The following is a 57,272-nucleotide window of genomic DNA, read 5'->3' on the forward strand; positions in this document are numbered from 1 at the left end:
AACAGAAGACCCTGCAGACTCTCGACAACCCGTTCGGCCCGAGGTTGTCACCCATGTCTTAGGTACAATCCGTTACCCATCTCTCCGGGCCGGACATTTGGCGGGATGGTGCCGATGGAGGGACTCGAACCCCCGACCCACGCATTACGAATGCGTTGCTCTACCGGCTGAGCTACATCGGCGCTCGCGGCGCGCACCGGTGGGAACCGGGCGCCGGACGCGGGCTGCTATAGCCTATTTGCCGGGGGAATGACAGGGGTTTCGGCGCCGCCGACCGCGGACCGACGTCGCCCGGCGGTCGCTCCCTGGCCCGCACTACTTGGCCGGCGCCACGACCTCAGCCGGCTTCGCACTCGCCGCCGACACCGCGGGCGGCTCGGCCGCAACCGCCTCGTCCACCTGCTGTGTCGGCACCGCGGGCGGGTCCGCCGGCGGCAGCGGCGGCAGGTCGGGCGGCAGCAGCAGCTGTTCCGGCCCGAACTGGTGCCAGCGGATCGTGCCGAAGGCGCCGCAGCTGGGGCAGTGGCTGTGCCAATCCTGGGTGACGTGGCCGCAGTCGGCACAGGTCCAGCCCTGCTGCTGGCCGAAGGCGGCGGCCTTGTCGAGCCAGCGCCGGGCGGCGGCGCTGTCGCCGGTCTGCCGCTCCTCGATCTCGGCCAGCAGCCGGTAGCGCCTGGCGCCGCCGACCGCGTCGTCGACGCCGTCCAACTGGCCGCGCGCCTCGTCATAGTGGCCGGCCTCGGCGGCGGCCCGGGCCAGCACCAGCCGGCTCTCGCTCGAGTCCGGCGCACCCTTGGTCAGGGCGGTCAGCCGCTTGTATAGCCCGATCGGCGTTTCGCCGGGATAGAGCCGGCGGCACGCGGTCGCCAGTTCCGGGTGCGGGGTCAGCGTCCAGGTGCGCGCCAGCACCTCGGCCGCGCGCTTGACGTCGCCGCGCGCCGCATGCAGGTGGGCCAGCTGGATCGCCGCCGGCACGAAGCCGGGCGCGATCTTGTGGGCATGGCGAGCGAAGGCCAGCGCGCGTTCCTGGTCGTTGCCCTGCTCCAGTGCGCGGCTGGCCTGCGACTGGATGATCGCCATCCGCCGGTTGGCCTCGTCGTCGTCATAAGCGCCCAGCCGGCGTGCGGTGCCGGTGGTCTCGAGCGCGTCCTGCCAGTCGCCGTTGCGGGTCTGCAGCTCGGCCAGGGTCTGCAGCAGCCAGGGCGAGCGCGGCCTGAGCGCGCGGGCGCGTTCCGCCAGCTTCAGCGCGCGAGCGTCGTCGCGGGCGCGCAGCGCCTGCATCAGCAGCCCGCGCAGGCCGAGGAACTCCGTCTCCGGGTCGTCGAGCATCGCCTCGAAATAGCGCCGCGCGGCGTCCTCGTCGCCCTTCAGCTGGGCGGCCTGGGCGGACAGCAGGTTCGAAAGCGGCACGCCGGTCAGCATGTGCGAGGCGCGGCGCGACTGCCGCCCGGCCTCTTCCGGATCGCCGGCGGCGACCGCGACCATGCCCATCGACAGGGCGTGCAGGCCCTTGCGCTCGCGCCGGCGGCCGAACCACCGCGCCAGCCGGTGGGGCGAGAACACGACCAGACGGAACAGCTGGAACAACAGGATGACCGCCACCACAACCAGCAGCATGGCGACGATGGCGACGCCGATGCCGGCCTCGATGCGGGTGCCCAGCCATTCGACCATCACCGTGCCGGGGTGCTCGCGGACGAACAGCCAAGCGGCGATGGCCAGGATCACCAGGACGAAGAAGGAGACGATCCAGCGCATGGGGGTTCGCTCTTCAGCCGGGCGGCAGCGCGGGCGCGGCCGTCATTCGGCCGGCGCCGGGGCCGGCGCGGATTCGCCGCCGCCATCAGGCGCCGGGGCGGGAGCCGCCGCGCCGTCGCCCTGGAAGCTGGCCATGGCGGCCCGGTTGACGGCGTCGAGCGCGCGATCGGCGGCGAGGCGCTGCTCGGCCTGGGCCAGCCAGCCGGCCGCCGCATCGGCATAGCCGGAACCCAGCGCCTCGAGGCCGCGCATGGACGCGACCGCGCCGGCGAGATCGCCCGCGGTCAGGTGCCGCTCCGCCGCCGCGAGCAGCCCGTCGACGCTGTCGGCGCCGGTCTCGTCGACCCGGCTGACCACGACCAGCCCACCCAGCTCGTCGACGATCTCGTCGAGGGTATCGTCGGGGGCGTCGCCCGGCGCGGTCAGCACGGCACGGCGCGTCTCGTCGAACGCCACCTGCAGGCCGGCCAGCGTCGGCACGCCCTGTGCGGCATGAGCCTCAAGCGGCGCCAGCTGGTCGCGAACGGCGGCGGCAAGGTCGGGCGAGATCGCGTCGGAGTCGCCCGCCAGCTGCTGAAGCGCGGCCAGTTCGTCGGCATAGGGTGCGGCGGTGCGCAGGCGCGCACCGAACTGACCCAGCGCGATCAGGAAGGCCTGCCGGCCGGCGGCAAGCTCGTCGCGTCCGGCCAGCGCGGCGATGCGCGTGTCCAGCGCCGCCGTGCGCTGGTCGATCAGCGCCGTCGCCTGGGCCAGCACGTCGGCACCGGCGGCGCGCGCGCCGTCCGCGACCCCCTGCAGGTCGCCGCGGATCTGAGCCAGCGCCGATTCCAGGTCGGCCACCGACGCCTTCAGCGCGTCGACGTCGGCCCCGCCCGCGCCCTGCTCCAGCGTCGACACCTTGGTCTCGATGGCGGCGAGGCGGTCGGCGAGGCCGCTGGTCGCCCGGTCGAGCCCGTCGATGGCCTGCTGCAGGCTGTCGAGCGCCTGGGTCACCGCCGCGGGCACTGTCGATCCGTCGCCCGCCGGGGCCGTCGCGGCCGCCCCTTCCAGCGCGTCGACACGCGCGCCGAGCGCATGCACCGCCTCAACCACATCGCTCACGCCGGAGGCACGCAGCGCATCCAGGTCGGCACGCAGGCCCGCCACGGCACCCGCATCGGCGCCGCCATTGGCCTGTTCCAGCGCCTCGATCCGCTGCGCCAGCGCATCGAGGCCGCCGTCCTGCGCGCCGGCACCCTGCCATTCCGCGAACAGGACCGGCCAGGCCAGCGCCACCAGCAGGGCGAGCACCGCGACGACCAGCGCGGCGCGGCTTCGGCCGGCAGCGGGCGCGGCCGGCTCCGGCGGCGGCTCGCTGCGCGGTGCCGCGGCCCGGCGCTGCTCGGACCGGGGCTGCTCGGACCGGGGCTGCTCGGACCGGGGTTGTTCGGACTGGGGCTGCGCGGGCTGGGATTGCGTAGGCCTGGGCTGGTCGGGCCGGGCCGGCTCCGCCGCACTCGCCCCCGGCTCCGGCGCCGGGGCGGCCGCCGGCTGCGCCATCTCCTCCGGCGGCGAAAAGCGCATCGGCGGACGTGGCCCGGCCGGACGATGGCTCCGCAACGTGCCCTGCGCCGCCGAATCCGCCACAGACGGACCGATCGCAGCCGGCACGTGCTGCGGCTGCAGCGGCGGAAGCTGGATGCCGTGCCGTGCCGCCGCGGCTGTCACCGCCGGCACCCGCGCCGCGGGGATCGTGTCGCGCTGCTTCCAGCCCTGGACGGTGCTGACCGGCACGCCGAGCTTGGCCGCCATCGGCCGGATCCCGCCGAAAACGTCGATCAGCGCCTGCGCGGCGACGTCCCGGTCGCCGGCACTCGCACCGGTGCCGGGCCCGGCGCTTTCCCTCTCGGCCATGACAGCTCCCTTGCAGCCGATCCCTCGGGCCTGCGCCCCGCGTACGGGATCGATGGCATATCGTCCACGGTCGGCTCAACCCGAATCATAATCCGGGGTTGTGACAAAAGTTCCATCTTCCGCACGCGCAGGCCGCCAGCCTGCATACATACGCCGGTGTCTTCGTTGGTCGAAACCGCCGTCAGTCCGCCCGGTCGCGATGCGGCGCCTGCAGCACCAGCTCGCGTACGAGGGCCAGCATCGACCGGCCGTCCGGATGCGACGCCACCTCCACCGCACCCCAGCGCAGCGCCTGGGCGCGGCCTGCGACGCCCTGGCTGAGACACAGCGCCGCCGCGTCGGCGAGATGCGCCTCCAGGCCGTACGCCTCGACCAGGTCGGCGAAGATTCCGGCGGTACGCGCACTGTAGAACAGGACCAGGTCGAAATGGCGCCGGCGCAGGCCGTGCTCGATCTCGCGCGGCAGCGCCTCGACGGCGCGCGCTTCGTAGACCGGAACGGGCACGCAGTCGCGATCGACCGCCGCCAGCGCCGCCCGCAGGTCGCGCGCCGTATGTACGCCGCAGGGATACAGGATGGCACCGCGGCGCGGGTCGGTGCGTTCGGCGACCAGGGCGACCAGGTCGTCGCCGTCGCCGTCGGCACTGACCACGTGGCCGAAGCCGACGGCTCGCGCCGCCGCCGCGGTGGATTCGCCGACCGCGAACACCGGAAGGTCGCGCTCCATCAGCCGCGCGCCGAGCGGCCGGTGGATCAGCGCCCGTGCGGCGCTGGCGCTGGTCAGCACGACCGCCTGCACGTCGTCCAGCCGCTGCATGGTCTCCGGCGCAGGCAGCGCCACGATCTCCAACATCGGTGCGACCGTCACGGCGAGATCGAGCGCGCGCAACGCCAGCGCGGTCTCGTCCGCCTCGGGCTGCGGCCGGGTGATCAGCGCATGCCGCGGCCGCGCCGCCGTCACGGCATCGCCCCTGCCAGGTCGCGGCCGCAGCGGTGGCCGAAGGCGGCCAGGTCAGCCGGGTTGTCGGCGGCCCGTTCCGTCCAGAGCCGCCGCACTACGCCGCGTCCGTCCGGCGCGGCGACCAAGCCTTCGAGCACGATCGCGCCGGCGCGCAGCGTCGCCAGTCCCGCGATCGGCGTGCGGCAGGAGCCGTCCAGCGCCGTCAGGAAGCCACGCTCCGCGCTGACGCAGGCCAGGGTCGGCGCATGGTTCAGCCGCGCCGCCAGCGCCAGGGCGCGCGCATCGCCGCGGCGCGCGGTGATGCCGATGGCGGCCTGCGCCACCGCCGGCAGCATCGCCTCGACCGCCAGCACATGCATCCCCGCCGGCGACAGCCCGAGCCGGCGCAGACCCGCCAGCGCCAGCAGGGTGGCGTCGGCCTCGCCGCTGGCGAGCTTGTCCAGCCGGGTGCCGACGTTGCCGCGCATCGGTGCCACCTGCAGGTCCGGCCGCGCGGCAAGCAGCTGGGCCTGCCGACGCAGCGAGGCCGTGCCGATCCGGGCGCCGTGCGGCAACATGGCAAATGCGGCACCGTCCGCGCCGTCGCCGAGCCCGGGCCGCACGATCAGCACGTCGCGCGGGTCCTCGCGCGGCAGGGCCGCGGCCAGGACCAGGCCTTCCGGCAGCGCGGTCGGCAGGTCCTTCATCGAATGGACCGCCAGGTCGACCCGGCCGTCGAGCTGGGCCTCGTCGATCTCCTTGGTGAACAGCCCCTTGCCGCCGATCTCGGCCAGGGTGCGGTCCTGCACCGCATCGCCGGTGGTGCGGATCACCACGGTCTCGACGCCGCCCTCCACCGCCAGCGCCGGGTCGGCGGCAGCCAGGCCGGCGGCGACGATGCGGGCCTGGGCAAGCGCCAGCGGGCTGCCGCGGGTGCCGATGCGGACGGGACCGCCGTCGCCGGTCACGCCCGGTCCCGCCGCCGGAACGGATGGGCGGCATAGGCGCCGAGCACCCGCACCTCCTCGGTGAAGAAATCGAGCTCCTCGAACGCCAGCCGCATCGCCGGGTCGTCGGGATGGCCTTCGGCGTCGGCGAAGAACTGCGCCGCCACGAAATGGCCGCCGATCATGTAGCTTTCCAGCCGTGTCAGGTTGACGCCATTGGTGGCGAAGCCGCCGAGCGCCTTGTACAGCGCGGCCGGCACCGAGCGGACCTGGAATACGAAGGTGGTGATGGCCGGCCCGTTGCCGGCCGCCACGTCGGAACGGTTGCGCGACAGCACCAGGAAGCGGGTGGTGTTGTGCTCCGCGTCCTCGATGTCGCTCTCGAGAACGGCCAGGCCGTAGAGTTCGGCGGCGAGCGTGGAGGCGATCACCGCGCGGCTCGTGTCCGGCTTCTCGGCCAGCTCGGCGGCGGCGCCGGCGGTATCGGCCGCCACCACCGGCCGCAGGTTCAGCTCCGCGATCCGCCGGCGGCACTGGCCGAGGGCGTGGACGTGGGTGTGCACGCTGCGGACCGTCTCCAGCGTGGCGCCGCGGTTGGCCAGCAGCTGGTGGCGGACCGGCTGGAAGTGCTCGCCGATGATGTAGAGGCCGCTGTCGGGCAGCAGGTGGTGCACGTCGGCGACCCGCCCGGCCAGCGAGTTCTCCACCGGGATCATCGCCAGATCCGCCGAACCGGTGCGCACCGCCGCGAACGCGTCCTCGAAGGCACGGCACGGCACGGTCTCCAGCTCCGGAAACACCGTGCGGCAGGCCAGGTCGGAATAGGCACCGTGCGCGCCCTGGAAGGCGATGGTGCGGGGCTGCGGCCGGGTGCTCACGCGGGCATTCCTCCTGCGACGGTGCCGCCGAGCTGGCGGCGAGCCTCTTCCAGGTCCTCCGGCGTGTCTACGCCAAGCGGCACGGTCTCGACGATGCGACAGGTGATGCGCATGCCGTTTTCCAGCAGCCGCAGCTGCTCCAGCCGCTCGCGCTGCTCCAGCGGCGCCGGCGGCAGGGCGACGAAGCGCTGCAGCGCCTGCCGGCGATAGGCGTAGATGCCGATGTGATGATAGTGCGGCCCGTCGCCGGACGGCGCGGTGGTGCGGGTGAAGTACAGCGCCGGACCCTGGATCGCGCCGGGCGCCAGCGACACGATCGCCTTGACCACGCTGGGCGCGGCGCGGTCGCGCGCATTGCTGATCTCCGCGGCGATGGTGGCCACGTCGGCGTCGCTGGTCCGCAGCGCGTCCAGGGTGGCCGCGACGTCGGACGGCGGGATGGTGGGCAGGTCGCCCTGCAGGTTCAGCACCGTGTCGTAAGCGCCCTCCGGGTCGACCTTGCCGAGCGCTTCCCAGATCCGGTCCGAGCCGGACGGGTGGTCGGGGTCGGTCATCACCGCGCGGCCTCCGGCGGCGGTCACGACCTCGGCGACCGGCGCGTCGCAGCAGGCGACCACCACCGGCCCGACGCCGGCCTCGACCGCACGGCGCAGCACCTGCACGATCAGCGGCGCCCCGGCCACGTCGGCCAGCGGCTTGTCGGGCAGCCGGCGTGCCGCCAGCCGCGCCGGAATCAACACGATCGCCGCCAACTTTCGCGCTCCTTCGCGGTCAGTGGATTGCACCTTGCGCAGCGCTGCGTCATAAGGGCGCAAATGGGATGACGCAATGCGGGCTTGGCCGTAGTTTCCCGGCGGTCTAGCCGATCTGCGCCGATGTCGTAAAGGCCATGGCGCGGGTCTCCGCATGCTGGTGCTTCCCGTCAGGGCCCGGCCGGGACCGAGGGGTCCGGGGCGGGCGGCTGCATGTTGATTCTGCCGGACGGTGTGGCGCCGTTCGTGGTTATGGAGACGATATGTCGAGCGGCATTGAAACGAACAAGATCGTCGGCGCGATCCTGACCGCGTTGCTCGTGACCGTCGCCATCGGCCATTTCGGCTCGGCGCTGTTCGGCTCGGGCGGCCATGGCGAGGCGGTGCTCGCTTACCCGGTCTCCAGCGAGGGCGCGGTCGAGGTGGCGCCGGAGCCGGTGGTGATCCCGACCGTGCTGCCGCTGCTGGCCGACGCCTCCGTCGCCGACGGCGAGGCGCTGTTCGCCGCCTGCAAGGCCTGCCACACCAACACCGACGGCGGCGCCAACGGCGTCGGACCGGCGCTGTGGGGCGTGGTCGGCCGCGACGTGGCCAGCCACGAGGGCTACAGCTATTCCGACGCGCTGAGCGGCATCGAGGGCAACTGGACCTACGAGCAGCTGAACCACTTCCTGCTCAAGCCCAGCGCCTTCGCGCCGGGCACCAAGATGGGCTTCGCCGGCCTGCCCAACGTCAACGACCGCGCCGACGTGATCGCATACCTTCGTACTCTGGACGCCAGTCCGGTCGCGCTGCCGACCCAGGACGAGATCGACGCCGCGCTGGCGGAAGAGTCGGGCGGCGGCGAGGAAGGCACCGCGGAAGAAGGCGCCGGCGCTGAGGGGGCGACCGACGACGGCACGACCGGCGAAGGCACGACCGGCGAAGGCGCCACCGACGAAGGCGCCACCGACGGCGGCGCGGCCCCGGACGCGGGCGGCGACGGCGAGGCCGCGCCGGACGAGGGCGCCGGCGAGGGCGGCGAGCAGCCCGCCCCCGAAGGCGACAACCAGGCGGGGTGAACCGGTCGCGCCTGCCAGCGATGGCGGCGTGCGACCGGACGATGACGATGGATCGCGTTCCTGACGAACTGGTGGCCTTTGCCGGCACGCTGGCCGATGCCAGCGGCCCGGTGATCCGGGCCTATTACGACAGCGGCGTGACGGTCGAGGACAAGGCCGATTCGAGCCCGGTCACCCAGGCCGACAAGGAAGCCGAAGCCGCGATCCGCGCCGTCATCGAGCGCGCATATCCCGCGCACGGCATCGTCGGCGAGGAATACGGCGCGACGCGTGCCGACGCCGACCTGGTCTGGGTGCTGGACCCGGTCGACGGCACCAAGGCGTTCATCGTCCACAAGCTGACCTTCGGCACGCTGATCGCGCTCAGCCATCGCGGCAAGCCGGTGCTGGGCGTGATCGACCAGCCGGTGCTGGGCCATCGCTGGGTCGGCGCCATCGGCCACCCGACCACGTTCAACGGGGCGCCGGTGCGCGTGCGGGCCTGCCCGCAACTGGCCGAGGCCCGGCTCAACACCACGGCGGCCGACCTGTTCGACGCGGCGCAGTTCGCCCGCTTCCTGAACATCGCGCGCGCCGCCAAGTTCTGCCACTGGGGGGGCGACTGCTACGGCTTCGGCCTGGTCGCCAGCGGCTATATCGATCTCAGCGTCGAGGCCGGCCTGAAGACCCACGACTTCATGGCGCTGGTGCCGATCATCGAGGGCGCCGGCGGCAAGGTCACCGACTGGGCCGGGCGCCCGCTGGACATGGGGTCCGACGGTACCATCATCGCTGCAGGCGATCCCGCCCTCGTGCAGCAGGCCGTGACCGCGCTCGCCTGACGGCGACGCGCGCACAAAAGCAGGAGGGGCGGCCGCAGCGCGACCGCCCCTCGCGGGTCACCGAAATCGGGAATACGCGTCAGCAGCCGGCTTCGGCCTGGTTCAGGGCGTCGCCGAGGCGGTCCTCGATGTCCAGCATGCGGTCGGACAGCCGGTTGAACGCGACCAGCAGCGCCGGCGGCGGATTGCCGAGATTGTCGCGATAGGTCGAGATGACCTGCTTCAGGTCGTCCATCGCCGCGACGATGTCGTCCCGGCTGCACACGCCGCTGGTGTCGACCGGGGTGTTGTAGAACGCGTCATAGACGACATGGGCGTCCACGCCCAGGTGGGCGATGATGTCCGTCACCTGCGACAGGTCCGATGCCGGTACCAGGGCCATCCGGTTGTTGGCCGTGACCAGGTCGATCAGCATCTCGTGCAGCATGTCGCGGCCGGCTGCTGTGGCGGTGATCGCCGCACCGGCGGGAACGGCGGCGGCCGACGCGCCGAGCAGCGCGGCGCCGAGAACGAGGTTGCGGAACTTCAACATGGGGGTTCTCCAAGAGCTGGGGTGCTAGTCTTTCGATGCGCCGTCCCGGCAGTGCGGTGACGACGCAGCTTGCACGCCCGTGCGCCTGCAACCCTGCGCACTGCCCCGAAATGACCCCGAACCGGCCGGATTCGGCGCGATCCGCCCCGAATGTCGCCGCAATCAACGGCGCGCGATCGCCGCGACGGCAGCGACGGCCGCGTCGATCTCGTCCTCGCTGTTGTAGTAGTGCGGCGAGGCGCGGACGATCGCATCGAGCCCGCGCTCGCCCATATCGAGCCGGGTCGATTCGACGGTGCTGACCGACGTGTTGACGCGCCGCGCGGCCAGCTGGCGCTGCACCGCGGCCGCCGGCATCCCTTCGACGGAAAAGGTCGCGATCGCACAGCGCACGGCGCCCTTGTCATGCACCGTGACGCCGTCGATCGCCTGCAGCCCGTCGCGCAGGCGACAGGCCAGCGCGCCCGCACGGGCCGCAATCGGCTCGAGCCCGAAGCCGAGCGCATAGTCGGCCGCGGCGGCCAGCCCGACCTTGCCGGCGACGAAGCTTTCCCAGTTCTCGAAGCGGCGTGCATCGTCCCGCAGGCGGTATCGGTCCGGCGCGGTCCACTCGGCGGCGTGCAGGTCGACGAACGGCGGCTCCAGCCGGTCGATCCAGTCGCGCCGCACCCACAGAAAGCCGGTACCGCGCGGACCGCGCAGGAACTTGCGCCCGGTGGCCGACAGCATGGTGCAGCCGATCGCCGCCACGTCGATCGGCAGCTGGCCGACCGACTGGCAGGCGTCGAGCAGGAACGGCACGCCGTGGCGCGCCGCGACCGCGCCGATCGCCGCCGCCGGATTGACCAGCCCGCCGTTGGTCGGCACGTGGGTGATCGCGACAAGGCGGGTGCGCCCGTCGATCAGCGCCGCCACGGCGTCGGGGTCGGTGGCGCCCTGGCCGTCGTCGGGCGCGACCCGGATCTCGATGCCGTCGCGCCGCGCCCGTTGCAGGAAGGCGAGGTAGTTCGAGGCATACTCGGCCTTGCCGGTGATCACCGTGTCGCCTGCCTTCAGGTCGAGCCCGTAAAAGGCCATGTCCCAGGCCCGGGTCGCATTCTCGATCAGCGCGATCTCGTCGGGCGCGCCGCCGACCAGCCGCGCCAGCGCCGCATAGGCATGATCGATGGGGTCGCGGGCGGCGGCCGCCGCCTCATAGCCGCCGATGGTCGCCTCGAGCCGCAGGTGGTCCTCGACCGCCTGCAGCACCGGCCGCGGCATCAGCCCGGCACCGGCGTTGTTCAGGTGGACCACCTCGCGGCAACCGGGCGTGTCGGCCCGGGCGCGCGCCAGGGCCGCGGGATCGATCCCGACAGGCGTCGCCGACGCCACCGTCTATTCGGCCGCGTCGGCGATCCGGTCGGCCAGCCCGCTCGGCGCGCTGCCGCGGCCGAGGCCGACATAGGCGAAGCCCAGCTCCGCCATCTGGGCTGGGTCGAAGATGTTGCGCAGGTCGACCACGACGTCGCCGCGCATGCGCTGGCGCATCATCTCCGGGCTGAAGGCGCGGAACTCGTTCCACTCGGTCAGCACCACCACCGCGTCGGCGCCGTCGACCGTCGCGGCCGCGTCGTCGCAATAGGTCACGTCCGGCAACAGCGGCCGCGCCTCGTCCATCGCCGCCGGGTCATAAGCCTTCACCTGCGCCCCCATGGCGATCAGCCGCGGCAGGATGGTCAGCGACGGCGCCTCGCGCATGTCGTCCGTATTCGGCTTGAACGCCAGCCCGAGCACGGCGACGGTGCGGCCGGCGACCGACCCGCCCATCGCCTCGGCGACCCGGTCGGCCATGGCCAGCTTGCGGGCGTCGTTGGCGGCGACCACGGCGCCGACGATGCGGCTGGGCACGCCCAGCTCCTCGCTCATCCGCACCAGCGCCAACGTGTCCTTGGGGAAGCACGAACCGCCATAGCCGGGCCCGGCGTGCAGGAACTTGGGCCCGATGCGCTTGTCGAGCCCCATCACCTTGGCGATGGTCTGCACGTCGCCGCCGATGCGGTCGCAGATGTCGGCCATCTCGTTGATGAAGGTGACCTTGGTGGCGAGGAACGCGTTGGTGGCGTACTTGGCCAACTCGGCCGATTCCAGCGTGGTCTCCACCATCGGCGTCTCGCTGAGATAGAGCACGCGGTAGAGCTGGCGCATCACCTTGCGGGCACGCACGCTGTCGGTGCCGATCACCACGCGGTCGGGCCGCATGAAATCGTTGACCGCCGAGCCCTCGCGCAGGAATTCGGGGTTGGAGACGACGTCGAACTGCGCATCCGGCCGGGTCTCGCGGATGATGCGCTCCACCCGGCGCCCGGTGCCGATCGGCACCGTCGACTTGTTGACCACCACCGTATAGCCGTCGATCGCGGCGGCGATCTGGCGGGCGGCGCCGTCGACATAGCTGAGATCGGCATGGCCGTCGCCGCGGCGGGTCGGCGTGCCGACGGCGATGAACACGACCTTCGCGCCGGCGACCACGGTCGCCAGGTCGGTGGAGAAGTGCAGCCGGCCGCTTTCGCAATTGGCCGCCACCATCTGGTCGAGGCCCGGCTCGTAGATCGGGATCTCGCCCTTCTGCAGACGCGCGATCTTGCCCGCGTCCAGGTCGACGCAGGTGACGTCGAACCCGAACTCGGCGAAACAGGCGCCCGAAACCAGGCCGACATAGCCGGCCCCGATCATCGCGATGCGCATCGCGCTCTCCCCAGCCTGGCGCCCGCAGGGGCGCGCATGGTCCGGCAAAGGCTCTAGCCGATTTGGCTGTGCGCGTCGATAGCGGCAGACCCGAGCCGGCGCCTTGCCCTGGCCACGTTCGTGCGTCCTAATGCCACGACGGCGACAGCGGCAGGGAGACGCGGCAGCAATGGCACTTCGATTCAGATTCGGCCGCATGGCGGCCGCCGGCATCCTGCTCGCCGCCGGCCTCGGCGCCACCACGCCGGCCAGCGCCGACTTGTTCGGGCGGCAAGGCACCGGCGAGACGGCCGACGGCACGCAGCAATCCAGCGCAGCGCCGGCGTTCACCGCGGAGGATCTGGTCGCCGCGCTGCCGGCGCGCTGGCACGGCACGTTCGCCTGGGACGACGGCGCGGCGTTCTTCATCGAGCTGGAGATCGTCAAGCTGACGCCGCGCCCCGACGGCGAGATCGCGTTCAACGCCGAGAGCCACTGGCTGCCCGACGGACTGCAGGCCCGCATGTCGGGCCGGATCGATCCGGCCACCCTGGCCGTGCGGATCTGGGAGATCGCCGACGACGCCAGCGCGGCGGACTTCGAGAGCGACGGCGAATATGACGGCGCCTTCACCGTCGACCTCTGGGAGCTGCGGGCGCGCTGGCAGACGACCGGCACGGACGAGAGCGGCACGCTGGTGCTGATCGCCGACGCCGAGCCGGTGCAGCCGACCGGGGACGCCGCCGAGGCGCCGGCCGAATAGCGCACATCGCCTGCCTACCTCTCCCATTGAGCCGCACAGCGCGGCCCGATAGCATGGCCGCCAACCAGAAGGGCGCGGCCTGCGCCCGAGTTGGGGGAACAGGAGAGGGCACATGACTGGAACCAAGACCGTCCGCCGCGCCGGCCTGGTGGCTGCGACCAGCCTGCTGGCGCTGGCCGCCGCGGCCGGTACCGCCTCGGCAGAGGTGAAGATGGGCGCGCTGATGGGCATCACCGGCGATCTGGCGAGCTTCATCCCGCCGATCCTCGACGCCGCCAACCTGGCGGTGACCGAGGTCAACGCCCAGGGCGGCATCCTCGGCGGGCAGGAGCTGGTGCTGGCGGTCGGCGACACCCAAGCGACCGCGCAGGGCGCGGTCGACGCCGCGACCAAGCTGGTCAACGTCGACAACGTGGCGGCGGTCATGGGTGCGCTCGCCAGCGGCGCCACCATCGCGGCGGCCAATGCGGTGTGCATCCCGAACGGCGTGCTGCAGGTCTCGCCGACCTCGACCTCTCCGGAAATGACCACGCTGGAGGACAACGACTTCCTGTTCCGCGTGATCCCCAGCGACGACTTCCAGGGCATCGCGCTGGCCAAGATGCTGCTGGACGAAGGCATCACCTCGGTCGCGCTGACCTATGTCAACAACGACTACGGCGTCGGCATCGCCGGCACCTTCCGCGAGGCCTATACGGCGGCCGGCGGCACAATCACCGGCGACCAGGTCCATGAGCCGGAGAAGAGCTCCTACCGGTCCGAGCTGGCCACGCTGGCCTCCGCCGGCGACGCCCAGGCGCTGGTGCTGATCGCCTATGCCGCCGGCAGCGGCATCACCATCGTCCGCCAGGCGCTGGAAAACGGCTTCTTCGACCGGTTTGTCGGCACCGACGGCCTGCGCGACAACCTGCTGATCCAGGAGATCGGCGCGGAGAACCTGGAAGGCATCATGTTCTCGTCGCCGACCTCGCCGCCCGCATCCACAGCCGGCGAGAAGTTCGAGGCCAACTACACGGCCGCCTACGAGACCACCAACGACAAGTTCTTCATCCAGCAGACCTACGACGCCACCTTCCTGGTCGCGCTGGCGATCGAGAAGGCCGGCTCCACCGACCGCGCCGCGATCCGCGACGCGCTGCGCGAGGTCGCCAATCCGCCGGGAGAGATCATCGAGCCCGGCGAATGGGCCAAGGCGCTGGCGCTGATTGCCGCCGGCACCGACATCGACTACAACGGCGTCGCCGGACCGGCCGACTTCGACGAGAATGGCGACGTGGCCGGCTATATCGGCAAGTTCGTGCTCGAGAACGGCGAGTTCGTCGAAGCAGGCATCATCGACGTCGAGTAGCTCCGTCGCCCTTTTCACCGCGCTCGCCCGCCGCGATGGCCAGCCTGCCGTCGCGGCGAGGCGGCCGGTGCGCACGGTGACGGTCGGCAAGTGCCGACCGGACGCTCGCGGCCCGCTGCCGACATCGACCGTTGCCCGCCGCCGCCCTGCGTGAAGGGGCGTCGCGCCGCGGAAAGTGCAGGGTCGCAGCGATCGTGAAGCGGACACTGATTTTCATTGTCGTGCTGGTGGTTCTCGTCGGCGTCATCGGCGGATTCGGCTATTTCCAGTTCGTGGTGAAGCCCCAGCTGATCCGCGAGGTCATAGCCGGCTCGCCGCGTCCGCCGACCACCGTCGCCGCGCAGCCGGCCACGCTGGAGTCCTGGCTGCCGCAGTTGCGGGCGGTCGGCTCCCTGATCGCGGTTCAGGGCATCGAGGTCGCGCCCGAGGTCAGCGGCATCGTGACCGCCGTGCATTTCCAGTCCGGCGACGAAGTCGTCAGCGGCGCCCCGCTGTTCGACCTCGACGACTCCACCAATCAGGCCGACCTGCAATCGGCATTGGCAACACTGCGGCAGATGGAGCTGGAGCAGGAGCGGCAGCGCACCCTGCTTGCGCAGCGCAACACGTCGCAGGCCAACTTCGACCGTTCGCTGGCCGACCGCGACACCGCGGACGCCGCCGTCCAGCGCGTGCAGGCCGTCATCGCGCAGAAATCGGTGGTGGCGCCGTTCGACGGCAGGCTGGGGCTGCGTCAACTGGACGTCGGCGAATTCGTTGCGGCCGGCACGCCCGTGGTCACGCTCCAACAACTCGATCCGATCCACCTGGATTTCAGCGTGCCGGAACAGGCGATCCCCAACATCGCGGTCGGCCAGGCGGTCGAGGTGGCCGTCGAGGCCTACCCCGACCGCGCATTCGCCGGCACGGTGCAAGCGATCAACGCGCGGGTCGACCAGGCGACCCGCAACATCCAGGTCCGCGCCGAGCTTGCCAACCCGGACCGCCAATTGCTGCCTGGCATGTTCGCGACGGTGCGCGTGGTGATCGGCGAGGCCCAGCCCGTGGTCACAGTGACCGAAACCGCCATCACATACAGCCTGTATGGCGACAGCGTCTTCGTCGTCGTTGCCGCGCCGTCGGCCGAAGGCGCGCAAGCGGCCGGGCCAACGCCCGAGAACGCAACGACTGCGCTCGCGGTCGAACGGCGATTCGTCACGGTGGGCGAGACGCGCGGCACCCGAACCTCGGTCGTTGCCGGCCTCGCCGCCGGCGAGATCGTGGTCAGCGAGGGCCAGATCAAGCTGTGGAACGGGGCGCCCGTGGTGGTCGACAACCAGAACGCGCTGGCCGAGCCGGCCGCCCTGCCGCGGGAATAGCCGCCGTGGCATTCACCGACCGGTTCATCCTGCGGCCGGTGCTGGCCAGCGTGGTCAGCCTGCTGATCCTGCTGGTCGGCGGCGTCGCCGGGTTCAGCCTGCAGGTGCGCCAGTATCCGGAGCTGACCAACACCACGATCTCGATCACAACAGCCTACCCGGGCGCGAATGCGGACCTGATCAAGGGCTTCATCACCACGCCGATCGAACAGGCCGTGGCCAGCGCGGAAGGCATCGACACGCTGGTCTCGACGTCGCGGCAGAACGTCTCGACGGTAACCTTGAATCTCAGGCTCGGCGCCGATCCCGACCGGGCTGTGGCCGACGTGCTCTCCAAGGTCAACCAGGTCGCCGGCGTCCTGCCGCGCGAGGCCAACGACCCGGTGGTGACGAAGCAGACCGGCGACGGCTTTGCCCTGATGTACCTGTCGTTCAACTCCGAACAGATGGGCGCCTCGCAGATCACCGACTACATCAGCCGGGTGGTGCAGCCGACGCTGCAGACCATCGACGGCGTCGCCAACGCCCAGATCCTTGGCGGCCAGGTCTTCGCGATGCGGGTCTGGCTGGACCCGGGGCGAATGGCGGCGTTCGACGTGACGCCCGGCGAGGTCGGCGCCGCGCTGGCGGCCAACAACTTCACGACCGCCGCCGGCCAACTGAAGAACGCCTATACCCAGACCGGCATCGACGCCGTCACGGCCCTGGACGATGCCGACGCCTTCGGCCAGCTGGTCGTCGCCAGCCGCGGCGACACGCTGATCCGGATCAGCGATGTCGCCACCGTGGATCTCGGCCCGCAGAACGTGGACTCGTCGACCGTTTTCGACGGGCTGAAGGCCGTGTTCATCGGGATCTACGCGACGCCCAGCGCCAACCCGCTGACCGTGATCAACGACGTGCGCGCGGCGTTTCCCGGGATCCAGGCACAGCTGCCGCCGACGATCGCCGGCGCGATCGCCTATGACGCGACCGAGTTCATCCGCGCCTCGATCGACGAGGTCGCCGTCACCCTCGGCGAAGCCGCACTCATCGTCATCGTCGTCATCTTCCTGTTCCTCGGCGACCTGCGCTCCACCCTGATCCCGGTCGTCACCATACCGCTGTCGCTGGTCGGCGTACTGATCGTGCTGCTGGCGCTCGGCTACTCGATCAACCTGATCACCTTGCTCGCGCTGGTCCTGGCCATCGGTCTGGTGGTCGACGACGCCATCGTCGTGGTCGAGAACATCTATCGCCATGTCGAGGACGGCATGCCGCCGATGCAGGCGGCGCTGCGCGGCGCGCGCGAGATCGTCATGCCGGTGATCTCGATGACGATCACGCTCGCAGCGGTCTATGCGCCGATCGGCTTCGTCGGCGGCCTGACCGGCGCGCTGTTCCGCGAGTTCGCCTTCACACTGGCCGGGTCGGTGTTCGTCTCGGGCGTGATCGCGCTGACGCTGTCGCCGATGATGTGCGCACGCCTGCTCAAGCACCGGCCCGGCGGGCGTGGCGGCGCGCGCGGCTTCGCGGGCGCGCTCGACCGCATGTTCGCCGCGCTGCGTCGCCGCTACCAGCGGCGGCTGCACCGCACCCTCAACTTCCGCGCGCTGACACTGCTGGTGCTGGTCGGCATCACCGTATTCACCGGCCTGCTCTACCTCACCACGCCGCAGGAGCTGGCGCCGGAGGAAGACCAGGGCGTGCTGCTGACCCTGGTCAAGACACCCCAATATGCCAACCTCGACTATCTGGAGGCCTCCACCGACCTGCTGCAAAGGGTCAGTGGCCAGATTCCGGAACGGGAGCACTTCTTCGGCATCAACGGCCTTGGCGATGTCCACAGCGGCTTCGCCGGCCTGATCCTGCAGCCCTGGGCAGAGCGGGACCGGAGCGCGAAGGAAATCCTGCAGTCGCTGCAGGCGCCGCTCGCCACCGTGCCCGCCGCACAGATCCTCGCGTTCTCGCCGCCGCCATTGCCCGGGTCGACCGGCGGTACACCGGTGCAGTTCGTGGTGACCACGATCGGCGACCAGCGCCAGCTGGCGGAGACCGTCGAAGCGCTGCAACTGGCGGCGCTGCAGAGCGGCCTGTTCATCTTCACCGACACCGACCTGAAGTTCGACACGCCGCAAGTCCGTCTGACGGTGAACCAGGACAAGGCCAACCTGCTGGGCGTCACCATGCAGGACATCGGCAGCACGCTGTCGACCCTGCTGGGCGGCAACTATGTCAATCGCTTCAATCTGTACGGCCGCAGCTATCAGGTCATCCCGCAGGTGCCGCGCGATGCGCGGCAGACGGCCGACTGGCTCGGCCGGTTCCGGGTCCGCGCCGGCGACGGCACCCAGATACCGCTGTCGACGGTGGTCGACATCGCCGGCGCCGTGCAACCCAACGCCCTGACCACCTTCCAGCAGCTCAACGCGGCCACCCTGTCCGGGGTGCCGTTCCCGGGCCGGACGCTGGGCGAGGCGCTGGAGTTCCTGGAGACGACGGCGCAGACGACGCTGCCCGACGGCTTCACATACGATTTCCAGGGCCAGAGCCGGCAATACGTCCAGGAGGGCAACACGCTCGCGCTGACCTTCGTATTCGCGCTGGTCGTCATCTTCCTGGTCCTGGCCGCCCAGTTCGAGAGCTTCCGCGACCCGCTCACCATCCTGATCGCCCTGCCCACCTCGATGTTCGGCGCCCTGCTGCCGCTGAACGTGATGGGGCTGATGGGGCAGGCCAGCATCAACATCTACTCGCAGATCGGGCTGGTCACGCTGGTCGGACTGATTTCCAAGCACGGTATCCTGATGGTCGAGTTCGCCAACAAGCTGCAGGAACAGGGGATGTCGCGCCGCGAGGCCATCGAGACCGCGGCCGGTGTGCGCCTGCGGCCGATCCTGATGACCACGGCCGCAATGGTCGTCGCCATGGTCCCGCTGCTGACTGCGACCGGCGCCGGCGCGGCGAGCCGGTTCAACATCGGCGTGGTCATCGCCGCCGGCATGACGATCGGCACCCTGTTCACACTGTTCGTGACTCCTGCGGTCTACACCCTGATCGCGCGCGATCACAGCCGCAGGCCCGGTGCGGAATCCGTGGCCCGGCCGGCGGCCGAGCCGTCCTGAACGTCGCATCGGCGCTGCCGCTCGTGGCTTGACCCTGCCGGACGGGCACGCATAAATGACGGCCGCAGTTCCCGGCCGAATCCCGTCTGCGGGATTGCCGCGGTCCGGAGTTGAAGGGAGCACCGATGTCGACGCAGAGCCGCAGCCTGCCACCCTATATGAATGTCGTCTGGCCGACCCGGGCGGAACCGCAGTCGCGCCTGCTGCGCGCCGTGATCCTGGCCGTCGTCGGCTCCGCACTGCTGGCGATCTCGGCGCATGTCAAGGTGCCGTTCTACCCGGTGCCGATGACGCTGCAGACCGGCGTGGTGCTGCTGATCGGGCTGGCCTACGGCTGGAAGCTGGGCGTCGCCACGGTGGCGCTGTACCTGGTCGAGGGCGCGGTCGGCCTGCCCGTGTTCACCAGCGGCGTCGGCCTCGCCTATCTGGCCGGACCGACCGGCGGCTACCTCGCCGGCTTCATCGTCGCTGCCGCCATCACCGGCTGGGCGGCCGAACGTGCGCCGCACTGGCTGGCGCTGATCGCCGCCGTCGTCGTCGCCGAGATCTGCATCTTCATGCTCGGCGTCGGCTACCTGTCCACGCTGATCGGCTTCGATGCGGCGGTGGAGAACGGCCTGGTGCCGTTCGTCTACGGCGACATCCTGAAGACCGCCGCCGCCGTTGCGCTGGCCCTCGCCGGCCGCCGCCACGTGCAGGCCTGGCTGGCGCGCGGCCAGGGCTGATCCCGGCCCGAACCGGGCGGCGCATCCGGCGCCGCCAGGCACGCATCCGTCGAGCGGGGGAACGGCCATGGCCGCACGGTTCTGGGACGACCTGAGCGATTCCGACCGGGAGATCGCCTACAGCCCGCGCCATGGCGTGCCCGACGCCGAGCGGATCATCGAAGGCTGGCTGTCGCGCTCGGCCGCGATCGCGGCGGAGAGCCCGCCGGAGACGGTCGCCTACGGCGACGGCGGCCGGCACCGGCTGCACCTGTTCCCGCTTGCCGACCCGGCGGCGCCGACCTGCTTCTTCATCCATGGCGGCTACTGGCAGTCGCGCGAGCCGAAGGACTTCTACTTCCTGGCCCGCGACCTCAACGCCGCCGGCTTCAGCGTCATCCTGCCCGGCTACGACCTGTGCCCCGACGTGCGGCTGGCCGAGATCTGCGTCCAGCTCGAGCGGGCCTACGATGCCGCCCATGCGCGAGTCGGCCGGCCGATGCTGGTCGGCGGCCATTCCGCCGGCGGTCACCTTTGCGGCTGGCTGATGACCCGGCCCGGCAACCGCGACCGTATCGCCGCCGGCCTGCCGGTGTCCGGCGTGTTCGAGCCGGAGCCGCTGATCGGCACCTGGATCAACGACAAGGTCGGCATGGACGCGGCCGAGGCGGAGCGCTGCTCGGCGATGCGCGCGCCGGTGGCCGCGCTGTGCCCGACCCGCACGCTGGTCGGCGGGGCGGAGAGCCGGCAGTTCCACCTGCAGGCCGAGCTGTGGACCGACAAGCTGAAGGCGGCCGGCGCCGATGCCGACTGGATCTCGGTCACCGGCTGCAACCACTTCGACATCCTCGACCACGTGCCGGACCACGCCCGCGGGGTGTGGGGCCGGGTCGACGGCCGCGCCTGAGCCGCGGCCCGACCTGACTGTCGCGGCCCTGCGCCGGGGCTATTTCGCCGCCATCAGCCCGACCGGGGCGCCGAGCGCATCGGCCGCCTGCAGGGTCTCCACCGCCTCGTGCGTGCTGAGGAAGACGCGGCCGGGCTGCATGTGTTCCAGCAGATGGCTGCGCTGCAGCCGGTCCATCACCGGGCCCTTGACCTCGGCCAGGTGGAAGGTCACGCCCGCCGCCTTCAGCGATTCGATCAGCGTTTCCAGCGACTCCAGCGCGCTGAGGTCGATGACGTTGACCGCGCTGCAGATCAGCACCACGTGGCGCAGCTGCGGGCGCTCGGCCGCCTCGGCGGCGATGGTGGTCTCCAGGAAGCGGGCATTGGCGAAGAACAGGCTCTCGTCGATGCGGATCAGCAGCATCGACGGGTCGGTCCGTACCGCGTGCCGCTTGACGTTGCGGAAGTGCTCGGTGTCGCCGACCCGGCCGACGATGGCGTAGTGCGGTCGCGCGGTGCGCCACATCAGCAGCCCCAGCGACACGCCGAGGCCGATCAGGATGCCGGTCTCCACGTTCAGCAGCAGCACGCCGAGGAAGGTGGCCGACAGCGCCGCCGCGTCTGGCTTGTTGTAGCGCCAGGCGGTGACGAACGCCTTCACGTCGATCAGGTTGATCACCGAGACGACGATGATCGCGGCCAGCGCCGCCGGCGGCAGCGGCCGGAACAGCGGCGGCAGCACCAGCACGGTGACCGCGACCAGCGCGGCGGTGAAGATCGCCGACAGCTGGGTGACCGCGCCGGCATCGAAGTTGACGTTGGAGCGGCCGAAGCCGCCGGTGACCGGATAGCCGCCGGTGAACGCCGCCGCCAGGTTGGCCGCGCCGAGGCCGACCAGTTCGTTGTTGGCGTTGACCCGCTGGCGCCGCATGGCGCCGAGCGCGGTGGCGACGGCGACGCTTTCCAGAAACCCGATCAGGGCGATCAGCGCGGCCGCCGGCAACAGCGCCAGCCAAAGCGCCCGGTCGAACGCCGGCAGGGTCAGCGGCGGCAGGCCGGTGGGAATGTGGCCGACCACCTTGACGCCGGCGCTCTGGTCGAGACCGAGCGCGAACACCGCCAGGGTCGCGGCGGCCTCCAGCAGCAGCGGGCCGGCGCGCACCGCGGTCTGCGCCAGCATGCGCCCGCGGCCACGGGCGAGACGCTTGGCCCTGCGCGCTGCCGGGCCGCGCAGCAGCAGCAGGAATGCGATGCCGCCGCCGCCGATCAGCAGCGTCACCCAGTTGGTGTCGCCGAGGCGGCCGGCGAGCTCGGCGAGCAGGTCGACCACCGACTCCGACCGCGGCATCGCGATGCCGAGGATGTCCTTCAGGTTGCTGAGCCCGATGACGATGGCCGCCGCGCTGGTGAAGCCGGAGATCACCGGGTGGCTGATGAAGTTGACCAGGTGGCCGGCGCGGATCGCTGCCAGGGCCACGCTGATCAGGCCGACTTCGAGCGCCAGCACCAGCGCCGCGGCGACATAGGCATCGCTGCCGGACTCGGCCACCGGCGCCAGCGCCGCCGCGGTCAGCAGCGAGACGATTGCGACCGGGCCGACCGCCAGCGTGCGGCTGGTGCCGAACACGGCATAGGCGAGCAGCGGTGCGATGCTGGCGTAGAGCCCGGCCTGCGGCGGCATGCCGGCGAGCAGCGCATAGGCCATCGCCTGCGGCACGATCATGATCGCGGTGATGGTGCCGGCCATCAGGTCGCCGCCGAGATCGGCGCGCCGGTACGTCCTCAGCCAGCCGAGGATGGGCAGGATCTGGGCGGGCTTCATCGCGCCGGTCGTCCGTTCCCTGACATCATGGTCGATGCACCCGTCGCATCGCACCGGTGCCGCGGCATTGATCCGTCGCAATCAGGCGGGCACATCGACGGTCGCGTTCGCCGCCCGCGCCACGGGCGCGCAATAGAGCGCGTACAGCACCTCGATCACGCGGCGGGCGTCGTCGCCGGCAAGGCTGTAATGGACGGTCTGGGCCTCGCGTCGCGTCGTCACCAGCCCGTCCTTGCGCAACAGCGCCAGTTGCTGCGAGACGGTGCTCTGCCGCAGGTCCAGCGCCTCGGCCAGCGCGCCCACCGATTTCTCGCCCTGGGCGAGCTGGCACAGCAGCATCAGCCGGTTCTCGCTCGCCAGCGCCCGCATCAGATCGGCCGCCCTGCGGCTGGCCTTTTGCATGTCGTCTAAATTCATACTTGCGTATATACGCATTTACGAACATATATGTCAACGTCTCGTTGCCGTCCGGCACGGGAAATTGATCGTCGACAATGCGTATCGGCGGAACTTCGGCCCGATTGGCCGACCGATGGGCAAGAGCCAAGGGAGAACGCGCAATGAACCCGACAGTGAAGGCCTTTTTCGACGAGGCGACGTTCACCGTGTCCTACGTGGTGTCGGACCCCGAAGGCCGCAAATGCGCCATCGTCGATTCGGTGCTGGACTACGATCCGAAGGCGGGACGTACCGCCACGGCTTCGGCGGACGCGGTCATCGCCTATGTGCGCGCGAACAACCTCGAGGTCGAGTGGATCCTCGAGACCCACGCCCATGCCGACCACCTGTCGGCGGCGCCCTATCTGAAGAAGACGCTCGGCGGCCGCACCGCGATCGGCGAGCACATCCGCACCGTGCAGGACACCTTCAAGAAGGTGTTCAACGCGGAGGCCGGCTTTCGCACCGACGGCTCGCAGTTCGACCACCTGTTCAGGGACGGCGAGACCTTCAGGATCGGCGGGCTGGAGGGCCGGGTGATGCACACCCCGGGCCACACCCCGGCCTGCATCACCTATGTGATCGGCGACGCCGCCTTTGTCGGCGACACCATGTTCATGCCGGACTACGGCACCGCGCGCTGCGACTTCCCGGGCGGCAATGCGGGCACGCTCTACGACTCGATCCGCAAGGTGCTGTCGCTGCCGGCCGAGACCCGGCTGTTCATGTGCCACGACTACAAGGCGCCCGGCCGCGACGCATATGCGTGGGAGACCACGGTGGCGGCGGAGCGCAGCGGCAACGTCCACGTGCGCGACGGCGTCTCCAGGGACGAGTTCGTCGCCATGCGCACCGCTCGCGACAAGACGCTGGAGATGCCGGTGCTGATCCTGCCGTCGGTGCAGGTCAACATGCGCGCCGGCCAGCTGCCCCCGGCCGAGGACAACGGCATCACCTACCTGAAGATTCCGGTGAACGCGCTCTGAGCGGCGCGCATCCCTGGGGAGGCACGACGATGACCATCGCCAAGCTGGCCGACAACCTGTTCGTCTCGCCGCAGATCGCCGCCGCCGAGCTCGACGCGCTCAAGGCGCAGGGCATCCGCGCGATCATCAACAACCGACCGGACGGCGAACAGGCGGACCAGCCCGCCAGCGCCGACCTGGAGGCCGAGGCCAAGGCGCGCGGTCTCGCCTACCGCCATATCCCGGTGGTGTCCGGCAAGATCACCGACGACCAGGTGGCCGCGTTCGACGCGGCGCTGAAGGAGATGCCGCAGCCGGTGCTGGCCTTCTGCCGGTCCGGAACGCGCTCGACCAGCCTGTGGGCGCTCGCCCATGCCGACGAGATCGACACGGAGCTGCTGCTGAAGCGCTGCGCCGACGCCGGCTACGACCTCGCCGGTTTGCAGCCGCGGCTGGCCGACCGACGCCAGGCGGCGTCCGCGGCCGCGGCGCCCGCCAAGCGCGCCATCGCCGGCTATGACGTAGTCGTGGTCGGCGGCGGCGCCGCCGGCATCGCCGTCGCGTCCAGCATCCTCAGGCTGCGCCGCGGCACCACGGTGGCCATCGTCGAGCCGTCGGAGGTCCACCACTACCAGGCGGCCTTCACGCTGGTCGGCGGCGGCGTGTTCAACGACGCCGATACCCACGTGCCGCAGGCCAAGTGCATTCCGCCCGGTGCCCACTGGATCCGCGCCGCGGTGGCCGGCTTCGAGCCCGACCACAACCGGGTGATCCTCGAGGACGGCGAGCGGGTGGCCTACCGCACCCTGGTGGTGTGCCCCGGCCTGAAGCTGGACTGGGAAGCCGTCGCGGGCCTGAACGAGACGCTGGGCAAGAACAACGTCACCAGCAACTACAAGCCGGGCCTCGCTCCCTACACCTGGTCGCTGATCCAGGGCATGCGCGGCGGCCAGGCGCTGTTCACCCAGCCGCCGATGCCGATCAAGTGCGCCGGCGCGCCGCAGAAGATCATGTACCTGGCCAGCGACTGGTGGCGCAGCCAGGGCGTGCTGAACGACATCCACATCCAGTTCAACAACGCCGGCGGCGTGCTGTTCGGCGTCAAGGAGTTCGTGCCGCCGCTGATGCGCTATGTCGAGCGCTATGGCATCGACCTGGCCTTCAACAGCAACCTGAAGGCCATCGACGGCCCGGCGAAGAAGGCGTGGTTCGCGGTCAAGGGCGAGGGCGACAAGGTGGAAACGGTGGAGAAGTCGTTCGACATGATCCACGTCTGCCCGCCGCAATGCGCCCCGGACTTCATCCGCAACAGCCCGCTGGCGGCGGAAAGCGGCTGGTTCGAGGTCGACCAGGAGACGCTGCGCCACCCGCGCTACGAGACCGTGTTCGGGCTGGGCGACGCCACGACCACGCCCAATGCGAAGACCGCCGCGGCGGTGCGCAAGCAGGCACCGGTGGCGGTGCGCAACGTGATCGCGGCGCTGGACGGCAAGCCGGAAGAGGCGGTTTACGACGGCTACGGCTCGTGCCCGCTGACGGTGGAGCGCGGCAAGGTGGTGCTGGCCGAGTTCGGCTATGGCGGCAAGCTGATGCCGACCTTCCCGTTCGACCAGACCAAGCCGCGCTGGTCGATGTGGGTGCTGAAGCGCCACATCCTGCCGCACATGTATTTCGACGTGCTGTTCAAGGGCCGCGAATGGATGGCCAAGCCCAAGGTGGTGCGATCGGCGCCGAAGCGGGTGGCGATCGCGGCACCGACCGAGGCCGAGTCCCGGCCGGCACGGGCCGCGAAGCGCGCTGCGGGCTGACGCAGCGTCAACAAGGGAGTCGCAGATGGCCAACTTCACGCCGGTCGAGGCGCTCATCGGCGGCGGCCTGATCGGGGTCGCCGCGGTGGCGATGATGCTGTTCCTCGGCCGCATCGCCGGGATCAGCGGCATCGCCGGCGGCCTGCTTTCCGCGCCGGCCAGCGATGCCGGCTGGCGGGTCGCCTTCCTGCTCGGCCTGATCGCCGCACCGTTCCTGGTCGGACTGGTCGGCGGCACCATGCCGGCTGTGGAAACCCCCCATTCCACCGCGCTGATGATCGCCGGCGGCCTCCTGGTCGGCCTCGGCAGCCGGATGGGCTCTGGCTGCACCAGCGGCCACGGCGTCTGCGGCATGGCGCGGATGTCGCGCCGTTCGCTCGCCGCCACCGTCACCTTCATGGCGACAGGCATCGTCACCGTGTTCGTCGTCCGCCATCTGTTCGGAGCCTGACATGCCGCGCATCCTCGCCGCCCTGCTGATCGGCCTGCTGTTCGGGGTCGGCCTGACCGTCTCGCAGATGATCAACCCGGCCAAGGTGCTGGGCTTCCTCGACGTCGCCGGCGACTGGGACCCGAGCCTGGCGCTGGTAATGGCCGGCGCGCTGGTGGTGACCTTCGTCGGCTACCGTATCGTGCTGGCCGGCCGCGCGCCGCTGCTGGCCGAATCGTTCCAGCTGCCGACCAAGCGGGACCTCGACCTGCCGCTGATCGGCGGCGCGGCCATCTTCGGCATCGGGTGGGGACTGGCCGGCCTGTGCCCCGGCCCGGCCATCACCGCGATCGGACTGGGCGAACGCGACATCGTGCTGTTCGTGATCGCCATGGTCGGCGGGATGGGCGCGCATCACCTGGCCGGGGCACGCCTGCGCGCCGCTTGACCGCCGTCCATACCGAGTGCGGGACGGGTGGCAAGCTGAACCGGCGCTGGACGGAGGGAAGGCTGCCATGCGTATGCATACCGCGACGATCCTGGCGGCGCTGGCGCTGGCGGGCTGCGCCCGTACCACCACCTGCGACGTCGTCGCCTTCCACCAGTTGCCGCCGCCGGCGGGCGAGACGATCGCGGTGACCGCGGCCGATGCCGCGGTTGCCGCCGACCCGGCCTTCGCCGACCATGCCACCCGGGTCGCCGCCGCGCTCGGACGGCTCGGCTACACCCCCGTCGCCGACGGCGCCGCGGCCGCGCTTGTCGCCGAGATCGGCTATGGCATCGAGGAAGAGGACAGCCACACGGTCGCCCTGCCGGTGTGCTCCTCGCACTACCATTTCGGCTATCGCCGCTTCGACGACCCCTATTGGTACGGCTATCGCTGCCGGCCCTGGCACACCCTGACCGCCGAGCGCTACCTGCGTCATCTCGACCTGCGCATCGTCGACGGCACCTCCGGCGCTGCGCTGTTCGAGGGCCGGGTGCAGAGCCAGGGCGCAGACCGGGATCTCGCCGCGGTGATGCCCTATCTCGTCACCGCCCTGTTCGCGAACTTCCCCGGCGAAAGCGGGGTGGTGAAGACCGTGACGATCGAACGCGATTCGACCCTGCCGCCCGCCGGCGCCGCGGCGACCCCCGGTCCCGCAGCCTGCGGCGGCACGGCGCAGGGATAGAGGGAGACAGGCGATGGCCGAGACCGCCGGCACGGTGCGCGTGTGGGACCCGTTCGTCCGCCTGGCCCATTGGCTGCTGGCGATCGCCTTCGCGGTCGCCTACCTGACCGAGGGCGAGCCGGAAACGGTGCACGTGGTGGCCGGCTACACCGTCGCCGCCATCGTGCTGCTGCGCATCCTGTGGGGCTTCGTCGGGCCGCGCCATGCCCGCTTCGCCGACTTCGTCTACAAGCCGCAAACCGTCGTCGGCTATCTCGTTGGCCTGTTCCGGTTCCGCGCGCGGCGCTATGTCGGCCACAGCCCGGCCGGCGGCGCGATGGTCGTGCTTCTGCTACTGGCGCTGGCCGCGACGACCGGGTCCGGCCTGACCCTGCTGGCGGTCAAGGAGAACGAGGGCCCGCTCGCGCCGTTCATCGGCATGGCGGCGGCGCCGACCGGGCTCATCGCCCCGGCCCGGGCCGACGAAGACGAGGCCGAGGCCGAGGACTCGGACGAGGGCGAAGACGCGGCAACGGCGGACGTCACGCAACCCGATCGCCGCGCCACGATCCACCAGATCGAGGAAATCCACGAGCTGTTCGCCAACCTGACGCTGCTGCTGGTCATCCTGCACATCGGCGGAGTCGCGCTGGCCAGCTTCGCCCACCGCGAGAATCTGGCACGCGCCATGGTCACCGGGCGCAAGCGCGCCGGCGACTGAGCGCCTGCCGGGGTCCGGCGGCGGCCGCCGCCGTCGCAGCGATCGCCCTTGATCCACGTCATGGCCTCCGCATCCGCATCGGCCATTCTGCATGCGAAACGGTTCGACAGTCGGAGGAAAAATCATGACGATCCGACCGATCAGACTTGCAGCCGGCCTGGCCCTGGCAATCGGCGTGGTCGCCTGCGTGCCCGGCGGGTTCGGGCCCGGCGGCGGCCCGGGCGCGGCGCTGGAATACGGGGTCACCCGTACCGGCGGCGACTACGCCAACTTCGACCTCGCCGCCGCCAACCCGATGATGTGCCGCGCCGCCTGCCAGGCCGACGCGGCATGCCAGGCCTGGACCTATGTGAATCCCGGCGTGCAGGGCCCCAACGCGCGCTGCTGGCTGAAGTCCAGCGTTCCGCCGCCGACGACCAATGCCTGCTGCGTCTCCGGCGTGAAATAGCGGCGCAACGGCACGGTCGCCCGGCCGGCGCCCCGGCGGCATACTGGGCCCCGCCGGCCGTTGCGCCGGTTCCGCCAGCCAGAGCCGTGCCGCAATGCGCCGCATCGTCCGTGCCGACCGCCTGACCGGCCTTGCCGACCCCGCCGCCGGACTGACGGCGGCGCAGGCGGCGGCGCGTTTGGCGCAGTTCGGGCCGAACGCCATCGTTCCGGCCGAACGCGCCGGCTGGCGCGACCTGCTGCGCGACACCGTGCGCGACCCGATGATCTGGTTCCTGGTGGCGGTCGGCGCGCTGATGCTGGCGATCGGCGAGACGCGGGACGGCGCAATCCTGATTGCGGCCATCCTGCCGCTGGTCGGGATGGATTTCGTGCTGCACCGCCGGACCCGGGCCTCGACCGCCGGCCTGAGCAGCCGGCTGGCGACCGAGGCCACCGTGCTGCGCGACGGCCGCACTGCGTCGGTGCCGTCGACCGTGGTGGTGCCGGGCGACCTGGCGCTGGTCGGCAGCGGCGCGGCATTCCCGGCCGACGGCCTGATCGTCGACGGGAGCGGGCTGCAGGTCGACGAATCCGCCCTGACCGGCGAATCGTTCCCGGTCCACAAACGGCCGGTCGACTTGGCGCGCGGTGCGCTGCGCGGCGGCATCGACGCGGCGGGCTGGGGCTTCGCCGGCACCCGCGTGCTGACCGGCACGGCACGCCTGCTGGTGGTCGATACCGGTGCCGACACCGTCTACGGCGAGATCGTGCGCAGCGCCGTTCAGGGCCGGCACGAGCGCACGCCGCTGCAGCGCCAGATCGGCCAGCTGGTCGGCGTGTTGCTGGTCGCCGCGCTGGTGCTGTGCCTGGCGCTGGCCTGGGTGCGGCTGGAGCAGGGGTTCGGCCCGGTCGATGCGGCGCTCAGCGCCCTCACCCTGGCGGTGGCCGCGATCCCGGAGGAGTTCCCGATCGTCTTCACCGTCTTCCTCGGCGTCGGCGTGTACCGCCTGGCCCGACGCCAGGCCCTGGTTCGCCGGGCCGTGGTGGTGGAGAACATCGGCCGGGTCAGCTGCATCTGCACCGACAAGACCGGCACCTTGACCGAGGGCAGGCTGACCCTCGCCCACAGCTTCCCCGCGCCCGGCGGCCATGCGTCGGCGCTGCTGGAGATCGCCGCGCTGGCCTCGCGCGCCGACAACGCCGATCCGCTGGACGCGGCCATCCTTCGCGCAGCCGATACGCCGCGCGGCGACGAGGCGCTGGCCTGCTATCCGTTCACCGAGGACCGGCGGCGCGAGACCGCGATCGTGCGCCGCGACGACGGGCTGCTCGCCGCCACCAAGGGGGCCCCCGAAACGGTGCTGGCGCTGTGCGCTCTGGACGAGGCGGCGCGCGACCGCTGGCGCGATCAGGTCGACGCGCTGGCCGCCACCGGCCACAAGGTCATCGCCTGCGCCAGCCGAGCGCTGGCCGCCGCGGGCTGGCCGGGCGGCGAGCCGGACCGCGGCTTCGCCTTCGCCGGCCTGCTGGCCTTCGAGGACCCACTGCGCGAGGGCGTCGCCGCGGCGGTCGCCGACGCCCGCGCCGCCGCGATCCGCGTGGTGATGGTGACCGGCGACCATCCAGCGACCGCCGGCGCGATCGCGCGCGAGCTCGGGCTCGGCGGCGGCCAGCCGCACGTCGTCGACGGCGCGCAGCTCGACGCGCTGCTGGCCGGCGACGGCGAGGCGCTGACCCGGGTCGACGCGGTGGCCCGTGCGGTGCCGTCGCAGAAGCTGGCCCTGGTCCGCGCGCTGCAGGCGCGCGGCGAGATCGTGGCGGTGACCGGCGACGGGGTCAACGACGTGCCGGCGCTGCAGGCGGCCGACATCGGCATCGCCATGGGCGAGCGCGGCACCCGCAGCGCGCGCGACGTCGGCGCCATCGTGCTGATGGACGACAATTTCCGCACCATCGTGCGCGCCATCGCCGAGGGCCGGCAGCTGTTCCAGAACCTCAGGCTCAGCTTCGCCTACCTGCTGATCTTCCACCTGCCGTTCGTGCTCGCCGCCGCAGTGGTGCCGCTGGCCGGCGAGCCGCTGCTCTACCTGCCGATCCACATCGTCTGGATCGAGCTGATCGTGCACCCGACCGCCCTGCTGGTGTTCCAGGGCGCGGCGCCGCGCGGGCCGCTGGCCGTGCTGCGCCGCGACGGCAGCCGCCGCTTCTTCACGCGCGGCGAGTGGACGGTGATCGCCGGCACCGGCGGCCTGATCACCCTGGCGATGCTGGGCAGCTATCAGTACGGCCTGCCGTCCGGGGCGGAGCATGCCCGCAGCGTGGCGCTGGTGCTGCTGGCGGTGGCCAGCGCCGCGCTGACGCTGCTGCTGGCCCGGGCGCGCGGCGCGACCGCCTGGGCGGTGGCCGGCGCCGCCTTCGCCTCGGCGGTGCTGCTGGTGCAGGTGCCCGCGGCAGCCGACGCGCTGCACCTGACGCCGCTGCACCTCGCCGACTGGCTGCTGGCGGCCGGCGGCGCCGTCGTCGCCGCCCTGCCTGCGACCCTGCTCGGCATCGCCGGGCGCTGACGCGCGATGCTAGGCTGCCGCCCATGCTGAAGCTGCGCCGCATCGCGCTCGATTCCGCGCCCGAGAACATCGCCGTGCTGTCGCGCCGCTGCACCGTCTATCGCGCGGAGGAGTTCCGCGCGCTGCGCAAGATCGAGGTGACCGGCGACGGCCGGCAGGTGCTGGCGACGCTGATGATCGCCGACGACGGCGACCTGGTCGCGCCGGACGAACTGGGCCTTGCCGTGCAGGCGTTCCGCCGCTTCGGCCTGCCCGAGGGCGCGACGGTGACCATCGCGCAGGCCACGCCGCCGGCCAGCCTGGAGGCGGTGCGCGCCAAGATCGACGGCCGCACCCTGACCCCGGACCAGATCGATGCGGTGATCCGCGACATCGCCGACCATCGCTACTCGCCGATGGAAATCGCCGCCTGGCTGATCTCCTCGGCCAGCTTCCTGACCACCGACGAGATGCTCAGCGTGACCCGGGCGATGGCCAAGGTCGGCAACCGGCTGAGCTGGAACATGCCGCTGGTGGTCGACAAACACTGCATCGGCGGCATTCCCGGCAACCGCACCTCGATGATCGTGGTGCCGATCGTCGCCGCCCACGGCCTGACCATGCCGAAGACCTCGTCGCGGGCGATCACCTCGCCCGCCGGCACCGCCGACACCATGGAGGTGCTGGCCAGGGTCGACCTGACCATCGGCGAGATGCAGCGCGTGGTCGAGCGCGAGAAGGGCTGCCTGGTCTGGGGCGGCCACGTCAACCTGTCGCCGGCCGACGACGTGCTGATCTCGGTCGAGCGCCCGCTGTCGATCGACACCCGCGAGCAGATGGTCGCCTCGATCCTGTCGAAGAAGCTGGCGGCGGGCTCGACCCACCTGCTGATCGACATCCCGATCGGCCCGACCGCGAAGGTGCGCGGCCGCCACGATGCCGTCCGCCTGCGCAAGATGTTCGAATATGTTGGCGACCAGGTCGGGCTCAGCGTCGAGGTGATCTTCACCGACGGCTCCCAGCCGATCGGCCGCGGCATCGGTCCGGTGCTGGAGGCGCGCGACGTGATGGCGGTGCTGCGCAACGCTCCGGACGCACCGGCCGACCTGCGCGACCGGGCGCTGCTGCTGGCAGGCCGGGTGCTGGACTTCGACCCCGGCCTGCGCGGCGGGGCCGGCCACGCGCGCGCGTCCGAGCTGCTCGGCTCCGGCCAGGCGCTGGCGGCAATGGAGCGGATCATCGCCGGCCAGGGCCAGGCCGACACCGACTGGACCCTGGGCGACCTGACCTGGGAAGTTCGGGCGCCGCGCGACGGTATCGTCAGCGCGATCGACTGCCACCGGCTGGCGCGGATCGCCCGGCTGGCCGGCGCCCCGATCGACAAGGGCGCCGGCATCGACCTGCTGAAGAAGATCGGCGAGCGGGTGCGCGACGGCGAGCCGGTGTACCGCATCCACAGCTGCGTCGCCTCCGACTTCGATTTCGCCAGGGCGCTGGCCGCCGAGGGCTCCGGCATCGGCCTCGGCGACACGCCGCCGGTCATGGGCGGATGACCGCCCTCGCCATCGCGGCGATGCCGGGCGACGAGGCGGCGGCCGCGCGGGTGGCGGCGCTGCTGGGCGTGCGGTCGGCGTCGGTCGCGGTGCACCGCTTTCCCGACGGCGAGAGCCTGGTCCGCGTCGCCGAGGCCGCCGCGACCACACTGCTGTACTGCACGCTCGACCGGCCCGACCCGAAGCTGATGCCGCTGCTGCTGGCCGCGTCGGCGCTGCGCGACGACGGGGCGCAGCGGCTGGTCCTGGTGGCGCCCTACCTGCCCTACATGCGCCAGGACACCGCCTTCCGCCCGGGCGAGGCGGTCAGCCAGCGGGTGATCGGCCGGCTGCTCGGCGCGCGATTCGACCGCATCGTCACCGTCGACCCGCACCTGCACCGCACGCCGCGGCTGGACCTGGTCTTCGCCGGGACCGAGGCCACCGCGCTGTCGGCCGCGCCGGTGCTGGCGGCGATGATCGCCGCCGGCGGCGCAGGCGACGCCGTGCTGGTCGGCCCGGACGCGGAGTCGGCGCAATGGGTCGGCACGGTGGCGGCCCGGCTGGGCATGCCGGCGGTGACCGCGACGAAGCGGCGCGCGGGCGACCGCCGCGTCGCCGTCACGCTGCCCGACGGCGCGCCGGTGCGCGGCCGGCCGGCGATCCTGGTCGACGATGTGGTTTCCAGCGGCGGCACCCTCGCCGCCTGCGCCCGCGCGCTGGTCGCCGCCGGCGCGGCGCGCGTCGAGGCGGTGGCGGTGCACGCGCTGTGCGGCGACGCCGACCTGGCGGCGCTGACCGCCGCCGGCATCGCGCGGCTGCGCTCGACCGACAGCGTCGCCCATCCGACCAACGCCGGCAGCCTGGCGCCGCTGCTGGCCGACGCCCTGCGGCAGGAGGTGAGACCATGAGCGTGACGCTGAAATTCTGCGGCGCGGCCGGCACCGTCACCGGCTCGTGCTACTGGATCACCCACCCCGGCGGCCAGTTCCTGGTCGACTGCGGCATGTACCAAGGCTCGAAGACGCTGAAGGCGCTGAACTACGGCAGGTTCCCGTTCGACCCGGCCGCGGTCGACTTCCTGCTGCTGACCCATGCCCACATCGACCACGCCGGGCTGGTGCCGAAGCTGATCAACGCCGGCTTCAAGGGGCCGGTCTATGCCACCGCCGGCACCCGCGACCTGCTCAGCTACATGCTGCCCGACAGCGGCTACATCCAGGAACGCGAGGTCGAGATCCTCAACCGGCGCAACGCCCAGCGCGGCCAGCCGGAGGTGATCCCGATCTACACCCGCGCCGACGGCGAGGCGGCGATCGACGCCTTCCGCGCGGTCGAATACGAGCAGTGGCTGCCGGTCGACGGCGGCGTGCGCGCCCGCTACTGGAACGCCGGTCACATCCTGGGTGCCGCCTCGATCGAGCTGGAGATCCCGACCGGCGAGCGCGACGCCCGCCTGCTGCGGCTGCTGTTCTCCGGCGACATCGGGCCCGACAACAAGCAGTTCCACCCGGACCCTGAGGCGCCGGCCAATTTCGACTATGTGCTGTGCGAGGCCACCTATGGCGGTCGCTCGCGGCCCGACACCTCGCTGGCCGCGCGCCGGCAATCGCTGGCCGGCGAGGTCAACGCCGCGCTGAAGAACAGCGGCGTGCTGCTGGTCCCCGCCTTCGCGGTGGAGCGGACGCAGGAGCTGCTGGCCGACCTGTCGACGCTGTTCGATGCCGGCAAGATACCGCGGGTGCCGGTGTTCCTGGATTCGCCGCTGGCGATCCGCGCCACCAGGGTATTCGCCCAGCATGCGCGCGACCTGGAGGACATGGACAGCAACGGCAACCTGCTGCGCCATCCCAACTTCCACTTCACCGAGACGGTCGAGCAGTCGAAGGCGATCGACCGGTTCAGCGGCGGCGTGATCGTGATCGCGGCCAGCGGCATGTGCGACGCCGGCCGTATCCGCCACCACCTGAAGCGCTATCTGTGGACCGACAGCGCCACCGTGCTGCTGGTCGGCTATCAGGCTCCGGGCACGCTCGGCAGCCTGCTGCAGCAGGGCGCCTCCGCCGTGCGCATCTTCGGCGAGGACGTCAAGGTGCGTGCGCGCATCCGCGAGCTGGAGACCTATTCCGGCCACGCCGACAGCGAGGAGCTGGTCGCCTGGGTCGAGGCCCGGCGGCCGATCAAGCGCGCCCTGTTCCTGACCCATGGCGAGGAGGCCGGCCTGACCGCGCTGCGCGACGCGCTGATCGCCCGCGGCATGGACGGCGACGCCATCCGGATCCCGGCGCTGGACGACGAGGTCGAGCTGACCGGAACGGCCAAGCTGAAGCACCGCCGCGGCCCGCGCCGCCTGCCGCCGGAGGCGGTCGGCAAGCTCGACTGGCACAACGACCTCGCCCGCTTCTCGCTCGATCTGCGCGACGAGCTGGAAAAGGCCGCCGACGACAAGGCCCGCCGCGTGATCATCCGCCGGGTGAAGCGGGCGCTGGGGGAGAAGTAGGGCCCCGTCCGGCGCGAAAGCGTGATCCGGGGACGGTCATACCGGCACGGGCGTCGCGGCAATCCCGGACTCCGCGTTGGTCTGCTCCCGGCTACGACGCCGCCCGCAGCTCCTGCGGCGCGATCTCGCCGATGGCGGCGGTCTCCTCGCCCGGCGCGGCGTCGGCAAGCGCCTGCGGCGCCGGCACCGGGCGTGTCGAATTGATAGGTCGGGTCGGTCTGCTGGCGCCGCCAGGTCTGGCGCATCTCGCGCCACGCGCCGAGCCATGAACGCGGCGCCGGCATGTCGTGGGCGACCGCGCGATGCAGCGCGGCAAGGTTGTAGCAGGGCACGGCGGCGAACATGTGGTGCTCCAGGTGCCAGTTCATCCGCCAGTACAGGAACGCCGACACCGGGTTGACCACGATGGTGCGCACGCACTTGCGAAAGTCGGGCACGTTGTCGCGCAGCCCGCAGTGCATCGGCGCGCCGATTAAATAGCGGTGCCAATTGGCGATCACCGGACCCAGGCTGAACACCACCGGCACGATCCACAGGCCGAGCGCGAGCGCGACGACCAGCACGGCGGCGTGGATGCCGAGGACGATCCGCGCCCAGGCCACCGCCCGGGCGCGCGCCGCCGGCTTGCCCTCGTACAGCGCCTGCAGCCAGCCCGGCGTGCTCATCACCGCATAGCCGCCGAAGGCGGTCTTGACGATGCCGCCGATGGCGTTGATCGCGCCGCGGCTTTCGAAGCCGCCGGTGACGTTCAGCGTGAACAGCTGCAGCAGATACAGCGGCTGCAGCGACGGATAGGCCGGCAGCCTGACCTCGCGGTCGCCGCGCGCATGCAGCGTGTAGACGTGATGGTAGGTGTGGCTCATCGCGTAGTCATGGTAGTTCCACCACGCCAGCACGCTGTAGAGCTTCAGGAACGCCTCGTTCAGCCAGCGGGTGCGGAACACGGTGCCGTGGCCGAGCTCGTGGCAGGCGAAGATGCAATGCGACACCACGGTGCCGTGGGCGAACAGGGCGATGGCGAACGCCAGCCACAGCCCGCGCTCGAAGAACAGCACGGTCAGCACGCCGGTGCAGGCGGCAACGGCGAGGAAGCCCAGCGCCTGCAGCCAGCCCTGCAGATCGCTGCGCCGGGTCAGCCTGACGAATGTCTGGCGGTCGACGGGGCAGCGGTACCAGGTGACCCGGTAGGTCTTGAGCACCCGATCGAGCGCTTCCGGAGCCTCGGCCATCGACGCCTCCCCATGCCGGCCGCGCTCTTGGTTGCGCGGACGTCGCGCCGCGGTCTGGTTCCGCGGATTAAGCCGCAGGCGCACGGCCGAGTCGAGCGCATCCGGCGGTCAGCGCGCGTGCGGTGCGGCCTGCAGGGCCGCGCGGGCGGCGAGCGCCCCGGTCAGCATGGCGCCGGTGAAACCGCCGAAGCCGCCATAGGCCGACGCCAGCCACAGCCCGTCGATCGCGGTGCGTACGCCGGATTCGCCGCCGCGGCGGCCGAGGCCGGCGGGTGCCTCCGGCGCGAAGCCGTAGATCGCGCCTTCCGGCGTGTTCAGCTGGTGCCGCATGGTCAGTGCCGTGGACAGTTCCCTGTGTACCAGCGCCGCGGCGAAACCCGGCGCGGCGCGGTCGAGTGCCGCCACCAGCGCGTCGAGCCAGGCGTCGCGCCGGTGCGCATAGGTGGCGTCGGACAGGCCTTCCCAGTTCGCCAGCCGATCGATGCCGACCGCCGCAACCAGATGGGGCCCGCCCGGATTGAGCCCGCTGTCCGCCGCGCCGTAGTTGACCACGGCCAGCGGCGGCATCCGCGCACCCGGCGGCTCGGCCATCAGCAGGCCGCAGCCGTGAAAATCGTCCAGCCGGCGCATCCAGTCCGGCAGCAGCATGGTCGAATAGCGGGTCAGCCCGAGCTCGGCCGGGTCGCGATCGAGCCCGAAGGCGGCGGAGAACAGCGAGATCGACAGCTGGCGCCCGGCATAGGGGGCGAGAAAGCGTTCGCGCGCCATCGCGGGCAGCGCGGCGCCCAGCACCTGCGGCGCGGCGTTGCCGAACAGCACCGGGGCCAGCGCCTGCTGCGGGTCGGCGCCGCCCGCCCCGACATGACGCACGCCGACGGCGCGGCCGTCGTCGTCGAGCAGGATGGCATTGACGGTGCGCCCGGCCAGTGCGGCCCCGCCTTCCTGCGCGATCACGTCGACTAGGCTGCCGGTCAAGCTGCGCGAGCCGCCGCGCAGGTATGTTCCGCCGGAGGCGATCAGGTCGCCCTGCGCGATGGCGTAGTACAGCCACCACAGCCGCGACGGGTCGTCGCCGTAATAGGCCAGGTTGGCGGCGAGCGCGAGCTTGGGCGCCTCGTCGTGGCCGAAATGCTCGGCGAACACCTCGCCCAGTGTCTGGCGCATGTCGCGCAGCAACGGCCACAGCTTCAGCGGCACCTGCGGCGCACGGGCGAACCACCACAGCGTGTCGTGCGCCTCGCCAACCAGGGCGACCGCCTCGCGCACCGCCGCAATCCGCTCGAACAGCCGGCGGAAGACCTCCGGATGGCTGGGAAAGCGCTCGGCCAGCGCCGCCTCGGCCGACAGCATGCCGTGCGGCATGACGAAGGGCAGGTCGAACAGGCCGCCCCGCACCTCGTAGAGGGCGCCGACCGGCACGAAGTCGAGCCGGTCGCGCAGACCCAGCGCGCGCAGGATCCGCGCCTTCGGATCGCGCGGGTCGCTCGGATCGCTGGTCTCGTGCAGCGACGCCTCTATGGTCAGCGGACCGTGCCGGTAGGTGGTGGCGGCGCCGCCGAAGCCCTCGTTCCGCTCCAGCACCAGCACCCGGCGGCCGGCGCGGGCATAGAGCGCGCCGGCGGTGAGACCGCCGAGACCCGAACCGATCACGATGGCGTCGAATTCCGCGGCCATAGCCGGCGCTCCCGCCTTCCGAGCCCTGTTCGCCGTGCCGGCAGCCGCCGTCTGCGCGGCGCGGCCCCGGGTGGTGCATTGCAGCGGCAAACGCGCACGCGGCCATTGACCGGGATCAACGTCGGCCACGTCCGGCGGGTCGATAGTCGCGCGCAGAACGGGAGCGGTGCGGTGATGAGAGCGATGGCGCTGAAGCGCGTGGGCGAGCCGCTGCGACAGGTCGAACGGCCGATTCCGGTGCCGGGCCCGCGGCAGGTGCTGGTCAAGGTGCGCGCCTGCGGCGTGTGCCGCACCGACCTGCACGTGGTCGACGGCGACCTGCCGGACCCCAAGCCGGGCATCGTGCCGGGGCACGAGATCGTCGGCGAGGTGGCGGCCCTGGGCGGAGCCGTTCGCGCGGGCCTGGGCGGCTTCGGTATCGGCGAGCGCGTCGGCATCCCCTGGCTGGGCCACGCCTGCGGCTGCTGTGCCTATTGCAGCGACGGTCGCGAGAATCTGTGCGACGCGCCCGGCTTCACCGGCTACCAGATCGACGGCGGCTATGCCGACTATGCGGTTGCCGACGCCGATTTCTGCTTCCCGCTGAACGGCGAGCGCGACGACGTCGCCATCGCCCCGCTGCTGTGCGCCGGGCTGATCGGCTATCGCGCCTGGCGCCTGGCCGGCGAGGCGCAGCGGCTGGGCCTGTACGGCTTCGGCGCGGCCGCCCACATCCTGGCCCAGGTCGCCCACCAGCGCGGGCGAAAGGTCTATGCCTTCACACGGCCCGGCGACACCGGCGGCCAGGCGTTCGCCCGGTCGCTGGGCGCGGCCTGGGCCGGCGGCTCGGACGAGACGCCGCCGCAGCCCCTGGACGCCGCCATCATATTCGCGCCGGTCGGCGCGCTGGTGCCCGCCGCGCTGGCCGCCGTGCGCAAGGGCGGGATCGTCGTCTGCGCCGGCATCCACATGAGCGAGATCCCGGCCTTTCCCTATGCCTTGCTGTGGCAGGAACGCAGCATCCGCTCGGTCGCCAACCTGACCCGCGACGACGCCCGCGCGTTCCTGAAGCTGGCCAGCGAGATCCCGATCCGCACCGAAACCCGAACCTATCCGCTGGACCAGGCCAACCGGGCGCTGGACGACCTGCGCGCCGGCCGCTTCAATGGCGCCGCCGTGCTGGTGCCGTGAACGCAGGGCGATCCGGCAAGCCGCCAGTGGAATCCAACAACGGAGTCGCTCGATGAAGAAGATCGTCACCTGGGTGGTCATTGCCGACGGCCAGCACGCGCGCATCGTGGCCAACGACGGGCCCGGCAAAGGCCTGTACCAGGTGCCCGGCGGCGCCATGGAGGGCGACGCCCGCCGCGGCCGCGACATCGTCGCCGACCGCCCCGGCCGCAGCTTCGACAGCGCCGGCCAGCATCGCCACGGCATGGAGCCGTCGTCCGACCCGCGCCAGCTGGTCGAGGACGCCTTCCTGCACGGACTGCTGGACCGGTTGTCGGCCGCCGAGGCCGAGGGCGCGTTCGACCGGCTGGTGCTGGTGGCCGAACCGAAGGCGCTGGGCACGCTGCGCAAGCACATGCCACAGGCGTTGAGCGGCCGGCTGAGCGGCGATCTGGCCAAGGATCTGACCAAGACCCCGCTCGACCAGCTCGGCAGCCACCTGGACTCGATTCTGGCGCTGTAGCGCGGTCCGCGCCGCCGTTGCGGCGCGGCGCGCCCGATGGGTCAGCCCGCGTCGGTCACCGCGGCGACGCGGAAGGTACGCAGCTTGTCGTCGTGTTCGTTGATGGAGATGTATTCGCCGTCGACGAAGGCGTGGGTGCCGAATCGATAGCCGGTCTCGTCGTCCTCGGGGTCGCCGAGAACGTCGTAGTGGAACGCCCACGCCCCGCCCGGCTTGCGGATCAGGTGACCGATCTCGTCGGGCTGGCCGGCCCAGAAGCGGCGCACGCGGCAGCGCGCCCGCTGCGCGTGCCAGGCCTGCGCGTCGATGTGGCCGTCGGCGTCCAGCGGCGCGAGGAAATCGTAGCCGCAATCCCGTCGACCGGTCGGGTAGTCGTGGTCGCGCGCAAGTTCCAGGTGGATTCGCTTCAGCGTCATGGCCTGCTCCGGCTCGGTTGCACCGCGGCCGAGGCTATTGCGTCACCGCGGTGCGGCATTGACGACGGTCAAGCGCCGCGCTTGCCGGACGCCGAAGGCAGCGCCGGCTGCAGGTGGACGTCGACCTCGTCCATGCCGGCGGTCTCGGCCAGCTGGTCGAGGTCGTCGACCGCGAAATGGCGGGCGTCGAGCAGGCGGATGATGCCGCGGGCCTTCAGGTCGCTGATCTGCCGGCTGACGGTCTCGATCGTCATGCCGAGATAGCCGGCCACGTCGGACCGGCCGACCGGAATCTCGAACACCGTCCCCGCGCTGGCCAGGTTGCGCCCGCACCCGATATTGGCCGCGCGCCGGGCCAGCAGCAACAGGAAGCTGGCCACTTTCTCGCGCGCGGTCTTGCAGCCCAGCAGCAGCATCCACTCACGCGCGGCATCCAGCTCGTCCAGCACGCGGACCAGGAAATGGTGCTCGAGGCTGGGGTTGGCGGCCAGGATCGCGTCGAATCGCGCCTTGTCGAAACAGCACAGCTCGACGTCGGTCGCCGCCTCCGCGGTCGAGGACCCGATCTCGGCGAAGGCGCGCCCGACGAAATCCGACGGAAACAGCAGGCCGACCACCTGCTCGCGGCCGTCGATCAGCATCTTGGTCAGCCGCACCACGCCGGAGACCACGTTGGCGACGAAGGGCGCCGGCTCGCCCTCGGACAGGATCACCTGGCCGGCCTTGTAATGCCGCGTGTTCGAGATGCGGGCGAGCTGGTCCAGCACCTGCGGGGTGGCGCCGGCACACAGCGCGCGGTGATGCACGGGGCAGCGGTCGCACTTGCTGAGGACCGGGATGACGTCGAGGTTCATCTGTTCTTGTTCCCCGTGACGCGGCAGTTCGAGACCTGTCGCCGGCCGGCGGGCGCGCCGGCTACGCTCATGATCCGTCATGCGACGGCGATGGCCGCTCCGGCGCCGCCATGTGGCCGGGCCGGACGCCCGCAGGCATCGCAGGCCGAATGGCACTTGAGCCCACCCCCCGGTACCGGCGACGTCGGGCCCCTGCCAAAAACCCGCGGCGCGCCCCGAACCGCCAGCCGGTGCGTTGCCCCGCCGCCACAGTGCAACCTACACAACTTCCGAGCGGGAATCGAGTCAACCCGGCCGCCGCACCGGTCGCCCGTTGACCGCGATCAATGCGGCGGCGCGGACCCCCAAACAGCATGGCCACGCAAGCAACCAGCCCGGCACGGCGCCGGTGCCCGAACAGAGGCTCGAGATTTTCCGCGACGACCCGCCGACCTTGCCGAGACGGACCGCGCGCCGGGCGCACGGTGACATTCCTGGCCGCTTTTCACCTAATCTGATAGCTCAATCGAACGCGGTGCCGCCGGCCAAGGGCAGGCTGCCACAGCGGCGGAGGAGGACCCGATGGGATACAAGACGATCCTGACCTATCTGGCGAACGAGAAGCAGGCGCCGCAGGCAATGGCGGCCGCCTCGCTGCTCGCCCAGCGCAGCAACGCCCACCTGACCGGCCTCTACGTGATTCCGGCGATGCGGCTGTATGTCGCCTCGCCCTATGGCGGCGTCGACGTGACCGCGAAGCTGATGGAACAGCACCGGGCGTGGCACGAGGCGGAAAGCGCCAAGGTGCGCGCCCAGTTCGACAAGGCGATGGCGGGCGCCACCCATCCCGGCGAGTGGTTCCTGGCCGATACCCTGCACGTCGACCCGCTGGAAACCATCATGGCCCACGGACGCAACTGCGAGCTGATCGTGGCGACGCAGGACGACCCCAAGCGCGAGGACGTCGCCGACGAGCGGATCGCCGAGCGGCTGATGATGGAGGCCGGGCGGCCGGTGCTGCTGGTCCCCGCCGGTGCGCCGGTCACGACCATCGGCACCGACATCACCGTCGGCTGGAACGGCAGCCGGGAATCGGCCCGGGCGGTGTTCGACGCGTTGCCGCTGTTGAAGGCCGCCCGCATGGTGCACATCGTCTGGGTCGACCCGCGGGTCGAGACCGACGAGAGCCCGTCGCGGGCCGCGGATGCGCTGGCGGCGTCGCTGGCGCATCACGGCGTCACCTGCGAGGCGGTCGAGGCGGCGTCGCAGGACCACACCGTCGGCGACGAGCTGCTGGCCCGGGTGGCCGACTACGGCTCGGACCTGCTGGTGATGGGCGGCTATGGCCAGTCGCGCTTCCGCGAGCTGGTGTTCGGCGGCGTGACCCGCAAGGTGCTGGGCAGCGTGCCGGTGCCGGTGCTGATGTCGCACTGAGCCCACGGTCGCCCGCGCCGGGCGACCGGCCGAAGCCGAGAGAGCGGAACCCGTGGACGACCGTCGCTGGCACAGCCTGACGCCGGCGGCGGTCGGCGATGCGCTCGACGTCGACCCGACGCGCGGACTCTCCGCGGCGGAGGCGGCGCGCCGGCTAGTCCGCCACGGCCCCAACGCCACGCGCGAACGGCCGCCCGCCGCGGCGATCGGCATCTGGGTCGACCAGTTCCGCAGCGCCGTCGTCCTGCTGCTCGCCGCCGCCGGCGCGCTGTCGGCGATGTTCGGCGAGTGGCCGCAGGTGGCCGCCATCGGCGCGGTGCTGCTGATCAACGCCCTGGTCGGTTTCGTCACCGAGTTGCGGGCGACCCGCGCCATGGAGGCCCTGCGCGCGCTGGGTGCGGACACCGCGCGGGTGCGCCGCGACGGCCGGGTCGCGGCGATTGCCGCGGCGGACCTGGTGCCCGGCGACATCGTGCTGCTTGACGGCGGCGACATCGTTCCCGCCGACGTCAGGCTGGTCCAGGCCGCGAGCCTGGCATGCGACGAGTCGGCGCTGACCGGCGAATCGGTACCGGTCGACAAGGCGCCGGCGCCGGTCGCCGAGGCCGCCGTGCTGCCCGACCGCGCCAGCATGGCCTACAAGGGCACCGCGGTCGCCCGGGGCACGGCCGAGGCGATCGTGGTCGGCACGGGGTCCGCGACCGAGATCGGCCGGATCGCCACGCTGGTCGAGGAGGCCGAGCCGGAGCGCTCGCCGCTGGAACGGCGGCTGGCCAGGCTCAGCCAGCAGCTGATCTGGGTCACCCTGGCACTGGCGGCCATCATCGTCGGCGCCGGCGTCGCGGCGGGCGAGGACGTGGTGCTGATGGCCGAGGCCGGCATCGCGCTGGCCGTCGCCGCGATTCCCGAGGGGCTGCCCGTCGTCGCCACCCTGGCGCTGGCCCGCGGCATGCTGCGCATGGCCCGCGCCAACGCCCTGGTCGAGCGGCTGTCGGCGGTGGAGACGCTGGGCGCGACCACGGTGATCCTGACCGACAAGACCGGCACCCTGACCGAGAACCGCATGGTGGTCGACCGGCTGGTGCTGCCGGCCGGCGAGGTCGCGATCGACTATCGCGACCGGCTGTTCCTGCACGACGGCGCGCCGGTCGGCCCGCGGCTGCAGGAAGCGGTCGAGACCGCGCTGCGCATCGGCGTGCTCTGCACCAACGCCTCCTACGACCCGGAATTCGGCACCGGCACCGGCGACCCGACCGAGATCGCGTTCCTGCACGCCGGCCACCTGGCCGGGCTGGAGCGCGAGGCCTGTCTGACCGTCTATCCGGAGGTGGCCGAATACGCCTTCGACAGCGCCTCCAAGCGGATGGCGACGGTGCACGGCAGCGACGAGCGCTATCTGATCGCCGTGAAGGGCGCACCGGAAAGCGTGCTGCCCGAGTGCGATGCGGTCCTGCTCGAAGGCGCCGTCCGGCCGCTGGACGAAGCGGCGCGGGCCCGCTGGGCCGCGCTGGCCGACGACCTCGCCCATCGCGGGCTGCGCATGCTGGCGCTGGCCTGCAAGCCGGCCGAAAGCCCGGCCACGGCGCCCTATCCGGGCCTGACCTTCGTCGGGCTGGCCGCGCTGCACGACCCGCCGCGCAGCGACGTCGGCGAGGCGATCCGCGCCTGCCAGGATGCCGGCATCACCGTGGTGATGGTGACCGGCGACCACGCCGGCACCGCACGCAGCATCAGCCACGCCGTCGGCCTGGCCGACCGGACCGCGCGGGTCATCACCGGCGGCGAGCTGGCACCGCTGGCGACGCTGCCGCCGGAAGCGCGCCGCGACGTGCGCGAGACGGCGGTGTTCGCGCGGGTCAGCCCCGAACAGAAGCTGGGACTGATCCGCCTGTTCCAGCAGGCCGGCGAGGTGGTGGCGATGACCGGCGACGGCGTCAACGACGCGCCGGCGCTGCGCCAGGCCGACATCGGCATCGCCATGGGCCTGCGCGGCACCCAGGTCGCGCGCGAGGCGGCCGACATCGTGCTGCGCGACGACGCCTTCCCCACCATCGTCGCCGCCATCCGCGAAGGCCGGATCATCTTCGGCAACATCCGCCGGTTCGCCACCTACCTGCTGTCGTGCAACCTCAGCGAGGTGCTGATCGTCGGGCTGGGCGTCATCGCCGGGCTGCCGCTGCCGCTGCTGCCGCTGCAGATCCTGTTCCTGAACCTTGTCACCGACGTGTTTCCGGCGTTCGCGCTCGGCCTCGGCGAGGGCCGGGCGAACGTGATGGACCAGCCGCCGCGCCCGCCGCGCGAAGGCATCCTTGCCGGCCGGCAATGGCGCCAGGTCGTCGGCTACGGCGGGCTGATCACCGCGGCGACCCTGGGCGCCCTGGTCGTCGCGCTCGAGCTGCTCGCGCTGACCCCCGGCGAGGCGGTGTCGATCTCGTTCCTGACGCTGGCGCTGGCGCAGCTGTGGCACGTATTCAACATGCGCGCCGACACCGCCCCGCTGTGGCGCAACGACATCGTGGGCAACCCCTATGTCTGGGGCGCGCTGGTCCTGTGTACCGCCCTGCTGCTGCTGGCGACCTATCTGCCGGCGCTGGCCGCGGTGCTGTCGATCGTGCCGCCGAGCGCCGACGGCTGGCTGCTCGTCCTCGGCGCCAGCGCCGTGCCGGTCGTCGGCGGGGAAATCTTTCGCCTCGGCCGCAGGATTCTGCATGCCGGCGCCGTAGAACGGGAAAGGAGAGCCTAGGTGCCGCGCAAGATCGTCGTGATCGAGGGACATCCCGACCCGTCCGACCAGCGGCTATGCCATGCCCTGGCCGACGCCTATGCAGAGGGCGCCGGCGCGGCCGGCCATGCCATCCGCCGCATCCGCATCGCGGTGCTGGACGTGCCGCCGATCCGCAGCGCGGCCGACTGGAGGAACGGCACCGTGCCGGACAGCCTGCAGCCCAGCCAGCAGGCGCTGGCCTGGGCCGACCACATCGTCCTGGTCTACCCGCTGTGGCTCGGCACGCTGCCGGCGCTGACCAAGGCCTGGCTGGAGCAGGTGCTGCGCCCCGGCTTCGCCATGGACGCGCCGCGGCAGGGGCTGCGCTGGCGCAAGCGGCTGACCGGCAAGTCGGCCCGCGTCGTGGTCACCATGGGCATGCCGGCGCTGGCCTATCGCTGGCTGTTCTTCGCCCACAGCCTGAAGGCGCTGGAACGCAACATCCTGAAGTTCTGCGGCATCGGACCGATCCGCACCAGCCTGGTCGGCGGCGCCGAGTCGATGGACGATGCCGCGCGCCGGCGGTGGCTGGCGCGGCTGCGCCAGCACGGCGAGCGCGGCGATTGAGCGCAAAACCCCGCATGCCCGTGCGATTCCCGCCGCGCTCGGGTCGGGCGGTCGCAAAGCCGTGGCGCCGGCCGCGCGGGAGGGCCATAATCCGCCGATCCGACACACCAACATTGCAGCCGACGTGTCCCGACGACCGCTGACCTCAACCGTGCTGTTCGCCGATATCTGCGACAGCACCAGGCTCTACGACCAGCACGGCGACGACACCGCCTATCGGGTGGTCTCCGGCGCGCTGGCGCGGGTGGTCGAATCGATCGAGAGCTACGAGGGCACGCTGATCAAGGCGATCGGAGACGGCGTGATCGCGATCTTCCCGGAGCCGGACAAGGCGCTGCTCAGCGCCACCGCCATCGTCACGCCGTCGGACGACGATCCGCTGACGCTGCGCGCCGGGCTGCACTTCGGGCCGCTGATCATGGTCGACGGCGACGTCTTCGGCGACGTGGTCAACGTGGCGTCGCGCGTGGTCTCGCTGGCCCAGGCCGGCGAGGTGTTGCTGACCGGCGAAGTGCGCGAGGCGCTGACCGCGATCCTGCGCACCGGACTGGGCTTCCTCGACGCGATCAGCGTCAAGGGCAAGCCGGAACCGATCCAGATCTACCGGCTGGTCGCCGGCCAGACGGACGCCACCATCGTTGGCGCGCCGACAACGGTGGAGATGGCGGCGCGGGCGGCGCTGGAGGTCAGCGCCGCCGGCCAGACCGTGCGGCTGTCCGGACCGAACGCGCGGCTGGTCATCGGCCGGCAGCCCGACTGCGACCTGGTGGTGCAGGGCCCGCTGATCAGCCGCCAGCACGCCCGCATCGAGCAGGCCCACGGCGATTTCTTCATCCACGATTCCAGCGCCAACGGCACCTTCGTGCAGCAGACCGGCGGCGCGATGATCGCACTGCGCCGCAACAGCGCCCCGCTCGGCCGCGAGGGCCGGATCTCGCTCGGCACCTCGCTGGCAAGCGAGGACGGCACCACGCTCAGCTATCGCGTCATCGCCGACTGAACGCCGCCTCCGCCCGCGCGCGCACGTGGTCGGCCAGCGCCAGCGATGCAGTCAGGCCGGGGGATTCGATGCCGAACAGGTTGATCAGGCCGGCGACGCCGTGCGCGTCCGGCCCCTGTACCACGAAGTCCTGCACCGCCACCGCCGGCGGCACGATCTTCGGCCTGATCCCGGCATAGCCCGGCTGCAGCGCGCCGTCGGGCAGGCCGGGCCACCAGCGGCGGATCGCGGCGTGGAAGCGCTCCGCCCGGGCCGGGTCGACCGTGTAGTCGATGCCGTCGACCCATTCGACGTCGGGACCGAACTTGGCCTGTCCTGCCATGTCGAGGGTCAGGTGGGTGCCCAGCCCGCCGGGCACCGGCACCGGGTAGATCAGGTGCGCGAACGGTGCGCGCCCGGCCAGCACGAAGTAGTTGCCCTTGGCGTAGTACGGCGTCGGCACCAGGCTAGGCGGCATGCCGACGATCAGGCCGGCAACCGCCGGCGCATGCAGCCCGGCGGCGTTGACCAGCAGCCGGCAGCCCAACGCCATCGGCTCCGCCCCGCCGATGTCGAGCGCCAGTCCCGCCTCCGACGCCCGGCCGGCGCGCACCGGGCTGTTGAAGGCGAAGGCGGCGCCGGCGTCCTCGGCCTCGCCCAGCAGGCTGAGCATGTAGCCGTGGCTGTCGACGATACCGGTCGACGGCGACAGCAGCGCGCCGTGGCAGGACAGCGCCGGCTCCAGCGCCTGCGCGTCGGGCGCGGACAGCGCGCGCAGGTCGTCGACGCCGTTGGCCAGGGCGCGCCGGCGGATGGAGTCGAGCTGCGCCGCCTCCGCCGCGCTGGTGGCGACGATAAGCTTGCCGCAGCGCCGGTGCGCGACGCCGCGCGATGCGCAATAGGCATAGAGCGCCTGGCGGCCGGCGACGCAGAAGCGCGCCATCAGGCTGTCGGCGGGATAGTAGATGCCGGCGTGGACGACCTCGCTGTTGCGCGACGAGATGCCGGTGCCGAAGGTCTCCGCCGCCTCGACCACCACGACCTCGCGCCCGGCCTGGGCCAGCGCCCGCGCGACCGCAAGCCCGACCACGCCGGCGCCGACGACGACGCACTCGACCGATTCCATGGCGGCGCGGCTACTCGCGCAGCCGGGCGCGGCCGAAGCGGGTCCAGGCCCAGCGGGCGACCATGACCGCCAGCAGGAAGAAACCCCACAGACCGGCGGCAAGGTGCTGGTTGGCGCCGAGCAGGTTCAGCCCGGAGGCGATCAGCTGCAGGATGACCAGCGCCAGCACCACCGCCAGCGTGCGGCCGAAGCCGCCGAACGGGTCGACGCCGCCCAGGAAGCACGCCAGCACGGTGATCAGCAGATAGGCTTCGCCATGGCCGACGCGCACCGAGTTGAACCGGGCCAGCATGATCACCCCGGCGATCCCCGCCATCAGTCCCGACAGCGTGTAGACCAGGGTCAGCGCGCGGCGGGTGTCGATGCCGGAATAGCGCGTCGCCTCGATGTTCGAGCCCAGCATGTGGGTCGCGAAGCCGAGCCGGGTGCGGGTCAGGATCAGCTGCCAGGCCGCGACGCAGAGCGCGAAGACGATCAGCGGCACCGGGATGCCGCCGACCGTGCCGTGCCCGACCGAGGCCACGAATTCCGGGAAGCCGGACACGTCGCCGCCACGGGTGAGGAACTCGCCGAGCCCGCGCAGGAAGATCATCATGCTGAGCGAGACCAGGATCGGATGGGCGCCGACATGGGCCACGATCAGGCCGGTGACCCAGCCGGCGAAGGTGCCGGTGGCGAGCGCGGCCGCGATGCCCAGCACGAAGGCGCCGACGCCGGCATCGGGTCCGCCCATCGACTGGAGGATCCAGGCCATCACCAGCGCGGCCATGTTGGCGGTGAAGGTGACGGCGAGGTTGAGCCCGCCGGACAGGATCGGGATCAGCATCGCCAGCGTCAGCAGGCCGAGTTCCGGCAGCTGGAACGCCACCGACTGGAACGTGCCGAAGGTCAGGAAGCGCGGGGTGGTCAGGCCGAACACCAGGATCACCAGCGCCAGCAGCAGGCCGAGACCGACGGTCTCGCCGCCGCCGCGCCGGAACATCAGCGCCATCAGCGGATGCATGCCGGACGACGGCGCCATCAGCGCGCCCTCCGGAACAGGCGCGCCGTCGTCGACATGTTGGTGGTGGTGATCGCGACCAGGATGACCGCGCCGACCACCATCTTGAAGGCGTAGGGCGAGATGCCGAGCAGGTTCAGCCCGTTCTCGGTGATGCCGATCAGCGCGACGCCGAGCAGCGCGCCGAGCAGCGTGCCGCGGCCGCCGCCGAGGCGGGCGCCGCCCAGCACGACGGCGGCCAGGACATCGAGCTCGCGGCCGTAGAGCGCATTCGGCACCACCTCCTGCACGTAATGCGCCTGCATCAGCCCGGCGACGCCGGCACAGGCGCCGAGCCAGCCATAGGCCAGGAAGTGCATGCCGGCGACGTTGATGCCGATGCGGCGTGCGCCGTCCGGGTTGTCGCCGAAAGCATAGAGCTGCCGGCCGAGGCTGAGCCGGCGCAGCAGCACCCACGTCGCCGCCACCATCGCCGCCATCACCGCGACCGGCAGGGTGATCTCGGCGAAGTCGCCTTCCGGGCTGACATGCTCGTAGACGATCACCCGGCGCACCCACCAGTCGGGCAGGTTGTAGATCGACACGCCGTGGGTGACGAACATCAGCATGCCGAAGAAGACGTTGAACGTCGCGATGGTGACGACGATGGAGATGATGCGGAAATAGTGGATCAGGGCGGCATTGATCGCGCCGAGGCAGATGCCGATCGCCGCTGCCACCGCGATCCCGATCGGCCAGTTGCCGCCGCCGATCTGCATGACGAACGTCGCGGTCAGGTATTGCACCACCGACGCGCCGACGGCGAAGGAGATGTCGATCCCGCCGGCGATCAGCACCACCAGCAGGCCGACCGCGAAGATCATGTTGATCGCGCTGATGTTCAGCAGGTCGAACAGGTTGGCCAGCGTCCAGAAGGTGTCGGTGGCGAGTCCCAGCACCAGGCACAGCAGGCCGACGACGACAACCAGCCAGCCCTCGGTCGAGCGGGCCATCGCGGCCAGGCCGTCACGCATGGACCGCAGCCTCCAGCGCCGGCATCGCCGTCGCGCCCGGCCGGTATTCGCCGACGATGCGCCCGGCCCGCATGTGCAGCACCCGGTCGGCATTGTGATAGGCCTCGGGGATCTCGTCCGAGATCAGCAGGATGGCGACGCCGGCGGCGGCGAGGTCGCGGACGATGTCGAAGATGCCGGCCCGCGCGCCGACGTCGACGCCGACGGTCGGCGAATCCAGGATCAGCAGGCTCGGCTCGGTCGCCAGCCACTTGGCCAGCACCACGCGCTGCTGGTTGCCGCCGGACAGCGTTGCGACGGCGTCCTCAGGGCGGCCGATCTTGATCGCCAGCCGGTCGACCCAGTGGCGGACCAGGGCCGCCTTGCGCCGCGAGCTGAGCAGGCCGGCGCGGCCGGCGATGCGGTCGAGCACCGGCGCGACGATGTTGTCGGCGATCGACTGCGGCTGCACCAGCCCCAGCGACAGCCGATCCTCGGAAACATAGCCGATGCCGGCGCGGATTGCGTCGCGGTTGGACCGGAACCGCACCGGCTCGCCGTTCAGCAGCACCTCGCCGCGGTCGGCACGGGTCAGGCCGAACAGGGTGGCGGCGAGCTCGGTCCTGCCGGCGCCGAGCAGGCCGGTCAGGCCGACGATCTCGCCGCGGCGCACGACGATCGAGACGTCCTCATACTCGTCCCGGCGCGTCAGGCCCCGCGTCTCCAGCACCACCGGCGCTTCGCCGACCTCGCGGGCATGGACCGTGGTCTCCAGGGTCTTGCCGGTCATCAGCTCGGTCAGGCGCGCCTGGGTCATCCCGGTGCTGGGAAACACCCCGACCTTGCGGCCGTCGCGCAGCACGGTGACGCGCGACGACACCGCCAGCACCTCGGCCAGCCGGTGGCTGACGAACACCACGGCGATACCCTGCGCCGACAGGCGCCGCACGACCGCGATCAACGCGTCGGTCTCGGCCTGCGTCAGCGAGGCGGTCGGCTCGTCCATGAACACGATGCGCGCCTCGGCGACCAGGGCACGGCAGATCGCGACCACCTGGCGCTGGGCGATCGACAGGCTGTGCACCGGGCGATCGAGATCGAGCGTCACGCCGAGCCGGTCCAGCACGGCCTGCGCGGCGGCCCGCATCCGGCCGTGGCGCACCCAGCGCGGCAGGCCGCCCAGATTCTGCTCGAAAGCCACGTTCTCGGCCACGCTGAGATGGGGGAACAGGGCAAGGTCCTGCCAGATCACCTGAACGCCGAGCTGGCGTGCCGTCACCGGCGACAGGCCCTCGCAGGCGCGTCCGGCGATGGCGATGCGTGCGCCGCGGTCGGGCGCGTAGACCCCGCTGACGATCTTGATCAGCGTGCTCTTGCCCGACCCGTTCTCGCCGGCCAGGCAATGCACCTCGCCGGCGGCGACCTCGAAGTCGACGTCCTGCAGCGCCCGGACGCCGCCGAAGCGCTTCGACACGCCGCCCACGCTGAGCGCCGGCGGAGCGCCCAGGTCGGGCTCCATCGCAGTGTAGGTCATCGCCGTCATCGGAACGGGCCGCCGGGCTTCGCGGCGGCCCGTTCCGGATCGTACGGGCTAGAGGCCCATGTCGGCCAAGGCGTCGACCGTGTCGGCGTTCAGCTCGACCAGCTGATCGACGATGATGTTGTGGTTCTCGAAGTCGGGGTGGACCTCGCCCAGGCCCGGGATCTCCATGCCGTCGGTGATCTCGGTCTTGTCGTACAGCATGTCGGCCATGGTCACGAACACCTTGCCTGCCTCCATCGGGTTCCACATGAACCCGCCGGTGATGACGCCGTCATGCACCAGCCGCTGGCCCTGGCCCGGCGAGAACGGGCCGACGACGAAGGTCTGGCCGGCGCGGCGGCGCTCGTCGACCGCACGGCCGGCGCCGATCGGGCCCTGGCTGCCGAAGGCGAGGAAGCCGCCGAGGTCGGGATGGGCGCGCATCAGGTCGAGCGCGGTGCTGCGCGAATCGTCGACGCTTTCGGCGACGCCGAACCGGTCGGCGACCAGGTGCATATCGGGATAGTTCTCCTCGAGATAGGCGGTGGCGGCATCGGCCCAGGCGTTGTGCAGCGGCACGGTCAGCGAGCCGACATAGAGCGCATAGTCGCCGGCGCCGCCCATCTTGTCGGCCAGCAGCTGGGCATGGGCCACGCCGAAACCGACCGACGAGGCCATCTCGAAGTTCCAGTCGACATTCTGCTGGTCGGGGGATTCGTGGGTGATGACCAGAATGCCCGCCTCACGCGCACGCGCCAGCACCGGTTCCAGCACCTCGGCATCGTTCGGCACCACGCCGATCGCGTCGACGCCCTGGGCGATCAGGTCCTCGACCGCGCGCACCTGCAGCGCCGGGTCGGCGCTGGTCGGGCCGACCATCCAGGCGTCCCAGCCGAGCTCCTCGGCACGCTGCTGGATGCCGACTTCCATCGCGTTGAACCACGGAATGCCGCCGATCTTCACCACGACACCCATCTGCGGCTTGTCCTGTGCCGCGGCGACGCCGAAAGCCAACCCACCGGCGACCACGCCGGCCGTTACAGCCCGAAGGACGGTGCTGACCATAACTCCTCCCAATTTTTCGTGTTGCCGGGCCCGGCCTCCGGTCGGGGTAACCGGCCGCTGGACCCGAGCCGGTCGGGACGGAGCGGGGTCGCCCCAGCCACCGCCGGACGGCCAATGATAACACCAATGCCGACGCGCAAGACAAGCCGGCGTCGCGCTCAGCCCTTGGTGGCCCCCGCGGTCAGACCGGCGACGATGTACTTCTGCGCCAGCAGGAACATCAGGATCGCCGGCACGATGGTCAGCGTGACGAAGGCCAGCAGGGCCGGCCAGTCGGTGCCGTACTCGCCCTGATATTGCATCAGGCCGAGCGGCCACGGGAACATCGGGTCGTTGTTCAGCATCACCAGCGGCAGCAGGTAGTTGTTCCAGCTCTGCACGAATACGAACACCGACACCGTCGACAGGATCGGCAGCGACAGCGGCAGGGTCACGCTCCAGAAGAAGCGGACATAGCCGCAGCCGTCGATCAGCGCCGCCTCCAGCAGGTCGGGCGGCAGCTGGCGGAAGAAGCCGCGGAACAGCAGGATCGACAGGCCGAGCCCGAACGCCGTCTGCGGCAGCACCACGCCCCAATAGGTGTCGAGCAGGCCGAGGTCGCGGATCTTGATGAACAGCGGCAGGATCGCGGTCGCCGCCGGGAACAGCAGGCCCAGCATGAAATAGGCGAACAGGTAGCGATCGCCGAAGAACCGCAGGTGGGCGAACAGGAAGGCGACCGTGGCGCCCGCCGTGACCGTCAGCACCACCGTCAGCACCGCGATCACCAGCGAGTTCCACAGCATCTCCCAGAAGCGCGGGCCGGTGACGATGTCGCGGTAGTTGTCCCAGATCCAGCCGTCGGGCAGGCCGAACGGATCGGTTCTGAGCTCGCCGATCGTCTTCAGCCCGCCGAGCGCGGTGGCGACCAGCGGCACCAGGATCAGCCCGGCGACGAACAGCAGCGCCAGGTACTTGAACACCGGCGCCATGTCGAATGCCGGGGCCCGCATCGCCGGCGCCGCGGCGGGCGGCCGGATCGACACCAGCTCAGTCATGGCGCATCGCCGTGTTCTTGTAGGTGAAGGCGAACGCCACGCAGATCACGAACAGCACCACGCCGACCGCGCTGCCGAAGCCGATCTCCATCCGGCCGATGCCGAAGGAATAGAGGAAGGTGACCATGGTCTGGGTGCTGTCGGACGGCCCGCCGCGGGTCATCGGCATGATCAGGTCGAACAGCTGCAGCGAGCCGATCACCGCGAAGAACACCGAAAGGCGGATGGTCGGCGCCAGCGACGGCAGGGTGACGTAGCGCAGGGTCTGCCAGCGGCTGGCGCCGTCGATCCGCGCCGCCTCGAACAGGCTGTCGGGAATGCCCTGCAGGCCGGCGATGTAGATCATCATGTGGAAGCCGAAATACTTCCACACGATCACGCCGAGGATGGCCGCGATCGCCCAGGTGCGATCGGCCAGAACGTGGGCGGATTCGTAGCCGAACCAGCGCGCGATCTCGGCGATCAGGCCATAGTCGCCGTCATAGACGAAGCGCCAGATCAGGCCGGCCGCGATCTCGGCCAGCACATAGGGCAGGAAGAAGATCAGGCGGAACGCGACCGCGCCGCGCAGCTTGCCGGCCAGGATCACCGCCATCGCCAGCGCCAGCGGCAGCTGCACCAGCAACGAGACCACGATGATCAGGCCGTTGTTGATCAGCGCCGCGTGGAAGGCGCGCTGGTTGATCAGCTTCTCGTAGTTGCGATAGTCGATGAAGCGGCTGGGCGTGCCGTAGCCGTCCCAGTTGAACACGCTGTAATAGGCCGCCTCGCCCATCGGCAGGATGACGAACAGCGTGAACAGCAGCAGGGCCGGCGGCAGGAACAGCACCACCACCCGCAGCCGACTGTCGCGCAGCAGGCCGATCGGGCGCGCCCCGCTCGAGCCCGCCGTCTGCGGCCGGTAACGCGCCGCCGCCGCTCGCTCGCTCACCGCCATCTGACAGCCCGCATGTGCCTTGGCTGCGCCCGACGCACCGCTAGGCCGGCCGGTCGACGTCGGCCCGCCCCCGCGACAGGGACGGGCCGACGCTCATGTCGCGGTCGCCGGGGTCCTGCAATTCCGGGGAGGAGAGACAGGGCCGATTGCACGGGCGACCGAACGACACGATCCCGGGCGACCCGGCGCGGCGCGGCATCGCGCGGATGCCGGCCACACCCGGATCAGGCCGGCCTCAATGCTCGAACTCCCACGCCTCCTGCACGAGGTCGGCGGCTTCCTGCGGCGTGACCACGCCGGCGGCAAGATCGGTGGAGACGTCGTTGACCACGCGCCCGACCGACGGCCCCAGCATCTGGTCGTAGAAGATCTGGTGATACTGCGAGGCCGCGATGTTCTCCGAGATCTGACGGAAGAACGGGTTGGTCATCTCCTCGGCCGCACCGACCGCGACCGGGATGAAGTAGCCGCGCTTGCCCATCTCGCGCTGATGCTCGGGGCTGAGGAAGAAGCGCAGGAAGTCGGCCGCCTCAGGCGGCGCGCCCGCGGAGACCAGCCAGCCGTTGATGCCGCCCAGCGTGTCGGTCGGCGCACCGGCGCCGCCCGGCACCTGCGGGAAGGGGAACCAGCCCAGCTGCTCGTCGGACAGGCCCTGGCCGCTGGCCGACTGCGACCGCGCGGTGTTGTAGTCCCAGTTGCCCATCAGGTGCATGGCGGCGAGCCCGTCGCCGAAATAGCCGGCGGCCTGCGGATAGGTGAAGGCGAGATAGCCGTCCTGGAACGGCTCCATCTCGGTCAGCTGCTGGAACAGCTCGCCGGAATGCACGAAGATCTCGTTGGCGAAGCCGTCGCCCTCGCCGCTGGTCGCCGCCTCGAAGCCGGCCTTGCCGCCGAGCCGGATCGCCAGGTGGGTCCAATAGAAATGCAGCGGCCACTTGTCGGCGCCGCCCGCCGCGATCGGCGTGATGCCGGCATCCTTCAAGGTCTGCACGGCGGCAAGCAGGTCGTCCCAGGTCCCGATCGCCGCGGCATCGACGCCCGCCTGGGCGAACAGGTCCTTGTTGTACCAGAACCCCACCTGCGACACGAGCATCGGCGCCCCGTGGACCACGCCGTCATAGGTGAAGGCGTCGACGCCGGCCGGGCTCAGCGTCGCCGCCCAGTCGCCGTTCATCGCCGCAGTCATGTCGCCCAGCACTCCGGCCTCGGCCTGGGCCTGGAACACGCCGCCGCCCCAGCTGTAGAAGATGTCGGGTCGCTCGTCAGACTGCAGGATCGTCGGCAGCTTGGCCTTGAACGCCTCGTTCTCGAGGAACTGCATCTCGATGGTGACGCCCGGGTGGCCCGCCTCGTATTCGCGCGCCAGCTCTTCCCAGTAGGCGGCGATGTCGGGGTTCATCTCGATGTGCAGCCACTTCACCGTGGTCTGCGCCATCGCGCCGACGCCGGCCAGCGCCGTCGCCATGAATGCCGTCGCTGCGAGTTTCAGCCGCATGGGTCGTTCCCTCCCTCTGACCGTTCGCGGATGCGGCCGGCTGTGCGCCACGAGCGCCCGGTTATTTTTTCCGCATCATGGATTAAACTGTTCTGCCGCATCGCCCGGCTGTCAAGGCGAAACTTCCGCCCTGCTGCCGGCCGCCGGCAGAGTACCGGCGGCTCGCGGCCTTTGCTGCGGACTTCGGCCCGCTTCTGCGGCTTGATAAAATCCGCTGTCCGCAGTAAATGCGGACGGTTGGCAGCGCGCCCGCCGCCGCAGCGAGGAATCCTGACCGAGCGATGAAGACGGCCGACCCCGAGCTGATGCGGGCGATCAACCGCTTCCACGTGATGGACGCGATCCGCAAGCACGGGCCGATCTCGCGGGTGGAGATCGCCCAGGCGATCGAGCTGAGCCCGACCACGATCTCGGCGATCACCGCGGCCCTGCTCGACGACGCGCTGATCACCCCGCGCAACGTGGTGCCGCTTGGCGAGGCGGCGCGCGGCCGGCCACGCATCATGCTGGAGCTGAACCCGGACGCGGCCTATGTGGTCGGCGTCAAGCTGAGCCCGCACCAGATCAGTGTCGCCACCACCAACTTCCGCGCCGACGTGCTGAAGAGCCTGACCCTGCCGGTCAGGACCGACCGGCAGAGCGCGGACGTGATCGCCGACATCGTCGAGGACGGCGTACGCCACTGCGTCGCCGACGCCGGGCTGCCGTTCGACAAGATCGGCGGCGTCTGCGTGGGCCTGCCCGGCATCGTCGAGCACGCCACCGGCATCTGCCGGCAGAGCCCGATCTTCCGCCAGCCGGACGTGCCGCTGGCCGAGGCGCTGGGCGCACGGCTGGGCGTGGCGGTGACGGTGGAGAGCGACGTCAATCTGGCGACCCTGGCCGAGCATTGGTTCGGGCACGGCCGCGGCCACGACGACTTCATCGTCGTGGCGGTGGAGCACAGCCTGGGCCTGGGTGTGATGCACAAGGGCGAGCTGGTCCGCGGCGCCCACGGCCTCAGCGCCGACCTGGGCGACATGATCGTCTGGCCCGGCGACGCCGGCGGCAACGGCCCGGCGCGGCTGGCCGACTTCGCCAGCGAGGCGGCGATCCTGGCCGCCGCCCGCGGCGCGGTGCCGTCCGATCCGGCCTTCGACTTCGCCCGCACGGTGCGGCGGGCGCGCGACTGCGACGCTGCAACCAAGGCGGTGTTCGAGAAGGCGGGCGTGGCGCTGGGCTATGCCGTGGCCAATATCGTCACCCTGTTCGCGCCGAGCCTGCTGATCATCGCCGGCGGCGCGCTCGGGGCCGGCGACCTGCTGACCGGCCCGCTGCTGGCGACGGTGGACCGGGTCACCCCGCCGCCGCTGCGCCGCGCGGTGACCATCATCGACCATTGCTGGGGCGACGACGTCTGGGCGCGCGGCGCAGCGGCGCTGACGCTGCGCCAGCTGTACAGCGCCCCGTGGAGCACAAGCGGCCCGGCGATGCGGCCGCAGGCCAGCGACGAGGGGGAGGTCACATGACGGACGGGGGCGTCGGCATCGGCATCATCGGCTGCGGCAATATCAGCGGTGCCTATCTGAAGGCGGCGCGGCACTTTCCCATCCTCGACGTCCGGGCGGTGGCGGACCTGAACATGGACGCGGCCCGGGCGCGCGGCGCCGAATTCGGCGTGCCGGCGGTATCGGTGGAGGCGCTGCTGGCCGACCCGGCGATCGCGATCGTGGTCAACCTGACCATCCCGCAGGCCCATCTG

49 protein-coding genes, 1 tRNA gene and 1 pseudogene (1 of these 51 running past the window's edge) are annotated in these 57,272 nt (G+C 71.4%); 27 read left to right on the top strand and 24 right to left on the bottom strand.

Annotated features, from left to right (window positions below; genetic code table 11):
• Nucleotides 1-106 precede the first annotated feature (106 nt).
• From R3F55_12480 to R3F55_12510, 7 genes are all read right to left on the bottom strand, one after another.
• Nucleotides 107-182 (bottom strand) — tRNA-Thr (locus R3F55_12480).
• A 133-nt stretch (nt 183-315) separates the two neighbouring features.
• On the bottom strand, nt 316-1,758 hold the full coding sequence (locus R3F55_12485) for a heme biosynthesis HemY N-terminal domain-containing protein (protein ID MEZ5668229.1): 1,443 nt from the start codon (nt 1,756-1,758) through the stop codon (nt 316-318).
• 42 nt (nt 1,759-1,800) lie between these two features.
• A complete protein-coding gene (locus R3F55_12490) occupies nt 1,801-3,651 on the bottom strand; it encodes a hypothetical protein (GenBank protein MEZ5668230.1) in 1,851 nt (616 codons plus the stop codon).
• Nucleotides 3,652-3,832: 181 nt separating this feature from the next.
• Entirely contained in the window at nt 3,833-4,612 is a 780-nt protein-coding gene (locus R3F55_12495; protein MEZ5668231.1) for a uroporphyrinogen-III synthase, read from the bottom strand.
• On the bottom strand, nt 4,609-5,559 hold the full coding sequence (gene hemC, locus R3F55_12500) for a hydroxymethylbilane synthase (GenBank protein MEZ5668232.1): 951 nt from the start codon (nt 5,557-5,559) through the stop codon (nt 4,609-4,611). The genes R3F55_12495 and hemC overlap by 4 nt, the downstream gene beginning before the upstream one ends.
• Entirely contained in the window at nt 5,556-6,416 is an 861-nt protein-coding gene (locus R3F55_12505) for a prephenate dehydratase (protein ID MEZ5668233.1), read from the bottom strand. Before R3F55_12505 ends, hemC begins: the two co-directional genes overlap by 4 nt.
• Entirely contained in the window at nt 6,413-7,201 is a 789-nt protein-coding gene (locus R3F55_12510; protein MEZ5668234.1) for a 3-deoxy-manno-octulosonate cytidylyltransferase, read from the bottom strand. Before R3F55_12510 ends, R3F55_12505 begins: the two co-directional genes overlap by 4 nt.
• 230 nt (nt 7,202-7,431) lie before the next feature.
• Between R3F55_12510 and R3F55_12515 the strand changes: the two genes are divergently transcribed.
• Together R3F55_12515 and R3F55_12520 are read left to right on the top strand one after the other, a co-directional pair.
• On the top strand, nt 7,432-8,229 hold the full coding sequence (locus tag R3F55_12515) for a cytochrome c family protein (protein MEZ5668235.1): 798 nt from the start codon (nt 7,432-7,434) through the stop codon (nt 8,227-8,229).
• A 47-nt stretch (nt 8,230-8,276) separates the two neighbouring features.
• Nucleotides 8,277-9,050, top strand: a complete 774-nt coding sequence (locus R3F55_12520; GenBank protein MEZ5668236.1) for an inositol monophosphatase family protein — start codon at nt 8,277-8,279, stop codon at nt 9,048-9,050.
• Nucleotides 9,051-9,129: 79 nt separating this feature from the next.
• Here R3F55_12520 and R3F55_12525 read toward each other — a convergent pair whose 3' ends face one another.
• The 3 genes from R3F55_12525 to R3F55_12535 form a co-directional block, all read right to left on the bottom strand.
• Nucleotides 9,130-9,582 carry a hypothetical protein gene (locus tag R3F55_12525; protein MEZ5668237.1) on the bottom strand — a complete coding sequence of 151 codons (453 nt, stop codon included), beginning with the start codon at nt 9,580-9,582 and terminating at the stop codon, nt 9,130-9,132.
• Between the two features lie 162 nt (nt 9,583-9,744).
• Nucleotides 9,745-10,953, bottom strand: coding sequence for an aminotransferase class V-fold PLP-dependent enzyme (locus tag R3F55_12530; GenBank protein MEZ5668238.1), 1,209 nt, complete (start codon nt 10,951-10,953; stop codon nt 9,745-9,747).
• Nucleotides 10,954-10,956: 3 nt separating this feature from the next.
• Complete coding sequence (locus R3F55_12535; GenBank protein ID MEZ5668239.1) at nt 10,957-12,306, bottom strand: UDP-glucose/GDP-mannose dehydrogenase family protein; 1,350 nt, start codon at nt 12,304-12,306, stop codon at nt 10,957-10,959.
• 169 nt (nt 12,307-12,475) lie between these two features.
• Between R3F55_12535 and R3F55_12540 the strand changes: the two genes are divergently transcribed.
• The 6 genes from R3F55_12540 (at nt 12,476) to R3F55_12565 (ending at nt 20,469) form a co-directional block, all read left to right on the top strand.
• Nucleotides 12,476-13,048, top strand: coding sequence for a hypothetical protein (locus R3F55_12540; protein MEZ5668240.1), 573 nt, complete (start codon nt 12,476-12,478; stop codon nt 13,046-13,048).
• 112 nt (nt 13,049-13,160) lie between these two features.
• Nucleotides 13,161-14,396 carry an ABC transporter substrate-binding protein gene (locus tag R3F55_12545; protein MEZ5668241.1) on the top strand — a complete coding sequence of 412 codons (1,236 nt, stop codon included), beginning with the start codon at nt 13,161-13,163 and terminating at the stop codon, nt 14,394-14,396.
• A 131-nt stretch (nt 14,397-14,527) separates the two neighbouring features.
• Nucleotides 14,528-15,754 (top strand): efflux RND transporter periplasmic adaptor subunit, encoded by a 1,227-nt coding sequence (locus R3F55_12550; GenBank protein ID MEZ5668242.1) that lies wholly within the window; start codon nt 14,528-14,530, stop codon nt 15,752-15,754.
• Nucleotides 15,755-15,759: 5 nt separating this feature from the next.
• Nucleotides 15,760-18,858, top strand: a complete 3,099-nt coding sequence (locus R3F55_12555) for an efflux RND transporter permease subunit (GenBank protein MEZ5668243.1) — start codon at nt 15,760-15,762, stop codon at nt 18,856-18,858.
• A gap of 125 nt (nt 18,859-18,983) precedes the next feature.
• On the top strand, nt 18,984-19,583 hold the full coding sequence (locus tag R3F55_12560) for a biotin transporter BioY (GenBank protein MEZ5668244.1): 600 nt from the start codon (nt 18,984-18,986) through the stop codon (nt 19,581-19,583).
• A 67-nt stretch (nt 19,584-19,650) separates the two neighbouring features.
• Nucleotides 19,651-20,469, top strand: a complete 819-nt coding sequence (locus R3F55_12565) for an alpha/beta hydrolase (GenBank protein MEZ5668245.1) — start codon at nt 19,651-19,653, stop codon at nt 20,467-20,469.
• 39 nt (nt 20,470-20,508) lie between these two features.
• Here the strand turns inward: R3F55_12565 and sulP are convergent, their stop codons facing one another.
• Nucleotides 20,509-22,272, bottom strand: coding sequence for a sulfate permease (gene sulP, locus R3F55_12570; GenBank protein MEZ5668246.1), 1,764 nt, complete (start codon nt 22,270-22,272; stop codon nt 20,509-20,511).
• 81 nt (nt 22,273-22,353) lie between these two features.
• A complete protein-coding gene (locus R3F55_12575) occupies nt 22,354-22,674 on the bottom strand; it encodes a metalloregulator ArsR/SmtB family transcription factor (GenBank protein ID MEZ5668247.1) in 321 nt (106 codons plus the stop codon).
• Between the two features lie 158 nt (nt 22,675-22,832).
• Here R3F55_12575 and R3F55_12580 point away from each other — a divergent pair, with 158 nt between their 5' ends.
• From R3F55_12580 to R3F55_12630, 11 genes are all read left to right on the top strand, one after another.
• Nucleotides 22,833-23,696: an MBL fold metallo-hydrolase gene (locus tag R3F55_12580; GenBank protein MEZ5668248.1), complete on the top strand. Its 864-nt coding sequence runs from the start codon at nt 22,833-22,835 to the stop codon at nt 23,694-23,696.
• Nucleotides 23,697-23,725: 29 nt separating this feature from the next.
• Nucleotides 23,726-25,483: a TIGR01244 family sulfur transferase gene (locus R3F55_12585; protein ID MEZ5668249.1), complete on the top strand. Its 1,758-nt coding sequence runs from the start codon at nt 23,726-23,728 to the stop codon at nt 25,481-25,483.
• A 25-nt stretch (nt 25,484-25,508) separates the two neighbouring features.
• Nucleotides 25,509-25,934, top strand: a complete 426-nt coding sequence (locus R3F55_12590; protein MEZ5668250.1) for a YeeE/YedE family protein — start codon at nt 25,509-25,511, stop codon at nt 25,932-25,934.
• A gap of 1 nt (nt 25,935) precedes the next feature.
• The gene (locus tag R3F55_12595; protein MEZ5668251.1) at nt 25,936-26,361 is read left to right on the top strand and encodes a DUF6691 family protein; all 426 of its coding nucleotides are present in this window, start codon (nt 25,936-25,938) and stop codon (nt 26,359-26,361) included.
• 67 nt (nt 26,362-26,428) lie between these two features.
• Nucleotides 26,429-27,085 carry a DUF4136 domain-containing protein gene (locus R3F55_12600; protein ID MEZ5668252.1) on the top strand — a complete coding sequence of 219 codons (657 nt, stop codon included), beginning with the start codon at nt 26,429-26,431 and terminating at the stop codon, nt 27,083-27,085.
• Between the two features lie 13 nt (nt 27,086-27,098).
• Nucleotides 27,099-27,785, top strand: a complete 687-nt coding sequence (locus R3F55_12605; GenBank protein ID MEZ5668253.1) for a cytochrome b/b6 domain-containing protein — start codon at nt 27,099-27,101, stop codon at nt 27,783-27,785.
• Nucleotides 27,786-27,909: 124 nt separating this feature from the next.
• Nucleotides 27,910-28,233: a PAN domain-containing protein gene (locus R3F55_12610; GenBank protein MEZ5668254.1), complete on the top strand. Its 324-nt coding sequence runs from the start codon at nt 27,910-27,912 to the stop codon at nt 28,231-28,233.
• 94 nt (nt 28,234-28,327) lie between these two features.
• Nucleotides 28,328-30,778 (top strand): cation-transporting P-type ATPase, encoded by a 2,451-nt coding sequence (locus R3F55_12615; GenBank protein ID MEZ5668255.1) that lies wholly within the window; start codon nt 28,328-28,330, stop codon nt 30,776-30,778.
• A 23-nt stretch (nt 30,779-30,801) separates the two neighbouring features.
• Nucleotides 30,802-32,310 carry a thymidine phosphorylase family protein gene (locus R3F55_12620; protein MEZ5668256.1) on the top strand — a complete coding sequence of 503 codons (1,509 nt, stop codon included), beginning with the start codon at nt 30,802-30,804 and terminating at the stop codon, nt 32,308-32,310.
• A complete protein-coding gene (locus R3F55_12625) occupies nt 32,307-33,200 on the top strand; it encodes a ribose-phosphate diphosphokinase (GenBank protein MEZ5668257.1) in 894 nt (297 codons plus the stop codon). The genes R3F55_12620 and R3F55_12625 overlap by 4 nt, the downstream gene beginning before the upstream one ends.
• Nucleotides 33,197-34,789, top strand: coding sequence for an MBL fold metallo-hydrolase (locus R3F55_12630; protein ID MEZ5668258.1), 1,593 nt, complete (start codon nt 33,197-33,199; stop codon nt 34,787-34,789). Before R3F55_12625 ends, R3F55_12630 begins: the two co-directional genes overlap by 4 nt.
• Before the next feature lie 287 nt (nt 34,790-35,076).
• Here R3F55_12630 and R3F55_12635 read toward each other — a convergent pair.
• Together R3F55_12635 and R3F55_12640 are read right to left on the bottom strand one after the other, a co-directional pair.
• Nucleotides 35,077-36,018, bottom strand: a pseudogene (locus tag R3F55_12635) (fatty acid desaturase).
• Nucleotides 36,019-36,126: 108 nt separating this feature from the next.
• The gene (locus R3F55_12640; protein ID MEZ5668259.1) at nt 36,127-37,692 is read right to left on the bottom strand and encodes an NAD(P)/FAD-dependent oxidoreductase; all 1,566 of its coding nucleotides are present in this window, start codon (nt 37,690-37,692) and stop codon (nt 36,127-36,129) included.
• Between the two features lie 174 nt (nt 37,693-37,866).
• On the opposite strand from R3F55_12640, the gene R3F55_12645 reads away from it, so the two are divergent.
• Nucleotides 37,867-38,862: a zinc-dependent alcohol dehydrogenase family protein gene (locus R3F55_12645; GenBank protein MEZ5668260.1), complete on the top strand. Its 996-nt coding sequence runs from the start codon at nt 37,867-37,869 to the stop codon at nt 38,860-38,862.
• 52 nt (nt 38,863-38,914) lie between these two features.
• Nucleotides 38,915-39,364 (top strand): host attachment protein, encoded by a 450-nt coding sequence (locus R3F55_12650; protein ID MEZ5668261.1) that lies wholly within the window; start codon nt 38,915-38,917, stop codon nt 39,362-39,364.
• Nucleotides 39,365-39,405: 41 nt separating this feature from the next.
• Here R3F55_12650 and R3F55_12655 read toward each other — a convergent pair whose 3' ends face one another.
• Together R3F55_12655 and R3F55_12660 are read right to left on the bottom strand one after the other, a co-directional pair.
• On the bottom strand, nt 39,406-39,780 hold the full coding sequence (locus R3F55_12655) for a hypothetical protein (protein ID MEZ5668262.1): 375 nt from the start codon (nt 39,778-39,780) through the stop codon (nt 39,406-39,408).
• Nucleotides 39,781-39,848: 68 nt separating this feature from the next.
• Nucleotides 39,849-40,634: a Crp/Fnr family transcriptional regulator gene (locus R3F55_12660; protein MEZ5668263.1), complete on the bottom strand. Its 786-nt coding sequence runs from the start codon at nt 40,632-40,634 to the stop codon at nt 39,849-39,851.
• Nucleotides 40,635-41,195: 561 nt separating this feature from the next.
• Here R3F55_12660 and R3F55_12665 point away from each other — a divergent pair.
• From R3F55_12665 to R3F55_12680, 4 genes are all read left to right on the top strand, one after another.
• The gene (locus tag R3F55_12665) at nt 41,196-42,047 is read left to right on the top strand and encodes a universal stress protein (protein MEZ5668264.1); all 852 of its coding nucleotides are present in this window, start codon (nt 41,196-41,198) and stop codon (nt 42,045-42,047) included.
• 52 nt (nt 42,048-42,099) lie between these two features.
• Complete coding sequence (locus tag R3F55_12670; protein ID MEZ5668265.1) at nt 42,100-44,790, top strand: cation-transporting P-type ATPase; 2,691 nt, start codon at nt 42,100-42,102, stop codon at nt 44,788-44,790.
• Entirely contained in the window at nt 44,791-45,378 is a 588-nt protein-coding gene (locus R3F55_12675; GenBank protein ID MEZ5668266.1) for an NAD(P)H-dependent oxidoreductase, read from the top strand.
• A 124-nt stretch (nt 45,379-45,502) separates the two neighbouring features.
• Nucleotides 45,503-46,378 (top strand): adenylate/guanylate cyclase domain-containing protein, encoded by an 876-nt coding sequence (locus R3F55_12680; protein MEZ5668267.1) that lies wholly within the window; start codon nt 45,503-45,505, stop codon nt 46,376-46,378.
• Here the strand turns inward: R3F55_12680 and R3F55_12685 are convergent.
• The 8 genes from R3F55_12685 to R3F55_12720 form a co-directional block, all read right to left on the bottom strand.
• Entirely contained in the window at nt 46,365-47,483 is a 1,119-nt protein-coding gene (locus tag R3F55_12685) for an NAD(P)/FAD-dependent oxidoreductase (GenBank protein MEZ5668268.1), read from the bottom strand. The two genes, R3F55_12680 and R3F55_12685, sit on opposite strands and share 14 nt — an antisense overlap.
• A 10-nt stretch (nt 47,484-47,493) precedes the next feature.
• Nucleotides 47,494-48,465: an ABC transporter permease gene (locus R3F55_12690; protein ID MEZ5668269.1), complete on the bottom strand. Its 972-nt coding sequence runs from the start codon at nt 48,463-48,465 to the stop codon at nt 47,494-47,496.
• Between the two features lie 38 nt (nt 48,466-48,503).
• Complete coding sequence (locus R3F55_12695; GenBank protein ID MEZ5668270.1) at nt 48,504-49,496, bottom strand: ABC transporter permease; 993 nt, start codon at nt 49,494-49,496, stop codon at nt 48,504-48,506.
• Nucleotides 49,489-51,009: a sugar ABC transporter ATP-binding protein gene (locus R3F55_12700; GenBank protein ID MEZ5668271.1), complete on the bottom strand. Its 1,521-nt coding sequence runs from the start codon at nt 51,007-51,009 to the stop codon at nt 49,489-49,491. The genes R3F55_12695 and R3F55_12700 overlap by 8 nt, the downstream gene beginning before the upstream one ends.
• Nucleotides 51,010-51,066: 57 nt before the next feature.
• Nucleotides 51,067-52,062, bottom strand: coding sequence for an autoinducer 2 ABC transporter substrate-binding protein (locus R3F55_12705; GenBank protein MEZ5668272.1), 996 nt, complete (start codon nt 52,060-52,062; stop codon nt 51,067-51,069).
• A gap of 158 nt (nt 52,063-52,220) precedes the next feature.
• The gene (locus R3F55_12710; GenBank protein MEZ5668273.1) at nt 52,221-53,054 is read right to left on the bottom strand and encodes a carbohydrate ABC transporter permease; all 834 of its coding nucleotides are present in this window, start codon (nt 53,052-53,054) and stop codon (nt 52,221-52,223) included.
• A gap of 37 nt (nt 53,055-53,091) precedes the next feature.
• Complete coding sequence (locus R3F55_12715) at nt 53,092-53,964, bottom strand: sugar ABC transporter permease (GenBank protein ID MEZ5668274.1); 873 nt, start codon at nt 53,962-53,964, stop codon at nt 53,092-53,094.
• A gap of 307 nt (nt 53,965-54,271) precedes the next feature.
• Nucleotides 54,272-55,531: an ABC transporter substrate-binding protein gene (locus tag R3F55_12720; protein ID MEZ5668275.1), complete on the bottom strand. Its 1,260-nt coding sequence runs from the start codon at nt 55,529-55,531 to the stop codon at nt 54,272-54,274.
• Between the two features lie 281 nt (nt 55,532-55,812).
• Here R3F55_12720 and R3F55_12725 point away from each other — a divergent pair, with 281 nt between their 5' ends.
• On the top strand, nt 55,813-57,039 hold the full coding sequence (locus tag R3F55_12725; protein ID MEZ5668276.1) for an ROK family transcriptional regulator: 1,227 nt from the start codon (nt 55,813-55,815) through the stop codon (nt 57,037-57,039).
• Nucleotides 57,036-57,272: the start of a Gfo/Idh/MocA family oxidoreductase gene (locus R3F55_12730; protein ID MEZ5668277.1), read on the top strand. Its footprint extends 867 nt past the window's final position; only the first 237 of its 1,104 coding nucleotides appear in the window; it begins with the start codon at nt 57,036-57,038; its stop codon lies beyond the right edge, outside the window. Before R3F55_12725 ends, R3F55_12730 begins: the two co-directional genes overlap by 4 nt.

The sequence above is a fragment of the Alphaproteobacteria bacterium genome (genome assembly GCA_041396705.1).
In the GTDB taxonomy this organism is placed as follows: Bacteria; Pseudomonadota; Alphaproteobacteria; order CALKHQ01; family CALKHQ01; genus CALKHQ01.

Excerpts from the sequence above, each read along its gene's own strand:
- R3F55_12685 (MEZ5668268.1), bottom strand. The coding sequence starts at position 47,483 with ATGGAATCGGTCGAGTGCGTCGTCGTCGGCGCCGGCGTGGTCGGGCTT.
- R3F55_12615 (MEZ5668255.1), top strand. The coding sequence starts at position 28,328 with ATGCGCCGCATCGTCCGTGCCGACCGCCTGACCGGCCTTGCCGACCCC.
- R3F55_12690 (MEZ5668269.1), bottom strand. The coding sequence starts at position 48,465 with ATGTTCCGGCGCGGCGGCGGCGAGACCGTCGGTCTCGGCCTGCTGCTG.
- R3F55_12705 (MEZ5668272.1), bottom strand. The coding sequence starts at position 52,062 with ATGGTCAGCACCGTCCTTCGGGCTGTAACGGCCGGCGTGGTCGCCGGT.
- R3F55_12695 (MEZ5668270.1), bottom strand. The coding sequence starts at position 49,496 with ATGCGTGACGGCCTGGCCGCGATGGCCCGCTCGACCGAGGGCTGGCTG.
- R3F55_12575 (MEZ5668247.1), bottom strand. The coding sequence starts at position 22,674 with ATGCAAAAGGCCAGCCGCAGGGCGGCCGATCTGATGCGGGCGCTGGCG.
- R3F55_12620 (MEZ5668256.1), top strand. The coding sequence starts at position 30,802 with ATGCTGAAGCTGCGCCGCATCGCGCTCGATTCCGCGCCCGAGAACATC.
- R3F55_12645 (MEZ5668260.1), top strand. The coding sequence starts at position 37,867 with ATGAGAGCGATGGCGCTGAAGCGCGTGGGCGAGCCGCTGCGACAGGTC.
- R3F55_12520 (MEZ5668236.1), top strand. The coding sequence starts at position 8,277 with ATGGATCGCGTTCCTGACGAACTGGTGGCCTTTGCCGGCACGCTGGCC.
- R3F55_12640 (MEZ5668259.1), bottom strand. The coding sequence starts at position 37,692 with ATGGCCGCGGAATTCGACGCCATCGTGATCGGTTCGGGTCTCGGCGGT.
- sulP (MEZ5668246.1), bottom strand. The coding sequence starts at position 22,272 with ATGAAGCCCGCCCAGATCCTGCCCATCCTCGGCTGGCTGAGGACGTAC.
- R3F55_12590 (MEZ5668250.1), top strand. The coding sequence starts at position 25,509 with ATGGCCAACTTCACGCCGGTCGAGGCGCTCATCGGCGGCGGCCTGATC.
- R3F55_12710 (MEZ5668273.1), bottom strand. The coding sequence starts at position 53,054 with ATGCGGGCCCCGGCATTCGACATGGCGCCGGTGTTCAAGTACCTGGCG.
- R3F55_12535 (MEZ5668239.1), bottom strand. The coding sequence starts at position 12,306 with ATGCGCATCGCGATGATCGGGGCCGGCTATGTCGGCCTGGTTTCGGGC.
- R3F55_12665 (MEZ5668264.1), top strand. The coding sequence starts at position 41,196 with ATGGGATACAAGACGATCCTGACCTATCTGGCGAACGAGAAGCAGGCG.
- R3F55_12650 (MEZ5668261.1), top strand. The coding sequence starts at position 38,915 with ATGAAGAAGATCGTCACCTGGGTGGTCATTGCCGACGGCCAGCACGCG.
- R3F55_12540 (MEZ5668240.1), top strand. The coding sequence starts at position 12,476 with ATGGCACTTCGATTCAGATTCGGCCGCATGGCGGCCGCCGGCATCCTG.
- R3F55_12655 (MEZ5668262.1), bottom strand. The coding sequence starts at position 39,780 with ATGACGCTGAAGCGAATCCACCTGGAACTTGCGCGCGACCACGACTAC.
- R3F55_12545 (MEZ5668241.1), top strand. The coding sequence starts at position 13,161 with ATGACTGGAACCAAGACCGTCCGCCGCGCCGGCCTGGTGGCTGCGACC.
- R3F55_12605 (MEZ5668253.1), top strand. The coding sequence starts at position 27,099 with ATGGCCGAGACCGCCGGCACGGTGCGCGTGTGGGACCCGTTCGTCCGC.
- R3F55_12700 (MEZ5668271.1), bottom strand. The coding sequence starts at position 51,009 with ATGACCTACACTGCGATGGAGCCCGACCTGGGCGCTCCGCCGGCGCTC.
- R3F55_12580 (MEZ5668248.1), top strand. The coding sequence starts at position 22,833 with ATGAACCCGACAGTGAAGGCCTTTTTCGACGAGGCGACGTTCACCGTG.
- R3F55_12720 (MEZ5668275.1), bottom strand. The coding sequence starts at position 55,531 with ATGCGGCTGAAACTCGCAGCGACGGCATTCATGGCGACGGCGCTGGCC.
- R3F55_12525 (MEZ5668237.1), bottom strand. The coding sequence starts at position 9,582 with ATGTTGAAGTTCCGCAACCTCGTTCTCGGCGCCGCGCTGCTCGGCGCG.
- R3F55_12490 (MEZ5668230.1), bottom strand. The coding sequence starts at position 3,651 with ATGGCCGAGAGGGAAAGCGCCGGGCCCGGCACCGGTGCGAGTGCCGGC.
- R3F55_12595 (MEZ5668251.1), top strand. The coding sequence starts at position 25,936 with ATGCCGCGCATCCTCGCCGCCCTGCTGATCGGCCTGCTGTTCGGGGTC.
- R3F55_12515 (MEZ5668235.1), top strand. The coding sequence starts at position 7,432 with ATGTCGAGCGGCATTGAAACGAACAAGATCGTCGGCGCGATCCTGACC.
- R3F55_12485 (MEZ5668229.1), bottom strand. The coding sequence starts at position 1,758 with ATGCGCTGGATCGTCTCCTTCTTCGTCCTGGTGATCCTGGCCATCGCC.
- R3F55_12560 (MEZ5668244.1), top strand. The coding sequence starts at position 18,984 with ATGTCGACGCAGAGCCGCAGCCTGCCACCCTATATGAATGTCGTCTGG.
- R3F55_12725 (MEZ5668276.1), top strand. The coding sequence starts at position 55,813 with ATGAAGACGGCCGACCCCGAGCTGATGCGGGCGATCAACCGCTTCCAC.
- R3F55_12600 (MEZ5668252.1), top strand. The coding sequence starts at position 26,429 with ATGCGTATGCATACCGCGACGATCCTGGCGGCGCTGGCGCTGGCGGGC.
- R3F55_12630 (MEZ5668258.1), top strand. The coding sequence starts at position 33,197 with ATGAGCGTGACGCTGAAATTCTGCGGCGCGGCCGGCACCGTCACCGGC.
- R3F55_12610 (MEZ5668254.1), top strand. The coding sequence starts at position 27,910 with ATGACGATCCGACCGATCAGACTTGCAGCCGGCCTGGCCCTGGCAATC.
- R3F55_12625 (MEZ5668257.1), top strand. The coding sequence starts at position 32,307 with ATGACCGCCCTCGCCATCGCGGCGATGCCGGGCGACGAGGCGGCGGCC.
- R3F55_12585 (MEZ5668249.1), top strand. The coding sequence starts at position 23,726 with ATGACCATCGCCAAGCTGGCCGACAACCTGTTCGTCTCGCCGCAGATC.
- R3F55_12660 (MEZ5668263.1), bottom strand. The coding sequence starts at position 40,634 with ATGAACCTCGACGTCATCCCGGTCCTCAGCAAGTGCGACCGCTGCCCC.
- R3F55_12565 (MEZ5668245.1), top strand. The coding sequence starts at position 19,651 with ATGGCCGCACGGTTCTGGGACGACCTGAGCGATTCCGACCGGGAGATC.